General features: G+C 70.6%; 44 protein-coding genes (2 of these 44 running past the window's edge). 22 read left to right on the plus strand and 22 right to left on the minus strand.

What is annotated here, in order from left to right; translation table 11 throughout:
• Positions 1–770, minus strand: partial view of an SMI1/KNR4 family protein gene (locus tag BHS09_RS35620; protein WP_140800280.1) — the 5' portion only. Its footprint begins 988 nt before the window's first position; only the first 770 of its 1758 coding nucleotides appear in the window; the start codon lies at positions 768–770; its stop codon lies off the left edge, out of view.
• 768 nt (positions 771–1538) lie between these two features.
• Here BHS09_RS35620 and BHS09_RS39065 point away from each other — a divergent pair.
• Together BHS09_RS39065 and BHS09_RS35630 are read left to right on the plus strand one after the other, a co-directional pair.
• A complete protein-coding gene (locus BHS09_RS39065) occupies positions 1539–1709 on the plus strand; it encodes a hypothetical protein (RefSeq protein ID WP_161606814.1) in 171 nt (56 codons plus the stop codon).
• A gap of 10 nt (positions 1710–1719) precedes the next feature.
• Entirely contained in the window at positions 1720–2064 is a 345-nt protein-coding gene (locus tag BHS09_RS35630; RefSeq protein WP_140795806.1) for a thioredoxin family protein, read from the plus strand.
• A gap of 200 nt (positions 2065–2264) precedes the next feature.
• Here the strand turns inward: BHS09_RS35630 and BHS09_RS35635 are convergent, their stop codons facing one another.
• Complete coding sequence (locus tag BHS09_RS35635) at positions 2265–4274, minus strand: ankyrin repeat domain-containing protein (RefSeq protein WP_140800281.1); 2010 nt, start codon at positions 4272–4274, stop codon at positions 2265–2267.
• A 134-nt stretch (positions 4275–4408) separates the two neighbouring features.
• On the opposite strand from BHS09_RS35635, the gene BHS09_RS35640 reads away from it, so the two are divergent.
• Positions 4409–4726 carry a hypothetical protein gene (locus BHS09_RS35640; protein WP_174260616.1) on the plus strand — a complete coding sequence of 106 codons (318 nt, stop codon included), beginning with the start codon at positions 4409–4411 and terminating at the stop codon, positions 4724–4726.
• A gap of 3 nt (positions 4727–4729) precedes the next feature.
• Here BHS09_RS35640 and BHS09_RS35645 read toward each other — a convergent pair whose 3' ends face one another.
• Together BHS09_RS35645 and BHS09_RS35650 are read right to left on the minus strand one after the other, a co-directional pair.
• Positions 4730–6553 (minus strand): ABC transporter ATP-binding protein, encoded by a 1824-nt coding sequence (locus tag BHS09_RS35645; protein WP_140796727.1) that lies wholly within the window; start codon positions 6551–6553, stop codon positions 4730–4732.
• A 72-nt stretch (positions 6554–6625) separates the two neighbouring features.
• Positions 6626–7705, minus strand: coding sequence for a universal stress protein (locus BHS09_RS35650; protein WP_140795808.1), 1080 nt, complete (start codon positions 7703–7705; stop codon positions 6626–6628).
• A 352-nt stretch (positions 7706–8057) separates the two neighbouring features.
• On the opposite strand from BHS09_RS35650, the gene BHS09_RS38950 reads away from it, so the two are divergent.
• Positions 8058–8216, plus strand: coding sequence for a hypothetical protein (locus tag BHS09_RS38950; protein ID WP_167371045.1), 159 nt, complete (start codon positions 8058–8060; stop codon positions 8214–8216).
• 70 nt (positions 8217–8286) lie between these two features.
• On the opposite strand, the gene BHS09_RS35655 is transcribed toward BHS09_RS38950, so the two are convergent.
• Together BHS09_RS35655 and BHS09_RS35660 are read right to left on the minus strand one after the other, a co-directional pair.
• On the minus strand, positions 8287–12189 hold the full coding sequence (locus BHS09_RS35655; RefSeq protein ID WP_237080032.1) for a hypothetical protein: 3903 nt from the start codon (positions 12187–12189) through the stop codon (positions 8287–8289).
• A 270-nt stretch (positions 12190–12459) separates the two neighbouring features.
• Positions 12460–12651, minus strand: a complete 192-nt coding sequence (locus BHS09_RS35660; RefSeq protein WP_140795810.1) for a CsbD family protein — start codon at positions 12649–12651, stop codon at positions 12460–12462.
• A 269-nt stretch (positions 12652–12920) separates the two neighbouring features.
• Here BHS09_RS35660 and BHS09_RS35665 point away from each other — a divergent pair, with 269 nt between their 5' ends.
• Positions 12921–14696 (plus strand): methyl-accepting chemotaxis protein, encoded by a 1776-nt coding sequence (locus BHS09_RS35665; RefSeq protein ID WP_140795811.1) that lies wholly within the window; start codon positions 12921–12923, stop codon positions 14694–14696.
• A gap of 42 nt (positions 14697–14738) precedes the next feature.
• Here BHS09_RS35665 and BHS09_RS35670 read toward each other — a convergent pair whose 3' ends face one another.
• Together BHS09_RS35670 and BHS09_RS35675 are read right to left on the minus strand one after the other, a co-directional pair.
• Positions 14739–15593, minus strand: coding sequence for a hypothetical protein (locus tag BHS09_RS35670; RefSeq protein WP_237077785.1), 855 nt, complete (start codon positions 15591–15593; stop codon positions 14739–14741).
• Positions 15594–15691: 98 nt separating this feature from the next.
• Complete coding sequence (locus tag BHS09_RS35675) at positions 15692–17260, minus strand: phytoene desaturase family protein (RefSeq protein WP_140795813.1); 1569 nt, start codon at positions 17258–17260, stop codon at positions 15692–15694.
• A 178-nt stretch (positions 17261–17438) separates the two neighbouring features.
• Here BHS09_RS35675 and BHS09_RS35680 point away from each other — a divergent pair, with 178 nt between their 5' ends.
• The 5 genes from BHS09_RS35680 (at position 17439) to BHS09_RS35700 (ending at position 24160) form a co-directional block, all read left to right on the plus strand.
• Positions 17439–19214 (plus strand): CHASE domain-containing protein, encoded by a 1776-nt coding sequence (locus tag BHS09_RS35680; protein WP_140800283.1) that lies wholly within the window; start codon positions 17439–17441, stop codon positions 19212–19214.
• Between the two features lie 60 nt (positions 19215–19274).
• Positions 19275–20753, plus strand: a complete 1479-nt coding sequence (locus BHS09_RS35685) for a PDZ domain-containing protein (protein WP_140800284.1) — start codon at positions 19275–19277, stop codon at positions 20751–20753.
• A 151-nt stretch (positions 20754–20904) separates the two neighbouring features.
• Positions 20905–22113, plus strand: a complete 1209-nt coding sequence (locus BHS09_RS35690) for an MxcI protein (RefSeq protein ID WP_140800285.1) — start codon at positions 20905–20907, stop codon at positions 22111–22113.
• Positions 22114–22203: 90 nt separating this feature from the next.
• Positions 22204–22827, plus strand: a complete 624-nt coding sequence (locus BHS09_RS35695; protein WP_140795817.1) for an MXAN_6652 family MXYO-CTERM-anchored protein — start codon at positions 22204–22206, stop codon at positions 22825–22827.
• Positions 22828–22966: 139 nt separating this feature from the next.
• Entirely contained in the window at positions 22967–24160 is a 1194-nt protein-coding gene (locus BHS09_RS35700; RefSeq protein WP_140800286.1) for a serine/threonine-protein kinase, read from the plus strand.
• A 6-nt stretch (positions 24161–24166) separates the two neighbouring features.
• On the opposite strand, the gene BHS09_RS35705 is transcribed toward BHS09_RS35700, so the two are convergent.
• The gene (locus BHS09_RS35705; RefSeq protein ID WP_140795819.1) at positions 24167–24535 is read right to left on the minus strand and encodes a helix-turn-helix domain-containing protein; all 369 of its coding nucleotides are present in this window, start codon (positions 24533–24535) and stop codon (positions 24167–24169) included.
• A 227-nt stretch (positions 24536–24762) separates the two neighbouring features.
• Between BHS09_RS35705 and BHS09_RS35710 the strand changes: the two genes are divergently transcribed.
• The 3 genes from BHS09_RS35710 to BHS09_RS35720 all read left to right on the plus strand — a co-directional run bounded on the left by BHS09_RS35710 (position 24763) and on the right by BHS09_RS35720 (position 28211).
• Positions 24763–26655 (plus strand): serine/threonine-protein kinase, encoded by a 1893-nt coding sequence (locus tag BHS09_RS35710; protein ID WP_140800287.1) that lies wholly within the window; start codon positions 24763–24765, stop codon positions 26653–26655.
• A 73-nt stretch (positions 26656–26728) separates the two neighbouring features.
• Positions 26729–27607, plus strand: coding sequence for a DUF2381 family protein (locus tag BHS09_RS35715; protein ID WP_237080478.1), 879 nt, complete (start codon positions 26729–26731; stop codon positions 27605–27607).
• A gap of 220 nt (positions 27608–27827) precedes the next feature.
• Positions 27828–28211, plus strand: coding sequence for a hypothetical protein (locus BHS09_RS35720; protein ID WP_237080033.1), 384 nt, complete (start codon positions 27828–27830; stop codon positions 28209–28211).
• A 248-nt stretch (positions 28212–28459) separates the two neighbouring features.
• On the opposite strand, the gene BHS09_RS39780 is transcribed toward BHS09_RS35720, so the two are convergent.
• From BHS09_RS39780 to BHS09_RS35745, 5 genes are read right to left on the minus strand one after another with little or no spacing between them, the layout of a single operon-like run.
• Positions 28460–29185, minus strand: a complete 726-nt coding sequence (locus tag BHS09_RS39780; RefSeq protein ID WP_237080034.1) for a hypothetical protein — start codon at positions 29183–29185, stop codon at positions 28460–28462.
• 12 nt (positions 29186–29197) lie between these two features.
• Positions 29198–30451: a PAAR-like domain-containing protein gene (locus BHS09_RS35730; RefSeq protein ID WP_140800289.1), complete on the minus strand. Its 1254-nt coding sequence runs from the start codon at positions 30449–30451 to the stop codon at positions 29198–29200.
• Positions 30439–31485: a hypothetical protein gene (locus tag BHS09_RS35735; RefSeq protein WP_237080035.1), complete on the minus strand. Its 1047-nt coding sequence runs from the start codon at positions 31483–31485 to the stop codon at positions 30439–30441. The genes BHS09_RS35730 and BHS09_RS35735 overlap by 13 nt, the downstream gene beginning before the upstream one ends.
• 46 nt (positions 31486–31531) lie before the next feature.
• The gene (locus tag BHS09_RS35740) at positions 31532–32536 is read right to left on the minus strand and encodes a DUF2169 family type VI secretion system accessory protein (RefSeq protein WP_140800291.1); all 1005 of its coding nucleotides are present in this window, start codon (positions 32534–32536) and stop codon (positions 31532–31534) included.
• 50 nt (positions 32537–32586) lie between these two features.
• Positions 32587–33882 (minus strand): TIGR02270 family protein, encoded by a 1296-nt coding sequence (locus tag BHS09_RS35745; protein WP_140800292.1) that lies wholly within the window; start codon positions 33880–33882, stop codon positions 32587–32589.
• Between the two features lie 800 nt (positions 33883–34682).
• Here BHS09_RS35745 and BHS09_RS35750 point away from each other — a divergent pair.
• From BHS09_RS35750 to BHS09_RS35790, 9 genes are all read left to right on the plus strand, one after another.
• Positions 34683–35162 (plus strand): chemotaxis protein CheW, encoded by a 480-nt coding sequence (locus BHS09_RS35750; protein WP_140795826.1) that lies wholly within the window; start codon positions 34683–34685, stop codon positions 35160–35162.
• Positions 35159–36886, plus strand: coding sequence for a CheR family methyltransferase (locus tag BHS09_RS35755; protein WP_140800293.1), 1728 nt, complete (start codon positions 35159–35161; stop codon positions 36884–36886). Before BHS09_RS35750 ends, BHS09_RS35755 begins: the two co-directional genes overlap by 4 nt.
• On the plus strand, positions 36886–37497 hold the full coding sequence (locus tag BHS09_RS35760; protein WP_140800294.1) for a chemotaxis protein CheW: 612 nt from the start codon (positions 36886–36888) through the stop codon (positions 37495–37497). The genes BHS09_RS35755 and BHS09_RS35760 overlap by 1 nt, the downstream gene beginning before the upstream one ends.
• Positions 37494–39137, plus strand: a complete 1644-nt coding sequence (locus BHS09_RS35765; protein ID WP_140795829.1) for a methyl-accepting chemotaxis protein — start codon at positions 37494–37496, stop codon at positions 39135–39137. The genes BHS09_RS35760 and BHS09_RS35765 overlap by 4 nt, the downstream gene beginning before the upstream one ends.
• Entirely contained in the window at positions 39137–41317 is a 2181-nt protein-coding gene (locus BHS09_RS35770) for a hybrid sensor histidine kinase/response regulator (protein WP_140800295.1), read from the plus strand. Before BHS09_RS35765 ends, BHS09_RS35770 begins: the two co-directional genes overlap by 1 nt.
• On the plus strand, positions 41314–42375 hold the full coding sequence (gene cheB / locus BHS09_RS35775) for a chemotaxis-specific protein-glutamate methyltransferase CheB (protein ID WP_140795831.1): 1062 nt from the start codon (positions 41314–41316) through the stop codon (positions 42373–42375). The genes BHS09_RS35770 and cheB (BHS09_RS35775) overlap by 4 nt, the downstream gene beginning before the upstream one ends.
• Positions 42376–42433: 58 nt before the next feature.
• Positions 42434–44200 carry an ATP-binding protein gene (locus tag BHS09_RS35780; protein WP_140800296.1) on the plus strand — a complete coding sequence of 589 codons (1767 nt, stop codon included), beginning with the start codon at positions 42434–42436 and terminating at the stop codon, positions 44198–44200.
• 63 nt (positions 44201–44263) lie between these two features.
• Entirely contained in the window at positions 44264–46051 is a 1788-nt protein-coding gene (locus BHS09_RS35785) for a monovalent cation:proton antiporter-2 (CPA2) family protein (protein WP_140800297.1), read from the plus strand.
• 236 nt (positions 46052–46287) lie between these two features.
• Positions 46288–47793 (plus strand): PAS domain-containing sensor histidine kinase, encoded by a 1506-nt coding sequence (locus BHS09_RS35790; protein ID WP_140795834.1) that lies wholly within the window; start codon positions 46288–46290, stop codon positions 47791–47793.
• Here the strand turns inward: BHS09_RS35790 and BHS09_RS35795 are convergent.
• From BHS09_RS35795 to BHS09_RS35830, 8 genes are all read right to left on the minus strand, one after another.
• Positions 47790–48176: a response regulator gene (locus BHS09_RS35795; protein WP_140800298.1), complete on the minus strand. Its 387-nt coding sequence runs from the start codon at positions 48174–48176 to the stop codon at positions 47790–47792. The two genes, BHS09_RS35790 and BHS09_RS35795, sit on opposite strands and share 4 nt — an antisense overlap.
• A complete protein-coding gene (locus BHS09_RS35800) occupies positions 48173–49294 on the minus strand; it encodes a PilZ domain-containing protein (RefSeq protein WP_140800299.1) in 1122 nt (373 codons plus the stop codon). The genes BHS09_RS35795 and BHS09_RS35800 overlap by 4 nt, the downstream gene beginning before the upstream one ends.
• 185 nt (positions 49295–49479) lie before the next feature.
• Positions 49480–50454 (minus strand): fatty acid desaturase family protein, encoded by a 975-nt coding sequence (locus tag BHS09_RS35805; protein WP_140795837.1) that lies wholly within the window; start codon positions 50452–50454, stop codon positions 49480–49482.
• Between the two features lie 58 nt (positions 50455–50512).
• On the minus strand, positions 50513–51559 hold the full coding sequence (cheB, locus tag BHS09_RS35810) for a chemotaxis-specific protein-glutamate methyltransferase CheB (protein WP_140800300.1): 1047 nt from the start codon (positions 51557–51559) through the stop codon (positions 50513–50515).
• A complete protein-coding gene (locus tag BHS09_RS35815; RefSeq protein ID WP_140795839.1) occupies positions 51556–52377 on the minus strand; it encodes a CheR family methyltransferase in 822 nt (273 codons plus the stop codon). Before BHS09_RS35815 ends, cheB (BHS09_RS35810) begins: the two co-directional genes overlap by 4 nt.
• Before the next feature lie 9 nt (positions 52378–52386).
• The gene (locus tag BHS09_RS35820) at positions 52387–54753 is read right to left on the minus strand and encodes a HEAT repeat domain-containing protein (protein WP_140800301.1); all 2367 of its coding nucleotides are present in this window, start codon (positions 54751–54753) and stop codon (positions 52387–52389) included.
• Positions 54750–57302 carry a methyl-accepting chemotaxis protein gene (locus BHS09_RS35825; RefSeq protein WP_140800302.1) on the minus strand — a complete coding sequence of 851 codons (2553 nt, stop codon included), beginning with the start codon at positions 57300–57302 and terminating at the stop codon, positions 54750–54752. Before BHS09_RS35825 ends, BHS09_RS35820 begins: the two co-directional genes overlap by 4 nt.
• A protein-coding gene (locus BHS09_RS35830) for a chemotaxis protein CheW (RefSeq protein ID WP_011556884.1) crosses the window boundary here: on the minus strand, positions 57283–57671 show its 3' portion. 58 nt of this gene lie beyond the right edge of the window; 389 of the gene's 447 nt are visible here — the last part of the coding sequence; the start codon falls outside the window, past its right edge; it ends in the stop codon at positions 57283–57285. The genes BHS09_RS35825 and BHS09_RS35830 overlap by 20 nt, the downstream gene beginning before the upstream one ends.

The raw sequence follows: 57671 nt of genomic DNA on the forward strand, positions 1-57671 counted from the left end.
GCGCGCGCCTTTCTCGGGCCGGCCCCATCCTCGTAACGGGAAGACGGGCGGACGTCGTCGTACTCGTACGCGAGCTCGCGTACCTCCGTCTCCTCGACTTCCACTTCGGCGGCCTCCTCATCGGCCAGCTCCGCCTCCTCGAGCTGCTCGGCCTCTTCGGCTGCTTCAGCCTCGGCCGCCGCACCGAGTGGAGCCTCGCCGGACTCCGCCTCCTCCTCGTCAACCTGGACGCCGGATAGCGCCCCCTGAAGGACGGCGTTCATCGCCCGGGCAAAGGTGCGCTCACCGAAGCTCTCCACCTCCGCGGGGGGCACGAGCACGTCGAGCATGTCCTTCAACGAGCGGTACAGCCGCATCTGCCGCTTCTCGCCCTCCCAGGTGCCATAGACCCAGTCGTCGCTATCCAGCGCCTCGACCCAGGCCGGCAACGGACCGCCACCGTCGCCCTGCTCCACCATGGCCGACTTGCGCGAGGCGAAGAGGTGCCGGTGCGGCCCCTTCAAACCGATGCGCCACAGCCCCGCCGCGGGAAGCCCTTCCAGCTTGAGGCGGGTCTTCTCCAGGACGCTCGGGTCTCCCTCCGCGCCGTGCAGACGGAAGAGGAGAACCTCACCGTTGAGCTCGCCCCCGTTGAACGCCTGATACAGGTCGGTGAGCTCGTCGGGGAATGGAACGCCGCACTCCGTTTCGGCCCGGCGAATCTCCTCGGGAGAGACGCCAGCTGACGATGCCTTTACCGACTTGCGAAGTGCCTCCAACCACTCGTGCATGACCCCTCCACGACATCCAGTCGCACAACCTTACGGCGGCTGAGCGCTCCTGAGCAGTGCGGGCTTTGGCTTTTGATGACACCGCGCCAGAGCTGATCCAACTCGCTCCGGCTGACATGGCGGCCACCCCCGCGCGCAGGCATACCTTGAAAACCCGTACCCACTGTCCAACCCATCCCCTCCTCCGGAAAAACAGGACTCACGCACGAAGGTGATGCCCCTGGCGCCCGCTCCAGCCGCCCGCGTTCCGGAGCGGCTCAGGTGTTCCGCTGATCCATCCTCCGCCGGGTGAAGCGTCCCAGCGCGGCAACAGCCCACTCGCCTAGCCGCCCAGAGCCCGGCCAGAGCGCCCAATAGTGAGCCGCCCGGCCGCACGAGCGGGCCCCTTCTCCGAGGCGCAGGCCCTGGCGCACATCGAGGCGCTGTGGAAGGTCGTGGAGCCCGAGCTGCGCGAAGACCCATCCGTCTCCGAAGCACACGCGCGTCGAGCACGGGATGTCCTGCAGGCGCACGGAACAGGCCCACTGGTCATCCGCGCGGTCGCCTCGGGGAGCACGGGCTCCCTGGAGCTACACAACCGCGGCCCCGACCCACTGCGCTTGGAGGACTACGAAGTCACCTCGGACTTGCGCGCAACAGTGGGCTACCGACTCCCAGCCGGCGTCCTGGAGCCCAGCGCGGCCCTCCGGTTGGAAGCGAGCGGCGACGTGGCCCGAGGACCGTGGCACCTCCCGTTCACCCTGCCTCCGGAGGGGGGGCGAGGTGGGGGTGTTCAACGCAACGCGAGGCCCGCGTCCGCTGCTCTACGGCCCCGAGGATGCCATCTGGTACGGCCCACTGCCCGCCGGCACGGTGTACGAGCGCCGGGGCGGAGGCACCGGCGAGGGCTTCGAGCCGCGCCCCCGTGAGCAGGTTGAACACGACACCCGAGCCCGTTAGGCAGGAGGCCATGGCACATCCCGTGAGCTACGAGGGGACGGCGGAGAACTTCGACCAACTGGTCCTGGAACCCAAGGGCGAGCTGGTGGTCGTGGACTTCTGGGGTGACGGCTGCCCGAACTGCGAAATCTACGCGGCGGCCGAGCCCGCGCTGCTGGCGGAGCTGGATGACGCTCCGATGCGCGTCGTCAAGGTGAACGCGTACCAGTACGAGGACCTGGCCAAGCGCTTCGGACTCTTCGGCATCCCCACGTTCCTGCTGTTCCGCGAGGGCAAGCTCATCGGGAAGATGAGCCAGTACTATGGAAAAGAGTACTGGCTCGGCGTGGTGCGGGACCACCTGCCCCAGGCCTGACGCCGCTCAAGGATTCGAGACGGGCGACGACAGGAACCGGAACAAAGCCCGTGCCGAACCCTCACTGGGCATGTGCGCTGGCGGCTCGCCGTGACAGCGTTAAAGGGCACCTGTTCGCCCTCCCGCGCATGCTCCAGAGCTCCACCTGTTGGAGGACGTCCTCCAAACGGAAGCCCCAGGCCCGGACCCCAGGGGCGCGCCTACACCTGTACGCCCCCACCCTTACGGAGCACGTTGAACAGCTTGTCCCGGTCCAGCTCTGACCTGGCGAAGGCCTTCGCGACGAAGACCTTCTTGAGCGCCGCGTCCGAAGCGTCGAACTCGCCGTTCTCGTAGTGGTGCTTCGCCTTCACCTTGGCCTGGATGTCGTGGTCGTCCGCGATGACCACGTCCGCCTTCAGCACGCCGCCGACCCGGAGCGAAGCGTCGTTGCCGTGGCCCCACACCACCTGCGCGCCCAGGTCCTTGCCCACGACGACCTCGCCGTCCGTGTCCACACCGGTGGCGCGCAGCGTGCCGCCCACCACCAGCATCCCTTCCATCCCCGCGTTGCGCAGCACGCCTTCCACCGTGAGGTCTCCCGTCACGAGCAGCGGCCCGTCGACGTGCACGTCGCCCTTCACCACGAGGTCCCCGCGCACGAAGCGCGGCAGCTTGGACAGACGAGGCGTCTTCTCCTCGGCCGGCAGCACGTCCCGCGCGAGCTGCACCACCGCCATGGCCGTCCAGGGGAACTCGCCCTGGAGCGCGGCCGCGAGCTGGTCCCATGACGTGGCACCTTGCAGCGCGAGCCCCTTCAGGACCTGTTCGACGCCGTCCACGCTCTTGTCCTCGAAGTACCAGGCCTTGAGCAGCGTCTTGCGCTGACGCTCCAGCGCCTCCAGCAGCGGCTGCACGTCCAACGCGCCGGCCTTGCCCGAGGAAGCCTTGGCTCCCATGAGCTGGGCGAGGGACGCGTTCTTGTGCTCAATCGCCTCCTGCACGGGTGTCTGGCCGCTGCCGTTCTTCAGCGAGACATCCGCCCCCGCCTTGAGCAGTACCTCGATGACAGGGCCTCGCTCCTTGAAGCGTGCGTGCTGGTGCAGCGGCATCCAGCCCTTGCCCACATTGGGATTCGCTCCCGCGTCGATGAGCGCCTGGGCCACGTCGGCCTGACGCGCTTCGAAGAGCGCCGTCCGCCCTGACGCATCGAGCGCATCCACGGGCACACCACCTTTCGCCAGCGGGGCGATGCAGGACACGCTGCCGTGCTCGGCCGCGACATGCAGTGGTGTGGACTTCTTCGAATCAACCCCGTCGGCGGCGACGCCCAGGCGGAGCAACTCCATCACCAGCGCCGCGTCATCCACCATCGCGGCCAGGTGGAGCACGCTGTGCTTGCTGGAATCCTTCGCCTCCAGGGCCGCCCCCAGCGCGACCAAGGCCAGCACCCGGCCCGTGCGGCTGTTCCCTTTGAAGCCAGGGCCGAAGAACGGCTTCGCATCCAACCCCGCCGCGAGCAGGAGCCCGGCATCCAGGTCCTTGCCCTTCTTCCCCGCGGGACGTGCCGCGGGCTTCTGCTTCCGCAGCCAGGCCAGGAAACCCTCATCGGAGAAGGCGCCCTCCAGCCCCTGGAAGTTGAGCGAGTCGTCATCGCCCATCGCGCCCTGGGCGCACATGCCGGGGGACTCCGCCACCTTGGAGAGCAACTCGCGGTAGCCCTTCTCCGGCTTGTCTTGCGTCAATGCGCGCCAGGCCTCGAGCCCACGGCGTCCACGCTGGTGGTCGGCGAGCTCCCGCAGGCTGTTGGCCTCGTCCAGCGCGGCCTCCGCCTCGTCGAGCTGTGCCACGGTCGGCTTGCGCCGCACCAGGTCCTCCGCCCACTGGCTCAGGGCCAGCGAACGTGCACGATGGGCGAGCGTCAGCGCGCCGCCGGGCTTCGTTCCTCGCGTCAGCTCGAGGATGCGGTCGCGCAGCCGCCAGTGCTCGGCCTTCAACTCCTGCTCCCAACGGTGCGGCTCCATGCGCCGCGTCGGGTCCAAGGACCAGCTCAGGGAGTGGAGTCCCAGCAGATGCTCGGGCTCCGCCGCCACGACTTCACGCAGCAACGGAATCGCCTGGTCCAGCTGCGGCGGCATCTCGTCCAGCAGACTGTCCGCCTTCTTCATCAACGCAGCGACATCGAGCTTCTTCGGAGCTTGAGCACGCGACATGGCGAGAGAACCTGCCATGAGTCAGTGACATGCGCGCACGAAACTCGAGCGCCACGGAGACCATCACCCTCCGAGAATTCTCACGCGCCCAGCAATGGCATGACCGCTGCCTTGCCTGCCACTTGGCCCTTGTGGCGGCGCGGCCTACTCTCATGCACGACCTCATGCCCTTCGAGCCCTACCACGTCGCCCCGGATGACCCGCGCTCGCCGCCCCAGGAGATATGGGACGCACTCTCCCCTGAGGAGCGTCAGCGCATCGTCGACAGCCTTCCGTCTGAATTCCCCGTTTCAGAGGCGAACCCGCCGGAAGGCGTTTTCCATTTCGAGGCCAGCCGCGCGGAGCTCGTGCAGCAACTCGCGGAGGAGTCCCGTCTGCGAGCCGAGGAAACCCAGCGCCGTGAGGACGCCGAGCGCCAGCTCGCCGAGGCTCGGGCGGAAATCGCACGCCTGCGTGGCGAGCGCGCCTGACGCTCAGTCCCGATAGCCGCGCGCCTGCAACCGGAACAGGTGCGCGTAGCGGCCGTCCTTCGCCATCAGCTCGTCGTGGCTGCCCAGCTCGTCCACCTGCCCGTTGTGGAGCACGGCAATCTGGTCCGCCATGCGCACCGTGGAGAAGCGGTGCGAAATCACAATCGCAATCCGGTCCGCCGCCAGCGCCTGGAAGCGCTCGAACAGCGCGTGCTCCGCCTCCGCGTCGATGCTGGCCGTGGGCTCGTCCAGAATCAGCACCTCCGCGTCGTCGCGCATGAAGGCCCGCGCCACCGCCAGCTTCTGCCACTGCCCCGCCGACAGCTCCTGTCCCTTCTCGAACCAGCCGCCCAGCATCGTGTCGTACTGCTGTGGCAGCGCCGTAATCACACCGCTGGCCCCGCCCTCCTCGGCCGCCTTCTCGATGCGGTTCCGGTCCTCCAGCGCCGGCACGTGCCCCAGGCCGATGTTCTCCGCCACGTTGAACTGGTAGCGCACGAAGTCCTGGAACACCGCTCCGAAGCGGCTGCGCAGGTCCTCCACGTCCATGTCCTTCAGGTTGACGCCACCGTAGAAGATGTCGCCGTCCACCGGCTCGTACAGGCGCAGGAGCAACTTCACCAACGTGCTCTTCCCCGCCCCGTTCTCTCCCACCAGCGCCAGCTTCTGTCCCGGCTTCAGCGTCAGCGACACGTTCTTCAGCGCCCACGCATCCTTCCCCGGATAACGGAAGGACACGTCGCGCAGCTCGATGGCGCTGTCGTGCCCACGCGGCGGAGAGAGCGGTGGCAGCACCCGCGTCGCCTCGCCGCCGGTGGGGATGTCCAGGTACGCGAACAGGTTGCTCATGAAGAGCGCGTCCTCGTACATGGAGCCCACGCTGGTCAGGATGCCCTGGAACGCCGCCTGCCCCTGACGGAACACGCTCAGGTACAGCACCATGTCGCCCACGGTAATCGTCCCGCTCGCCGCGCGGCCCGCCACCAGCAGGTAGCAGCCGTAGAAGGCGCCCAATGAGAGGATGCCCAGTCCCAGCCCCCAGGCCATCCGCCGGAAGGCCAGCGCCCGGTCCTCCGCGAAGAACTTCTGGAAGAGCGTGCGGTAGCGCCCCAGCACGAGCGACCCCAACCCGAAGAGCTTCACCTCCTTCACGTGGCTGTCACGCGTGAGAATCCACTCCAGGTAGTTCAGCTTGCGTCCCTCGGGCGCGCGCCACGAGTAGAGCCGAAAGCCCGCCATGGCCAGCCGCGCCTCGGCGATGAAGGCCGGCACCGACGCGGCCACCAGCACCACCACGCTCCACGGCGACAGCGCCACCAACAACGCGGCGAAGGTGCCCAGGGTGATGGTGTTGCGGACGATGGAGAACGCCTGCGTCACCAGCGACAGCGGCCGGCTGTTCGCCTCGCGCCGCGCGTTCTGCATCTTGTCGTAGGTGGCCGAGTCCTCGAAGTGATGCAGCTCCAGCGCCAGCGCCTTCTGGAGGATGCGCTCATTGAGCAGGTTCCCCAGGTTGGCGCGAAGCAGCTCGCGCGTCAGCGTCAGCCCGCGGTCCACCACCGCCGAGCCCAGCATCAACCCGAACTCCAACCCCACCAGCCCGTACACCCGCGAGCGGGCCTCCACCGAGCCCTGCGCCGCCGCCACCACCGAGTCCACGATGAGCTTGCCCACCCAGGCGATGGCCGCCGGCAACAGCGCCGCCACCAGCGTCAGCGCGCCCAGCACCACCGCGCCGCGCGGGCTGGCCTGCCAGAAGAGCCGGAAGGTCCCCGGCAGCTGCTTGAAGAGGCTGCCCGCGTTCTGGAAGCGGGCCTTGAGCGACACCGGGGCGGCAGGGGCTGTTGTAGGACGAGGAGACACGGTCCGCGTTCATAACGCGGAGCGTGCCCTCCTGCTTCAGGATGCGGGCGAAAGGTGACGCGACACCAACACGTCGCAGCCCGCGCGCGCCAGCACCTGCTCCGTCAGCGGCGTGCGCGCCTCCACGGCGGACATGGCCAGCGCCAGCAGGTCCGAGCCCCGCTCCAACGCCTCCGCCAGGATGCCCTCTTCGGCCGGCTCGCCGCAGCGCACCCTCACCTCCAGCTCGCGGCCCGCCTCCCGGTAGGGCGCGAGGAAGCGGCCAAGCGCCACCCGCGCCTGATACTCCCGCTCCTGCCGCAGCAGCAGCCACCGCTCGGCCGGCGCCTGGTCGCGGCGCAGCTCCGCCTCCTGCGCCGCCGTGTCCACCACGTGCAGCACATCCACCCGCGCGGGCGCCGGGCACAAGCGCAAGGTCAGCTCCAGCGCCCTGCGCGACTCGCGTGAGAAGTCCACCGCCACCAGGGGCCTGCCGTAGGGCCGGACCGGGTGCGGCACCACCACCAGCACGGAGACGCCCAGCTGGCGCACCATGCGCCGCACCGTCGAATCCTCGGCCAGCGCACGCACCGGGTACGTCACATGGGGACGCCCCAGCACCACCAGCTCCGCGCCCGACATCCGCGCCACGGCCGACGCCACCTCCACCGGGTCCCCTCGCCCGAGCTCCTCGCGCACGTCGATGTCCACGCGGTTGCGCAGCCGCCTGCACACGGAGCTCACCGCCTTTCGCAGGCAGCGTGCACCCGACAGCGTCCCACCCGGCCCCTCCTGCCCGTCCAGGACGGAGGCCACGTGCAGCACGCAGAAGACACTCCCGTGCGCCAGCGGAAGGCGCAGCGCGCGCGCCAGCGCGAACTCGGAGCGCAGCGAGAAATCCGTTCCCACCACCAGGCGCGACACGCCCCGCTGCCCCCGGGCGAGCCCTGGAGGGAGCAGCGGCAATGCCGGCCTCGAAAGCTGTGACGACCTCATCTCCATCCCTCCTTCCCTTCCACCCGACTCACCTTGTGAGTGTGCGTGTAGCGGTGAAGGTGACGCCTTGCAGCATCCCGGAGGCATCCGGTTGCTCCACCGCTCCGTGGACGGCCACGCGGAGCCTCGCGTCATCCACACCTCGAAGATTCAGGCGCCGCGCGCCAGGCGCCACCGGGCTCGGCGTGTCGCAAAGTCCGCGACCGGGCAGGCCTCCGGAACAGGCCCACCTCCGCCCAGGGAACACCCCGCGGTGTGCAGAGGTGCCGAGGAGCGGCTCCCTGAAAAATCTCCAGCAACCCGGCGGCCGTACCCACCGAGAAGAAGGGAGAGCAGGCGTCCTTCACGAGGCTTGGCCTGCTTGGCATGTTCGAAGTCCGACAGAAGGTCCGAGCGTGGCACGGCCGATGCTTTGCAGAGGGGTCCGGGCGGGCAGCGACAGGCGGGGTGGGTGGCGGGGTCGGGCGGAACGCTGAAGAAGGGGGAAGTGCCAATGCGCGGGGTCATCACCGGACGAGAGGTGGTCGCCAACCTGGGGCTCATCTACCGGGAGTTCGGGACGGGCTGCGTGCTGCGCTGCCTGTGGGTCATGCTGAGCGGGAAGACGACGACGTTCCTCGAGGTCGCGTGCCCGCCGGTGGCGAAGCGGTAGCAACGGCACGGGCCGCGGAGGAAGGTCCCCCGCGGCCCGCGCCACCTCAGGTCATGTCACCGCGTGAGCGTCACTGCGGGACGCTGAGCCGCAGCCGCAGCAGCGTCGGCTCCACCCAGGCGCTCGCCTCGGGGCCTCCGGCCTCGGCCTGGGCATCCAGGGACGCGTCGATGGCGGCCTTCAGCCGGTCGGCACGCGTCGTCACCGCCGGGTGCAGGTCCGCCAGGATGTTGTGGGCCGGCTGCGCGTTCGGGGCGCTGAACAACATGTACATGTCCATCACGTCGTTCATCACCGGGGTGACTTCCACGTCCTGCGGCGTGTCGTAGCCCGACAGCACCGCGTCCTCGCCGTACAGCAGACCGCGCAGGTACTCGTCGTGGTCCAGCGACAGTGGCAGCGCCAGCGCCGCGTAGGACTGCCACAAGAGCCGCGTGCCCGTCATCCGCTTCGCCTGGACCTGCAGCGCGTCTCCCGCCTGGCCCATGCGCGTGGCGACGTGGCCGTAGAACTGGCGCTGCTGGTTCTTCAGCACGTCCACCATCCGGGTGCGGACGGCGGCGCGGAAGTCATTGGCCCAGGCGTAGTCGAACGACGCGATGTTCTGCGAGACGTAGCCCCACCGCTTCGCCATCCACTCCTGGGGATTCTGCTCGGTGTTCGGGTTGTAGGTGGGCCGGTCCACCCCGCGCACCAGGGTGACGAAATCATGGCCGCCGGTGAAGCGGTGCGTGAACACGCGCTCGGACTTCGACGTGTTCGTCGCGGTGTCCCAGTAGGTGTAGCGGACATACACCGTGGACTCCAGCCGGTACTTGCGCTCGTACAGGCCCCCGAAGCCCGTGAAGACCTCCGAGTAGAGCTGCCAGCTTCCTTCGCCGCACAGGTCGATGGTGGCCTGGTCCACGTTCAGGTTGTCCGCGATGAGCAGCGGGCGCAGCACGTCGTGGTTCCAGCGGGCCGGGTTCACGCCGAGGTAGTCCGGCGCGCCGTCCTCGTTGTAGTCCCCCCAGTCGCCGCCGCCGCAGGGGACGATGGGCTTCTCACCTGGCTTCAGGTAGTGCGCCGCCGGCTCCTGGTCCGGACCACCCCACAGGTCGATGCCGTGCAGGCCGCGGGCGGGGCTGTGCCGCCAGTCGGACTCCGCCTGCTCGAGGAGGGCCTTCATCCACGCCCAGTCCCCCAGGTAGCGCGCGTGGATGCCGGCGAACAACGGCTTGCCGAGGTTGCGCAGCGCGGTGTCCAGCTGCGTGCCCGCGGTGATGAGGCTGCTGTGGCGCGAGGAGACCATCTGCCCGCCGAGCACCGGCTGCTCCTCGAAGAGCTGCGCGTAGGCCTCCGCGCCGGACATCCAGTCCTTCGGGCTGGAGATGCGCTCGCCGTGCAGCATGGGCAGCCCCAGTTGGACAGGGAACTCACGCAGGTAGTTGATGTTGTAGGAGAGCTTGTGACTGGACAGCTCGTCCGCGGGGCTGACGTCCGGGTTGGAGCCGCGCCCGTCGATGCCCGCGAGGATGGTGGAGTTATGCGCGTCCACCGCGCCCCACTTGGAGAACTGGTTCTCCGCCAGCGTGAAGTCAGCGTAGAGCATGGGCGTGGAGTGACGCTCGTTCCAGTCCAGGTAGGACCAGGCCGCCAGCTCGAAGGCGTCGTTCTTCGTGTCGGTGAAGTACTCGTACATGTTCTGGTCCACGCGGTTCAGCCCGACATGCAGCGAGTGCAAGGACGCCTGCACCTCCTCCACGTTCTGGTTCACCCGGCCCAGCTCCCAGTCCACCAGGTCGAAGCGGGCCTGCATGTCGCGGTGGATGTCATTGAGCTTGCGGTCCACCCGATCGAACCGGGTGAACATCCGCGACTGCATCTGCTCCACGAACTGATGGAGCTTGCGGAGCTCCTCGAGGATGGTCTGCTCGATGGGCGGCTGGGCCGCCCCGCGCAGCAGGGAGAAGAGCTGGAAGGCGGCGCCAATGAGCTGCCCGGTGAAGATGGCGCCGCTGACAATCTCGAAGCCCTTCATGCCCAGGTCGAGGAAGCTGGAGACCTTCTCCGCGATCTTGACGGAGCTCTCCGCGTACTTCGCCACCGCCTCCAGCGTCGTGTTCAGCGCGCTGGCGAACCTCACGATGTCCGCGGCGAACTGCGTCTCGCCGTCCTTCTTGAACAGCTCGGCCACCAGCCCCAGGCCGCCCGTCACACCTTCGCGCACGCCGTTGAGCTGGTCCTTGAGCTGGGTGCCCCGCGCCCTCGCCGCGTCGATGGCCGCCTGGAGCGCCGCCTCCTCGGCCGTCGGCGTGCCGGACAGGGACGCCTCGGCCGCGCCGCCCTCCGCCAGCGCCAGCGTCTGCCCGGGCTTCTTCAGCGCGATGGAGGCGCGGTACGCCTGCTCGGCGACGTTCAGGTTGTTGAGCATGTCGGAGTACTGCTGCGCCGCGGACAGGCCCGCGGTGGACGCCGTCAGGATGAAGCCTCGCGCGTCCGCCTTCGTGGCCGACAGGCTCCCGTCGTTCGCCAGCCGGGGCAGCACGAAGCCCGCCAGGGGGCCCATGGGCTGGATGGCCAGCATCTGCGCCGCGGTCTGCGTGGTGTGGACGCCCACGCCCGCGCCAATGCCACTGCCATTCACCACCGCCGCCAGCGCGACGTTGCCCTGGGCCAGGTCATGCAGCCGCCCCCAGGTCTCCTCGGAGAAGACCTCCACGTCCCCGTAGCGCTCCACCAGCGAGTGGGCGGTGACGAGGTCACGCTCCAGGCTCGGGCCATTGTGCATGCTGCCCAGCAGCGCCTGCGAATAGGCCCGCAGCGCCCTGCCCGCCACCGTCGTCGTGGCCACGTACGGCTGGGCCCGCGCGAGGATGCGAATCATCGTCCGCACCCGCGGGCCGGAGCCGTCCTTCGCCGGGTTGAAGGGATAGACGTTCAACGCGGTGGAGACGGCGTTGAGCGCCGCCGTCAGCTCGGCCTGCGAGAGCGCCGGGTTGTCACGGGCCAGGAAGTACGCCACGCCCGCCTGCAGGTGCAGCCGGGGGTCCGGCCGGGACATGGCCACCGTCGCGTACACGCGCCGGTTCACCTCCTGCGCGGTCAGCGAGAAGGTGCTGCGGCACTCCGAGCACAGGATGGGCGCGTCATAGACGGGCGCGCCGCGGCTCCCAGAGGCCTCCCATTGCGCCTGCGCCTGCGCCTGCGCCTGGGTAGCGGTAGCGGGCGCCTGGCCCTCCACGAAGCCCGCGCCGCACTCCGCGTCCGGCGCCACGCCGTGGCTGACATCGCGGCAGGTGCCGTTGAGCGGCGCGCCACTGCCAGGGCCGCAGGGGCCCGTCATCGTTCCGCATTGCGCCGCGTCGGTGACCCAGGCGCCATTCACCCGGCACGTCTGGGGGTTGAGGCAGGCCACCGTGCAGGACGACTCCACCGTGCCGCACTGCGGTCCCGTGCCCATGTGCTGCACCGGGTAGTTGGCGTAGGTGATGTAGCAGTACTCCTCGCCCACGCCCGGCGCCGCGCGCTCGAGGGCTCCGCCTCCCGTGAGCATGGATTCCGAGGTACCGCCCCCCGGGGGCCTGCCACCGATGTACCAGGTCCAGGTGATGCCCCCCCACGTGGACGCGGGCGCATTCGCGGTCATGTAGCCCTGGGCGGCGGCTTCGCACGAGGCGCCGGGCCGTGTGCCCAACCCCAGCACGGCCTGGTGCACGCCCAACGTGAAGCCGAAGTCCGCGTGCCGGCACGTGTCGTAGGACGTACACGTCTTCTGGCTCGTGTCCACGCCACAGGCCGCGCTCGTCTGCCGCCCGTAACACTCCAGGCTGTAGGTGAAGCCGCCGGTACACGTCCAGTCACCGGTCGCGATGTCGTCCGGTGTGCAGGCAAGGCCGTCCTCGGCGGTCCGGGTGACGACGGGTTCAGCGAGCGGCGGAGTACCCTCGGGCGCGGGCTCACCGCAGCCCCAGAGCGCCAACACGGCCACCACGCCCTGGAGCCAGCGCGGACGCCGACTTCTGGCGGGCGCGTGTGCCCCGGGCGGACACACGTCTCCTCTCAACGACGAATCTCGCGACACATACATGGAGCAGTTCCCCCTCGTTCGGGTCTGCGACGGCATGGAATGCCGTCCAGCACCCAATACGGAAGGAACGTGGAATCCTGGTCCTCACCTCGAAATGAAACGAGCCGCGAGGAAGGCTTCCTCGCGGCCCGAATCATTCACATGCATGCACCCGGCAGGAGCCGGGAAGGACGGCTAGGGCTCTCCCCGGCGCGGCTTGTCGGAGTCGACCGCGTCCTTGATGGCGCGCTTGGCGTCCTCAATCTTGCCCTTGATGGCGCCCTTGGCGGAGTCACGCTTGCCCTCGGCCTCCAGCTCACGGTCGCCGCTCGCGACGCCGACCACTTCCTTGACCTTGCCCTTGGCCTTGTCGGTCCACTCGCCCATGACGGGTCTCCTTTCACAACAGACAGCGCGTTCGAGTCAGAGTGTGGGCATTCCAGAAAGGCCGCGCAGGCGCCCCAGGGCCGCTCGCCTGAGCGGCAACCAGGCGCGAAGAGCAGAGACGAGCAATTCTTGAATTCAATGCCAGCCACTCTCTGACAAGCGCCGCATTTCCATACACGCTGGATGAGGCGGAACGGGACTGGACATTGACGGCGAGCAATTCGGGACGCACGCTGGGGTCACTGCTACCCAGGAGCACCGCTTCCCCGATGGCCACCTCCTCGCTACCGACCCCTGGCGCCCTGCTACGCCGGCTCTACCTGCTGCGGTCTGTCGTCACCACGGTGGCCTTCACGCCCGCAGTCTACGTCGACATGCAGTTGCTCGACCTGTCGGGTGCGCGGGAGTTCAAGATTTTCCTGGGCATCATCACCCCGGTGGTGCTCGGCCTGTGCGCGGTGGTGCAGCCGCTGGTGGTGATGCCGTGGCTGATGAAGCGCGCCCTGAGCGCCCAGGGGACGACGCGGGTGGAGCGGCTCATTCGCATCCCCTCCAGCATCGCCTTCGTGGAGATGATGGTGTCGTGGACGCTGGGCGGCATCCTCTTCAACGGCGGCGCGGTGCTGCTCCTGGACCGGCCGGCGTCGGTGGTGATGGTGGGCGTGGCGGTGGCGGTGAGCGCGGGCCTCTTCAGCAGCCCGCTGGCGTACATGCTGTTCGAACGGGTGATGATGCCCACGGTGCTGGACGCCTATCAGCGCGCGCCCAGCACGAAGCCCGCGGGTGAGGGCTTCGCCACGCGCCAGCTCTGGCTGCTGCCCGCGATGGTGGTCTCCGCGCTGCTCATCACCTGTCTGGCCAGCATCGTCACGCTGCACCTGCGCCTGGAGCGCGGCATGGGCGCGCTGGCGGCGGACCTGGCGGCGCAGGGCGACACCGCGGCGGCCGAGCGCGTGCAGGCCACGGTGCGGCCGCTGGAGGCGGAGCTGGTGCAACCGGTGGTGGTGCTCGGCGGGTATGCCGCGCTGGGCTCCATCCTCACCGCGGCCTGGGCGGCCCGCCGGCTGGCCCGGGGGGCTCGCGCGGTGGGTGCGTCCCTGGAGGCCCTGGTGGAGGGCCGCGCCACGCCGCCACAGTGGGTCTCCTCGGATGAAGTGGGCGACCTGGCGGCGTCTACGTGGCAGCTGTACCAGCGGCTCCAGGAGATGCCGCGCTCGCTGCGCGCCTCCGCGGGAGACCTGGCCGACGCGGGCCAGCGGCTGTCACAGGCCAGCTCCCAGCAGAACCAGACGCTGTCGCGGCAGGCCGTGGCGCTGCACCAGGCGCGCGCCACGGCGCAGGAAATCCAGCAGGCGTCCCACGTCACGCACTCGCGTGCCACCAGCATCCTCCAGGTGGCCGAGCGCGCCGCCGCCGTGGGCAAGCTGGGTGAGGAGTCCCTGGCCGGCACGGAGAAGGGGCTCACCGTCATCCGCGACATCGCGGCCGGGCTGCACGAGCAGATGCTCGACCTGGAGCAACGCGCCCGCGAGGTGGGCCGCGTGTCGGAGGTGGTGAAGTCGCTGGCGGACCAGTCCCACATGCTGGCCATCAACGCGGCGATTGAAGCCACGCGCGCGGGCGAGCACGGCAAGGGCTTTGGCGTGGTGGCGCGGCAGATGCGCGACCTGGCGGACCAGTCCGTCCGGGCCACCAACCAGGTGCGCGGGCTGCTGGAGAGCATGGCCACGGCCACCCAGCAGGCCACGGCGATGTCGGACCAGGGCGCGGAGGGCGTGGCCGAGGCGCTGGAGCCGCTGCGGCACAGCGGCGAACGGCTGCGCGAGCTGGCGGGCCTGTCCAAGGAATCCGCGGCGGCGGTGCGGCAGATTACGGAGGCCGTGTCGCAGCAGCACGCGGGCGTGGACCAGCTCTTCGCGGCGGTGCGCGAGTTGGATGAGCTGACGACGGACACGCTGCGGCACCTGGACACCACGCAGCAGGCGGCCTCGGCCGTGAGCCACGCGACGGGACAGGTGTCGCAGTTGGCTGAACGCTACGTCTGATGTGGCGGCTCGCCCGTGCTCAAGCGCGGGCGAGCCATCGCATCAGCCGTTGGAAGGTACGTCGTCCTCCGCACGCGCGGCGAGCATGGGCGTGAGACGCCCCTCCGAGCTCAGCACTGGCGTGCGCAGCAGCACGGCGAGCTGGCCCACGAGCACCGCCAGCCGCGTCAGCCGCTCCCGGGGCTCCTCGCCGCCCGCCTCGAAGCTGGCCGCGTCCAGGTAGGCGAGCTGCGCCGAGGCCCGCCCATGCAGTCCCGCCACCCGCTGCTCCAGCGCCGTCAGCCGCGTGCGCAGCGCCCCCAGGAACGCCGTCGTCCGGGCCAGCAGCGCGGAGGCCTCATCGAGCGCCCGCGCACCCTCCTCTGGAGCGCTCCCTGACAGGATGGCGCGGGCCGAGATGGCCGCGTACAGCGGCGTCCCATCCAGCACCACCGGCGGCGAATCCTCGTCCAGCCAGCCCCGGTCCAGCCACGCCAGCACGGACTCCAGCTCGGCGGGCACCTCGACACCCGCGCCCAACAGGGGCCCGTTTCGCCGCGCCGCGCGGGACGGGGATTCGCGCAGGAGCGCGCGCAGTGCTTCCAGCGCCTCGGGTTCGAGCAGCTCGGCTTCCTGGACGTGCCCCCAGCGCTCCAGCCGCGCCAACAGCGCGCCGAAGGGCACCAGCACCTCCGCGTGCACCCGCGCCTGGAGCGCGCCGTGGGAGGCCACGCCATCGCGGACCTGGAGGCGGTCCGCCCGGAGCGCGGCCACCGCCCCGCGGTGCCGCTCACGCGCCTGGGCCAGCCGGGCATCTTCTGGCGTGGTGACGCCAGTCTCCGTCAGCACCTTCCGCACACCCAGGCCCAGTGCCGTCAGCACCAGGCCACCCACCGCGAATGGGATGAAGAAGGGCATGCCTCGCAACTATGCCAGCTTCGTCCCCGTCCCGCCCGGCGGATGCGGGCGGCCCTTCCCCGCCTGCCGGGTGGGCGCGCCACCCGCTGGCGCGGCGCTCACCCCGCGCGAGCTTGAACGGGCGCCTCCGGCTCCAGCGGCGGCACATACGGCCAGCCCGGCAGCGGGCCCCTGCCCGCCTCGCGCGTCAGGTAGTCCGCCGCGATGTTCGCGCTCTCCATGATGGTCAGCAGGCCGCTCCCCGGATGCGTGCCGCCGCCCACGAAGTACAGCCCTTCGATGTCTCGGTTCTTCACCTTGGGCCGCAGCGGCCCCAGCTGCAGCCACGTATGCGACAGGTTGAACACCGCGCCCCGGAACACATTGAAGTCGTCCCGCCACGTCTCCGCCGTGAAGTAGCGCTCTTCGCGGATGTGCTCGCGCACGCCCTTCAGCCCCACCTTCTCCAGCATGGCGGGAACGCGCTCGCGCAGCGCCTGCTCCGTCTTCGCCCAGTCCACCGGACGTCCCGTGTTCGGCGTGGGCACCAGCACGTACAACGTCGAATGGCCCGCCGGCGCGCCGGACGGGTCCGTCACGCCCGGATTGCACACGTAGAAGGGCGGGTCCTCCAGGTCGACGTGCCGGTCCTCCAGCGCGTCACGGTCCGTGCGCCGCGCGGACTCCGACAGGTAGATGAGATGGTGCGGAAGGTCGGCGTACACCGTGTCCAGGCCGTAGTACGCCATGAACGTGCTGCACGAATACTTCGCCCGCTCCAGCGCCGCGTCCGTCAGCCGCGAGCCTTCCCGCGCCTCCGCCGGAATCAACGACCGCGCCGCATAGGCCAGGTCCGCGTTCACCACCACCGCGTCCGCCTCCAGCACCTCGCCGCCCACGAGCTTCACGCCCACCGCGCGGCCCGCGTCCACGCGCACCTTCTCCACCGGCGTGCCCATGCGGAAGGTGGCGCCCAAATCCTCCGCGCAGCGCATCATGCCGCGCGACAGCTCGCGGAAGCCGCCCTCCACGTGCCAGACGCCGAAGGCCAGCTCCAGGAAGGGAATCACGCTGAACACCGACGAGCACGTCGTGGGGTGCAGGCCCAGGTACTTGGACGGGTACGCCAGGGCGTACGTCACCCGGTCATCGTGGAAGAAGCCGTCCAGCTGCCGGTACAGCGTCTGCCAGGGCTTGAAGCGCAGCGTGGGCGCCAACCGCCACGGCGCGTAGTAGCCCAGGTTGTCCGCGGAGGTGCAGATGAACTTCTCGTAGGCGATGCCGTACTTCTCCCGCCCGTCCTCCATCCATTGGCGCAGCGCGGACGCCTGCCGCGGGCCGAACTTCGCCAGCTCCGCCTCCATGCGGTCCAGGTGCCGGGTGGTGTCCAGGTGCGTGCCGTCCCAGAAGTGCACCCGCGTGTTGACGTCCAGCGGGAGCAGCTTGACGTAGTCCTCCAGCCGCCGGCCCGCGCGCCGGAATATCTGCTCCAGCACGCCCGGCAGTTGGAGGATGGAGGGCCCGGTGTCCACCGCGTACTCGCCCGACGCGCCCAGCGTCAGCCCCTTCATCCGCCCCCCGGGCACCGCGTCCTTCTCCACCACGGTGACCCGGAAGCCCTGCCCCGCCAGGTTGATGGCGGCCGACAAGCCCCCCGGTCCCGCACCCACGACGATGACGTGCCGCACGCTGCCTCCCTCGCTCGCTTGCCATGCCCTACCGGATGCCAAGGCCCTCCGGTACCCGGGTGAACGGAATCCCACCCACTCATTCACCTGGCGAACGCGCGAACCGGCCAGGACGTTACAAGAGCACCGTCCGGCACTGGCCCCCGGGTGGACACCATTCCAGCCTTCTTCCGCCACCGTGCCACCGCATTCCTCCTCCCACCTGCGCCGCAACGCCGCCGCCTACTGCGTGGTCCTGGTGGGGCTGCTCCTCACCGCCGCGTCGGCGGCCTATGTGCAGCAGAGCATCCACGAGCGCCGCCTGCGCCGCTTCGACGGCGCGGTCCATGACGGGGTGCTGGGCCTCCAGCAGCGCCTGGAGCTGAACCAGACCCTGCTCCAGGGCGTGCATGGACTGTTCACCGGCAGCCGCTTCGTGAGCCGGGAGGAGTTCGACGCCTACCTGGAGAGCCTGGAGCTGAACCGCGGCTTCCCAGGGCTGGAGGGCATCGGCTTCGCGCGGTGGCTTCGGCCAGAGGACGTGGCCCGGTACGACGCGAAGGTCCGCGGCAGGCAGGAGCCAAGCCATCCCGTGTGGCCCCCGGGCCCACGCGAGGCCTACACCGCCATCGTCATGATGAACCCCCTGGACGCGCGCACGCAGCAGGGCCTGGGATTCGACATGCTCACCGAGCCCAGCCGCCGGGCAGCGATGCTGCGCGCGCTGGGCACGAGGCGCCAGGCCGCCACCCACAAGGTGCGGCTCATCCAAGGCTGGGAGGACGCCGCGGGCCGCGTGGGCATCGTCATCTTCATCCCCGTGTACATCCGCCCGAAGGACGCCCAGCCCCCCGGCCCCCCCACCAAAAATCTGCGCGGCTTCGTCTACCTCCCCCTCGCCATGGAGGACCTGATGAGCGAGCTGCACTTCATCGGCTTCCAGGAGACCATCGACCTGGAGGTGTACGACGGGACGGAGGTCCGCGACGACGCGCTCCTCTATGCGTCCAGCTCCCCGGCATCGCGGGGTGCCCCCGCCCTCCAGCAGGACGTGAGGATACCCGTGGCCGGCCAGACCTGGACGCTGCGGTTCAACGCGCGCCAGGCCTTCACCGATGCCAGCACCACCGGGCAGCCCGGCACCGTCGTGGGCGCCGGGCTGCTGGTGACGCTGCTGCTGTTCTTCATCACCCGCTCGCAGGTCCGCGCCCGGACCGTGGCCGAGGCCGCCAACACGGAGCAACAGCGGCTGACCGGCGAGGCCCGCGACGCCGTCCAGGTGCGCGACGACTTCCTCAGCATCGCCGCGCACGAGCTGCGCACGCCCCTCACCAACCTCAAGCTCCAGCTCCAGTTGCTGTACCGCCAGCTTCGCGGCGAGGGGCCCCTGGACGTGGAGAAGCTCGCGCAGCGGGTGCAGTCCAGCGAGCGCCAGACGTCGCGCCTGGCGACCCTGGTAGACAGCCTGCTCGACGTGTCCCGGCTGGCGCGCGGCCGGATGGAGCTGAACCTGGAGCCCGTGGACCTGGACGAAATGGTGCACGAGGCCGTCCGCCGCTTCGAGACGGAAGCCAGGACAGCGGGGGTCCAGGTGACGGTGGATTCGCCCGTCCCCGTGACGGGCCAGTGGGACCGGATGCGGCTGGAGCAGGTGCTCACCAACCTGCTGTCCAACGCGCTCAAGTACGGCCACGGCGCCCCCGTGGACGTGCGCGTGCGCTCGGACGAAACACAGGCGACGCTGGAGGTGGAGGACCACGGCATCGGCCTTCCGCCGGAAGACGCGCAGCGCATCTTCGGCCGCTTCGAACGCGCCGTATCCAGCCGCCACTATGGCGGGCTGGGCCTGGGCCTCTTCATCACCCGCCAGCTCGTGGAGGCCCTGGGAGGCCGCATCAGCGTGACCAGCACCCCGGGCCAGGGCGCCACGTTCACCGTCGTGCTGCCCTTGAGCGGCCCACGAGCCGTGGCTTGACGCTCCCTGCCTTGCGGGGAAGCCCGGCAAGGCCCTTCAATGACAGGCAGGAGGATTCACGTGTTCCTGTCTGCAATGACATCCGCGCTCGCGAGCGCCCTGCTGCTCACCGCCGCGCCCCTCTCCGTCACCATCGAGCCCCTGGGCTTCTCCGTCCAGAACGTCAACAAGGAGGTCCGGGTGACGAAGGTCCTGCCGGGCAGCATCGCCGCCCAGGAGGGGCTCGAGCCCGGCATGCGGATTCTGAGCATCGAACGGCCGATGCGGTCCTTCGCGCGCGACCCCATCCACCTCCTCAGCCAGGAGGACCTGCGCGACGCCCTGATACCGACGTGGGACGAGCCGCTCTCGATTCGCATCAAGACCGCCAGCGAGGAGCGATATTTGCGCCTCCGCCGGACCGACCCACGCCCGGCGCAGGAGTTCCCCGACACGCCCCTCACCCGCGAGCAGGTCAACCGTCTGACGCGGTTGGAGCGCAGCCGCTACTCCTTGTGGCAGGCCCAGCATGCCGGCATGCACGCGCCCCCCATGCCCATGCCCGAGTTCGAGCTCGGGCAGAAGCAGGCCACGGCCTACGTCAAAGCGGATGTCCTGCTGACCGTCATGGGCGGAGGAAGCACCCCCACCCACGTCTATGCCAGCGCCACCGTGCTGACGCCCTGCGAGGGCGCGCTGGAGAAGCTCGTGCTGCGCGGCGCGCCCGCGGGCGGGGCCCCGCTCCAGCTCCGGCCCGATGTCCGGGGCATGAATGCCAGCGTCCATGTGGACCTTCCACTCTGGAAGCCCGCGGCGGCCATCCAGGCCTGCCGCGCCGCCGCGCCGTCCTCCGTGCCGTCCTTGGAGTCCCGCGTGAAGGCGGAGCTGCATTGCCAGGGCGCCCCCGTCCAGAAGCGGGAGTTCACCGCGACGCTGAGGGTCTTCTGTGACGAACCGCTGCCGGCGGGAATCCGGGACGCGCGCAACGTGCTGTCACTGGCGGGGACGCGCAGGGCGGATGACGCCCCCGCCCTCGTCCATCAGTTGGAGGTGGGCGCCAATGGGACGCTCGGACTGGACGCGCGGCTGGATGGCATCGTCCCCCCGCCAGTCGAGGTCAGCCTGGTGGAGCTGGATGGCAAGGGGAACACGGCCCGGCGCCATGCCACGAAGAAGGTCGAGCCCGAGATGGCCGAGCTGCCGTTCCAAGTCACGCTCGACACGCGCACGGCGCGAACCGCGCGGCTGGCCGCGGCGCTGCGCTTCGCCGACGGCAGCACGCGGCTGAGCTTCCCGGCGGACGTGGCCATCGTCACGCGGGAGGAGGTGGCCGCGCAGCAGCAGCAGGCCGAGGAGGCATTCCAGCGATTGATTGACTTCAATCGCAAGCTCTCCCAGCAGTGGCCCTCCGCCTGTGATTCGCTGGCCGAAGTGACGGCCTGGACCCAGGCCCAGCCGGAAATCGAATGGGCCGCATCCAGCCCAAGCTCCAGCATGACCTATCAGATGAAAGGTTCCAGCGGGCTCAACGTGCTCAACTGCCACAGACACCACCGCTGAGCCTCGCGGGCCTCCCGCCCGCTTCTTGACTTTTCATGAATTCCGCCTAAACAGCCACTGAAATTGAGAATGCGTATCGTTTTCACCTGAAACCCACAGCTCCGTTCCGGGTGAAACGGCGCCCCACTCCACTTACAGGAAGGCCGTATTCATGAAGCATCTGTTTGCCCGCTCGGGTTTCCGACTCTCCGCCGCTGCGCTCGCGCTGTCCCTGATGGGCGGCTGTGACGACTCCGGCGACGACTACACCGGCCCGCTGTACGCCATCACCACGCAGGACCTCAACGCCGACCCGGCGGCGAGCTACGTGGTGGTGACGCGTGAGGCGGAGCAGACCGCGCGGCTGTCGCTGGACGGCGCCATCAAGGTGTCCGGCCGTGCGCTGGGCGTGGGCATCCGCAAGTCAGGCCAGGTCTACGTGGTGTCGGACGACAGCCCCGTCGTGACGCGCTACTCGCTCACCGAGGACGGCGGCCTGGAGCAGTCGGGCACGGTGAGCTTCGCCAGCCTGGGCGTGATGTCGCTGGGCGAGTACCAGGCGAACTTCCAGTTCGTGTCGGCGACGAAGGCGTACTTCTTCGACGGCATCACCGCGCAGGCGGTCATCTGGAACCCCACGGAGATGACCGTCACCGGCAACATCGCGCTGGGCGACCTGGAACTCGAAGGCACGGAGATGGCCTTCTCGGGCTCGGTCGTCTCGGACAACGGGCAGCTCATCATTCCCGTGGGCTGGCGTCCCGTGGCCGGCGTGGGCATCACCCCGAGGACGGGCGTGGTGGCCGTCGACACGGCGACGGACACGGCGACCCTCGTCACGGATGAGCGGTGCGGCTACGCGCACGACGCCGTGCTCGGCCCCGACCGCAAGGTCTACGTCGCGACGGAGGCCTACGCCGCGGCGGTGCACCGGGTGTCGGCCGACGCGGCGCCGGAGCCGTGCCTGCTGCGGTTCGACCTGCAGACGCGCACCTTCGAGGCCGGCTTCCACCGCTCGCTGTCGGAGCTCGTGGGCGGCGGCACCGCGGGCTCGCTCGTCCCCGGCCCGTCGGGCACGGCGTACCTGCGCGTGCTCGATGAGAGCGTCGCCCCGGTGCAGGAGGGCGCGCACCCCCGCGGCATCGCGAGCGGCGCCGGCTGGCAGTGGTGGGCGCTGAATCTCAGCACGCTGACGGCGACGCGGAACACCCAGTTCCCGGCCACCTCGGGCAGCAGCTTCCTCTTCCACACCGAGAACCAGACGCTCTACACCGAGTTCGGAGAGGGCTCCGCGTCCACGACGCTGCACGTGCTGGGCGACAACGGGCGGCCCACGCTGACGACGCAGGGCCTGTCCTTCTCCCTGCTCCAGCTGCGCTAGGCACCGACGCCAGCGGAAGTCCCCGGGGCTCCGCTCACGCGGGGCCCCGGCTGTAGCACCACCTGCTTTCACCCATCTCCTGGAGTGTCCATGCGTCTTCCGTTCCGCATCGCGGGCGTCGTCGTCGTGTCATCGCTGTGGTCCATCCCCGCCTTCGCCACCAGCACGGGCGTCACCGGCCAGACGGGCAAGACAGGCCCCACGTGCAGCACCTGCCACCAGGGCGGGGAGCTCCCCACCGTCGCGTTCGAAGGGCCCGCCACGCTCGCGCCGGGCGCCACCGGCCAGTACACCTTCATCATCCGAGGCGGTCCCGCCAGGACGGGCGGCGTGGGCATCGCCGTGGACAGCACGGCGGCCACGCTCCAACCCGGCGAGGGCATGAAGAAGCTCGGCGCCGAGCTGACCCATTCGCAGCCCCAGCCCTTCGCGAACAACGAGCTGCGCTTCAACTTCAGCCTCGTCGCCCCCGCGACGGACGTCACCCTCACCCTCTTCGGCGCTGGCAACTCCTCCAACGCGGACTTCCATACCGACGGAGACCGGGCCGCCGCCACGAAGCTGAGCGTGAAGGTGGGCCAGGGCACGCCAGGCATGGAGCCGGATGACAAGGACGAGGAGAGCGGAGGCTGCGCCGCCGCGGGCAGCGCGCCGCTGTGGGCCCTGCTGATGGCCGCCTCGCCCCTGGCCCTGCCGCGCCGCCGCCGGAGCTGAGACACCGTCCGCGCTCGGGATGAGGTCCACGCCTCATCCTCCGTGGAGGTGAAGATGCGCCATGCCCCATGCGCCTCTTCACCCAGCCTCAATCACCATATAAACTGGAGAGGTTTATAACCCGCATCCGGGAGTCTCCGTGCCCACCCACCCCACACAGCCCAGCCTCCGCCCGATTACCGAGGAGGAGCGGGCCCGGGCGCATCCAGCGCGACGGCCAACCCTCTTCCAGCTCGCGGGAACGCGGTACATCTATGTCAGCACCCTGGACGCACGTCCCAACGGCGAGGTCCTCATGCTGGCCGAGCGACAGGAGCGCCACGGCCTGAGCGGCCCGGTCCTCATTCGGCGCGTGCGCTCACCCGCCACGTTCGCGCGCAGGCAACGGATGGTGGAAGAGGTCCAGTTGGCCTACCGGCTGAACCACCCGGCCATCGCCAAGGTCCACCTGTTCACCGTCCAGTCAGGCAAACCCTACGTCATCATGGAGTACGTGGACGGCCCCACCCTGGACGGCGTGTTGAGCCTGATGGCCCTGCGGCGCCAGCCGGTCTCCACCGCCTTCGCACTGTACGTGGGCGCGGAGGTCGCCGACGCGCTGGCCTACGCGCACCGGCTGGCGGATGACCACGGGGCGCGGCTCGGGCTGATTCACCGGGACGTGAGCCCGCGCAACGTGAGCGTGGGAATGGGCGGGGAGGTGAAGCTGACGCACTTCGGCGCGGCCTACACGCATCTTGGCGGGCGCGAGGAGACCCAGGGCGGCCTGCGCAAGGGAGATGCCGCCTATACCTCGCCGGAGTACCTGAAGTGCCTGCCATCGACCCCTGCGGCGGACCTCTTCTCTCTGGGACTCGTCCTGCTGGAGCTGGCCACAGGACGCCACCTCTTCCATGCCGCCCTGGAAAGGCTGGCGGAGCCTCCTCCATGGCGGAAGCGGGCTCCCGTGGAGGAGGAACCCTCGCTGCCGCTCACGCACCTGATGATGTTGATGGACGCCTACACGCCAGACGACGTGGAGAAAGCAACCGCCGGTTTGCCCGAGGGGTTCCGGGCCGCGCTGAGGAAGGCCCTCCGCAAACCTGCCGCTGAGCGCTACACCACGGCGGAGGACATGCGAGACACGCTACGGGAGTGCCTCGTCCAGGTTCGGGAGGCCAGCGACGGCCGCCCCTATGGCCGCAAGGAAGCCGCCGAGGAGCTCGCCCGCCTCATCACCGAGGCCAGCCAGAACCGCGACGAGGCGGAGCCTGGAGACGAGCGTCTCTTCTCCTCGGGACTGGAGGCACATGAGCTCGGAGCGGCCACTTCCGCCGTGACGACCGAGCCCTGACGCCTCCTACCGGGTTAGCGCGCGGGCCATCGTGACAAGCGCCTCCAGCTTCGCCTCGTCCAGCTCACGCGCCAGCGTCACCAGCCGACGCAGCAGCGGCGGCTCCTTCTCCAGTTCACGCCGCTCGTCCTTGCCGGGCCGGGACAGTCCCAGCAGTTCGTCCGTGGAAATGCGAAGGACCATGCTCAGACGGCGCAGCATGCCCGCGCTGGGAACCATCTTTCCCCGCTCCACCCGGCTGTAGACCATGGGGTGCATATCCACCAAGGCCGCCACCTCCACCTGGGTCAGCCCCAGGCGCGCACGCGCCTCACGCGCCGCCTTTCCCACCATCATGCCCAGTTGTTCGTCCATACGCGGGAGAACGTAGCGCATCCCGAGGGGATGGCTGGGGTGGAAGCCACGGCCCTGCGCCTGGAGAAGCGAAGAGCGAGACTCTACTTTCGGAGTTCTAGAGAAGATAAACTCCCATATCTGGCCCGCGTCCCGCCTTCGTCCATTTCGCCACGCCCAGTCCATCCAGAGACAAGCCCCATGAGACAGGGAAGCGATGACCTTGACAGGAGGGGCTCGCGGCAGAGCGAGCCCCCTGGGGTGGGCGGATGAAGGCCCAGCGCCTTCGAGGGGACGTGGCCGTCGGCACCCAGGTGGGGGGCTTCGTCGTGGAGGGCTTGCTCGGGATGGGTGGCTGCGGCGCCGTCTTCCGCGCCCGGCGGGGCACCGCTCGCTTCGCGCTGAAGCTCCAGTCGCTCGCCGCGTTGGGCGGTTGGGCCCAGCGGGAGGTGGACATCCTCCGGAGGCTGGACCACCCCAATGTCGTGCGCTTCCACGCGTGCGGCCTGTGGCGGGACACCGCCCCCGAGTGGTTCTACCTGGCCATGGAGCTGGTGGAAGGCCGGCCGCTGAACCAGTGGGTGAACGAGGAGAACCCCAGCCCGCGGCAGGCGGCGGCGCTGGCGCTGGGACTGGCCCGAGGGCTCGCGGCGGCACACGCGGAAGGCGTCCTCCACCGGGACCTCAAGGAGTCCAACATCATGGTGCGGGATGCCACAGGGACGCCCGTGCTGGTGGACTTCGGCGTGGGCTCCTATCCCGGCGCGCCCCGCCTCACCCGGGAGGTGCTTCCCCCGGGCACACCGCAGTACCGCAGCCCGGAGGCGCTGGCCTTCCGCAAGTCGCACGCGGGCGTGGAGGGGGCGCACTACGCGCCCACCGCCGCGGACGACCTGTATGCGCTGGGCGTCGTCCTCTACTGGGTGCTGACGGGCCGCTCTCCCTTCCCCGCCCCGGGAACGCCGTCGGAGGTAGAGCACGTCATCTCCCAGCCACCCGAGCCGCCTCGCGCCGTGAACCCAAGGGTGCCCGGTCTGCTGGACGCGGTGTGCTCGCGGCTGTTGGAGAAGCAGCCCACGGCGCGCTTTCCCAGCGCCGCCGCCACGGCCGAAGCCCTCGAGGCAGCGCTGTCCGCCGCGGACGGCGAGTGGGACCGGCCAATGTGCGCGTCGTGGGAGGAGTCACCCGAACTCCCGGCGCCACCTCCACCACAGGATGGGCTGGAGGCATGGCTGCACCAGGGTGAGCCCGCCTTGTCGCCGCCCAGGCGAGGCAGACGACCGGGGCGCGCCCGGCCTTCCGCCAACGGTGGCCGCGCGAGTCCAGGGGACGCACGGGAGGAGGCGTTGCCACGGTCAGGGTTCGCCGTGCCTTCCAAGCGGATTTCGCCGGGGGCCCCACGCTCCAGGAGGCCCGCCACACTTGCGCTCATGGCGAGCCTCCTGGCCGCGCTGACGCTCGCATGGGCACTCACGCGGCACGAAGGCTCGCCGCCAGCGAGCAGGGAGCGTCCAGAAATGGCGTCACCGCACGCCTCGCCGGAAGCTGTCCGGGCCGCGGCCCCGCCCCTACCGGCGGCCCTCCTCCCCGCGACCGCTGCCCCTCCCATGGCGCGCGACCCGAAAGAAGCATCACCCGTGAAGAAGCCAGACATCGCTCCCTCATCTCCCCCGTCACGGACATCACGCTCGGTGGGCACGCTGGCCCGGCGCGCCGCCGCCACGGCCGCCGCATGCACCGCGCTGGCCTGCCCGAGCGGGCCCGAGGTGCGTCCCGCGCCACCCTCCGAGCCGTGCCCAGAGGGCGCGCTGCAAGCCATGGAGGCGCGAGGTCTCCGCGTGGGTGAGCTGGGCTCCATCCTCTTCATCCGCGGGGAGCCGAGGAATATCACCGTGAGCGAGGGCTGGGTGCGCGTCCGCGTCGGGGCCACGCCCTATGACCTGGCGAATGCGACCCTGAGCGGACGGCTCAGCGTGAGCGAGCGGGTCTACGGCCGCTTCACGGAAGCAGAGAAGGACGGCGAGCGCTTCCCCGTGTGCATTGAGCTCCTCTACCCGGGCGACGATCAGCGCGGCTCGCCTCGCGTGGCAGGAAACCATCCGCCCGCCGAGCCCATCATCTACTCCGTCTCGGGCCTGAAGGTGGTGAGGCGCTTCGAGTGACACTGCGTTCCCGCACCTGGGGTCTCCCGTGATGAATGCCTCTGCGGCGGCCCTCCTCATTCACTCGCTCTTCATGGCACAGGCGGCCTCTCCCGCACCGTCCCCTACCGCCCCCTGGACACCGATGGCACGGCGCCTCACGGTGGGCCTCCAGTCCCCCCGGTCCGCCACACCGCCCCCGGAAGTGCGCATCAGCCCCGGGATGGGCACGCTGCTGCTCTTCGACACGGCAGTGGTCCGCGCGGAGTTGGAAGGCGAGAAGCGCTTCACCCGCGTTCGGCTGGCGGGTGACACCCTGACGCTGATGCCCTCCACGAGCGTGGAGGACGGCGAGGAGTTGCGGCTGACCGTCCACTTCGCGGATGGCGCCGCGCCCGCGAGCGCGACCTTCCGGCTGGTGCCCCACCCCACCCTGGCCGACCGTCAGGTGGAGGTCCACCGACAGGCCCGAAGCGCGGACTCGCTCCATGCCGAGTTGATGGAGAAGGAGGAAGAGGTGCGGCGCCTTCGAGAAGAACTGGCGCGGATGGAGGCTGCCCGGAGCCTCCCAGATGGCCTCACCGGCATGCTGGCCACCAAGTACCTGGACAAGAATGGCGTGCGGGCGCTCTGGCTTGCTGGGCAACTCGTGCGCCACCCACGCAACGCGCTCCACGTAGCGAACGCGACGACCTATCGCGCCGCCGCCCAGGTGGCGGTAGCCGTCGAATCCGCGGAACTGCGCGGGGGCGCGCCATGGGAGGCCCGAAGCGCGACGCTGGTTCCCCGCGAGGGGCCCGCCCTCCGCGTGCTACGCGTCTGGCAGGCCGCGCCCACCACCGCGGGCATGGTCGGCCAGTTCATCGTAGAGGCGGAGGCCACAGACACCATGAGCCCGGGGCCCTACACGCTGACGGTCTGGGCGGAGGGCGACAAGCGCTCCGTCATCTTGGGCAACCTGATGTTCCCGTGAGTACTTCCGCCGGGCGCAAGTCATCCCATGCAACGCCCGTGTCCTCGCCAGAGGCGGGGCGCGTCCCTCGCACACGGGACTTTGAGCCCTGGAGCGCGAATCCACCACGCTTCGCCAAGCAGTTGATTGAGAAGGCCTGCTGGTGCCGGTAGCGCACGGACTGTTTGCCTACCCCAATCGAAGCAAGTTTGGGTTGGTGCCACCAGGGGACGATGCGCTCATGCGCGCGTTCCTGGGAGAGGGGCCCTTCGTCTTTACCAGCCCCGAACGCAGGAACGCGCTGGGACGCGGCACGACAGCCGTGTTCGCGGCGACTCTCATCTACAACTCGAAGCGTTCCGGGCACGTTGAACTGGGTGACCGCCGCTTCGAACTACGCCGCGTGGCATTCCCGCTGGCGCCATCGCAGGAATGGTTCGTGGTTGAGCTCTTCGAGAACGCGGAGCGCGCTGGCACGTCGCGCACGGAACTGGCCAAAGCGCTGACGCGCGCACTCCCGCGCAATGCCTTTGACCGCGAACGCCTGACGGAAATGGCGCAGCGGTATGGGACCAAAGCGACGCGGGTGCCGATCTCTTCGGCGCTCCCGGCCACCTCCACTTGAGCTTCATCCACGAAGACCCGGCGTTCGACGACCTGATGCGAATCGTCGCCAAAATCGAGCCCGGAAGCGTCCCCGCAACCACTCACCCCCGCGCTATCGACACCCGCTTCAGGGGCCCCCTGCGCGGTGACTCGCCTCGCACCTCGCAATGCGGGCGAGGGCCTCCACGCGCAGCCCAACCTTGCGCGCTCCGCCGCATCCCCGCCAGACGGAGCTCGTGCAGCGGATACAAGACTTCCTGACTGTGCCTACCGCGTGACGACGCTCTTCAGCCCTGTTCGTGTCTCGAACTCCTGGGCCAGTCGCTCCAGCTCCGCCGAGTCCTCGCAGCCCAGGATGAATGAGAAGGTGGGCTGCGTCGGGTGTCGGTAGAGCAGCAGCGCGGCGTCTCCTCGCTCGTACAGCGCGCAGTGCTCGGCAGGCGGGATGCGCTTGAATCCCTTCTCCTCGGCCAGCGCAGTCACCACGTCCAAATGGTAGCGAGTTGCGGCACTAGCTACCTTGGGTGTCGAGAATGTGCGCCGGAAGGGCAGTTGCGGGAGGCGCAGCTCCTTGAAAGCCTCATAATAGAGGAACTCCTCCAGTCCTACGAATTGGGGGGAGCTTCCCTCTGGTGGGTAGTTTTCCTCAAGCAGTCTGTTGACGACCATGCAATCGTCGACTCCATGAGGACTCAATCGATCAAGGAACCAATCCCAGCTAGAGGGTCCCTTGTCTCCAGCGAAATAGATGTAGCGGCCTCTTTGAAGCCAAGACCAGCTGTAGGCTCCGAGCGCGCCATCAATGGAGAGGGATGCCTCGGCAAGCTCAAGGCCCCCCATGCTCTTTCCCATCGATTCCAAGAAACGGCGGTAGGCGCCTGGGAGGGGGCCCGCGTTTTTTTCCAGTACCGAGATATCGTGCCTGTCAGCTGGTGAAATCTTCTGGGAAAAGCCAGGGAGGTACTTTTCGACAAATTCAATGAACGCTTTCATGTGATTTCTAGCTCAAGGACACTTTGTTTCGCAGTACATGGCAGGGAGATTTTCCTGGCAGTCCGAGCAGGATGGGACATTCTCGCCATTGCTAAATGTCTGTTCGCGCTCCTCTAGTTCAGAGAGCATTGTCATACCCAGGTCTTCTACCCGAGCCTTGAATTTGATTCTGGGCCCCCGGTCGGGCTTGATTCCATCCACGAGAGGGTAGAAAAGCCGCTCGACGAGCTGCTTGGGCTTGTGTCCTCCATGTTTTTCCATGATTTGCTTGGCAGCGCAGTCCCAATCTTCTCGCTTGGCTCCGGAGTTGACAATCGGGCTCGCGCATTCGAAACCGGCTGATTCTACGGCATTCAAAAAGCCGGGAGGCGCATGTCCTGAGCATGCTGCCAGTTTTCTGTTGGCGCACATGCAGATCATGACGCCAATCATATAGCCCTTGGAGTATGTGAGTGTTTCACCATTCCTGCGAAGCACGGCATTTTGACTGAAGAAGCTATCGAGATTGCTTATCTGTTTGCCCAGGACGGCGATTTCGACCGGCAGTCTTGCCATTTCTTCTTTCTGTTTTGAGTCTAGGCCTTTCCCTCTCCTTCTGTTCTCCTCGGAGCCCTTCCCCTCAAGCTGGTCGAGGAGCTTTTCCTTTTGATTCTTCTCCTTAGCGAGCTTGCTGCGTTGGAGTATCTGTTCGTTCTGTGCATTGAGCGCTTCCTGGAGCCGTTCAAACAGCGTCGCAATCGCCGTCTGCGTCTCTTCTCCCGCCTCCAGTGGATGCGTATTCCCGCAGAGCGCGCACGGGATGTCGTCTCCGTAGATGACGGTCATGACGCCGGAGGCCTGGATGATGCCCGTCATGGTGGCGGCATTCGCGGGGCTGCCGGACGGGCCGCAGTTGTTGAGCATGGGGTCGCCCAGCAACTGCACATTCCTCCCCTCGATTTTGACGTTCATCGAGCCGGGGCCGATGAACTTCGTCGCGCCGTGGGTGTTGCTGGAGGTGAGCCCGCCTCCCGTCCCCTTGCTGGCCATGTCCCCCTTGCTGCCGAAGCTGGCGCCGGCAATGGCGACGGGGTGCCCGTTGATGGTGACTGTCTTCGAGTACCCCTCGGGGGCGTCGCCGCTGTTGCCGATGTTGGGCAATGGCGTGGGCACGAAGGGCGCCGGCGGGCCGGGCATCTTGCAGACGTTGGGCAGCGTGGCTGAGGCGACGCCCGAACTGCCCTGGGTGACGGGCGTCCTCGGGGCGTTGACGGTTACCTTGGCCATGGCTTCGCTCCTTCCTCACTTCCGGACAGTGGCTCTTCCAGTAGTGCGGCGGCGCGCAACCCGGCTTCCGAACTGCCCCAGAGTAGCGCACGGGGGCCGCTCGCGTACCGGCGCCGCCAGGCCTGCGCGCAGAGGACGAGGTTCAGCGCGCCCGTGGCGGCACCCACCTCGCCACAACTGCTCACAGGCGTGTGAATGACGGAAGCATCGCGGAACGCAGCCCCCAGCCGCAGGGCGACGAAGCCCCACTCCTCTGAGCGGTAGCGCTCGCCATTGAGGTCGCTGTGGACGGACGCCGCCACCTCGCGCGTGCCTTCCAGCGGCGCGAGTGCCTCACTCATGGCGGCCGTCAGCCCCTCGCCCAGGTTGAGGTCATCGGTGTGGATGAGCTTCGTCTCATGGGCTGTGGCGGCGGCGCGCACCGTGGCGTGGGGCACCAGTCCCCACCGGCGCGCGTCCGGCGCGGCCATCACCGCGACGAAGGCAGAGCCCTCGCTTGGTGCGAAACCCGTGCGCGTCCCTTCTTCCAGCCACTGGTTCCGCTCGCGAAGCCAAGCCAACGTTTGGACGTCATGGTAGCTGTCGACGCCCCCCACAATCACCAGCGGGGAGCGGGCGGCGCGGCCGACACGCGTCACGGCCTCTCGTAACCCCTCCAGCGCCGAGGCGTGGCCCGTCAGCCGAGGCTCCACCCGCAGGCGCAAGCGCTCACTCCCGAGGGCCGAGAGGGCGGCGACGACTCGCGAGGCATCCGCGGCCTTCCAACCCGGGCGCTCCTCGGGGAGGCCCACCAGCACCGGCACTTCGACATTCTCCAAGGGGAGGGCGGGTGCCAGCCTGGCGAGGACTTCCTCCAGCGCCGCGGCCCCCAGGGCGGCCATGCGCGCCGCACCGCTCCACTCCTGCGCGTCCAGCAGCCCGTCCCTGGCGATGAAGGACTCGGCCTGGCGCCCCAGCTCCGGCACCTGGAGGAGCCGCACGCGGCTGATGCCCGCGCGCACCGCCGCCGCGACGCTCTCCGCTGTCGTCCCCACGGGGGCACGTGCTCCTGATGCCACGAGTACTGCCTCGACACTCATGTCAGTCCGTCCTCTCGGTAATGGCCGTGAAGTCGAGGCAGTCGATGTCCTGCGGGCCGACCCTCAAGCCCGTCTGGAAAACCATGCGCACCTTCTTCACCTCGGGCTCGATGACGACGGTGCCCAGGGTGGCCTCGTGGAAGCGCCGGACGGCGCCGAACCAGGTGGTGAAGCCGAAGCGCAAGCGCGGCAGCGTGAAGTGGAGCGCGCCCTTCGGCGTGAGGTGCACCAGGGCTACCTTCTCTCCCCCCACGAGACAGCGTGAGGGCCGCTGGTCAGCGGGGGCGCAGAGAGCGAAGCGCTCGTCGAAGTCTCGCGGCAGCAGCGGGTGTCGCGTCTTCCGCCAGATCTCATCGAAGGTGCCCGCCAACTCCAGACGCGGCGACCAGTAGCTGGCGATGGGGCCAAAGCCGGCTGGCCCCGACTTCGCTGGGGTGCCCCGCAGGTACTCGACGCGGTGGGCGGGCTGGTCCATCAGGTGCGCCTCACGGCTGGCCACTCCGCGCCCCACGGGGTTGCGCGAGTCACTGACGTGCTTGCGCGTGTCCGTGTCGCGAGTGTCCGTACCTCCCCACGCCCACTCGTAGAGAATCGGCTGGGTGACGAAGGGCTTGGGGGACGAGGGCTTCACGCCCGTCAGGCCGCGCGTGTAGAAGCGCTCCCCGTGCACCACGAGCATCTTGTCCACGTCGTGGATGCGGACAGCCACCTCGACGCTGGGCGCGGGCCGCCCACCGGGCGCATGGGCACATGCGTTGATGAGGACGTCGGTGTGGGGCTTGGGAACGACGAGCTCGGCCTCGTAGCGCAAGCTGGAGTGGCCCGGTTCTCCCCAGTAGACGGGCTCGGGCAGCGGAGGCTCCTGCGCGTCCGCGAGGCGGAGATGGCCCGCGTCGTCGACATCGAAGGTCGCCTTGAGCGCGATGACCCAGAGGTGGTGGCCGTCCTTGTCGCGGACCCACGTCCGCTCGGCCGCGTAAGGTGTCTTGTTCTGAAGTGCCCACATGGTTGATGGCGAGGCGTGCCCAGGGACGGAGCGCGGCGTGGGGCCAGCCCTCAGCGCAGGCCACTGTCGAAGGACTGCGTGCGGATTCGGGCGGTGGCTGCCCGGGCCGTGGCCAGCTCCGCGCGCTGGACGTGCGTGAAGGCCCGAGTGCGCACCATCAACGCGCCCTGGCTCCGCAGGGCCAGCTCGCGGGCCAGCACATGGCGGCGCCGCATGGGACTGGTTTCCAGCGCCTCCACCAGCACGCTGCCATTGAAGGGGCGGCCGAGGAGGTACCGCGTGCCCTTCACGAAGCGCTTCTTCTCCTTGTCCCACCAGCTCCGAACGGTGGCCACATTCGGCCAGGGCAAGTCGTCCTCGGGCTTGAGCACCAGGGCCGCGTCCAAGTCTTCGTGCAGTTCTGGCGGCGGGGAATCGCTCTCGGGCCTCTCGCCTGGAGGCAGGGTATAGGGCTCCTCCAGCCGAAGGCCCGTCATGGCCGAGAAGGACTCCCCGGCCAGTTGGGCTACGCCGGGCACCTCCAGGTACCCGAGGCACGCCTCCATGGCCGACACCCGGCCGCTGAAGCCCAAGGCCCAAAGGGCATGGGGCCGCAGCGCCTCGACGTCCAGGAGCGCCAGCAGCAAGGAAATGTCCGCCTCGCTGCTTCCCATGGCGAGTAGCACCATGGCTTCGGGGCTGTCTGTGTCCCGTGCGCGCACGGCGGTGCGGCACGTCTCCCAGGCTTGCCTCACACCGGAAGCCACTCCTGTCTCCATCGCCACCGCCCGAATACCGGGGTGCGGGGAGTCCAGCAGCATGGGAAGCAGCCCTCGCGCAGCGTCTTCCGGCAAGGGCAGGGCGGCACGCAGGGTCGCAATCCGCGCCCGCTGCTCGTCATGGGTGAAGAAGCGCGCCAGCACCTCCGGAGGTGCCTCCTGGCGAAATGCCAGCGCCTCCAGCACCTCGGCCTGCAGCGCGGTGTCCTCCCGCTTCAACAAGTCGAGCAGGCATGTGCCCAGCCCTGGGGCCTCGCTGAGTTCCAGGGCCCGTCGAATGGCGGCGCGCGCTCCGGGCTCGGCCTCACGCAGTCGCAGCAGGACTTCGTCCACCTCTCCGAGGGCCAGCAGCGAGAAGGCCGCCGCGGAAATGCGGAATGCGTCCTCTGACTCGAAGGCGGGGCGCAGCACGGATTCAGCCGCGGTGGATGCGCCCACCACCAGCCCGTCCAGGTGCGCGAGGAGAAGCTCCTCCAACCTCGCAGTCTCAATCAGTGAAAAGTCTGGCGCCCCCAGCGCCTTCTCCCATTGCAGCCACCGGAACTCGGCCTCGTCGAGGTGCTCCTCCAGCACGTCTACCAACAACATGGTGCCCTCTCCCCTCGACTCCGCGAAGCGTGGCTGCAAGGGCTGACATGAACGCGCGAAGGATTTCCTGCTTCGCTTGCGACCGACGCGTGAGAGCCATTGCTTTGAACGCGGTGGCGATGGCGAGCATTAAGTGGAGAACGCGCGGCCGAGACAACGCGTGCCAAACCCTGTACGGCAAGTCGCCGTCATCCTGTGAACGGAGCAGACGGTGGCGTGGCTTGATTGGAGCAGAGCCCTTCAATGACATCGCACTTCGGGGCAGCGCAATTCACTGGCCAATACCGCCAAGGCACCAGCCCGTGGCCGGCGTCTTCCGGCCCGGACTGAGGAGCGCAAGTCGACGGACGCGGGCGCGCGACACCGTGCGGTCCTTCCTGCCGCGGCCGGACGCGCTGACGCCGGAGGGCGCCAAGGCCCGACAGCTCGTGGACTTCCTGCAGGCGCGCCGCGACGACGATGCCGAGCTCGGCGCGGCGACGAGCGCATCGCCCAGGACATCGCGGAGTCCTGTGGCCAGCGCCTCGCACCCAGGCGGCGCGGCGGACCTGAGCGCGACATGGCTCCCTCCAGGCCCCGAGGGCATCCGACGCTCGTCTCCTGGGCGGGTGATCGATCGTTCCCCCGGCCTCCCTGCGCGCGGGAGACTCCGTCCAGGCCCGGGGCACCCGTGGCACGTGTCGTGTTCCACTCGAAGCATGGGCCCGTCCCCCTGTCCCCACTGAAGACTGGTGGACACCGCGACCGAGGGCCGACATCAGTGTTCGACAGTGGCCACGTCCACGTCTATGTCCCAAGACATGACCCCCGCACCCACGGAGGTGCTGCTGTTCACCCTGAACGGCCAGCGCTACGGACTGCCCGCACCCGACGTGCGCGAGCTGGTACGCGCGGCGCGCCTGACGCCGCTCCCTCGCGCGCCTGCCGTGGTGGAGGGCCTGCTGGACCTTCGGGGAGAGCTGTTGCCGGTGCTGGACCTGCGCCTACGCTTCCGCCACCCGCCCCGCGCGCTGTCTCCCATGGACCACTTCATCGTGGCCTCCGCGGGCTCGCGCAGCGTCGTGCTACGCGTGGATCGCGCCGAGGGCCTGCGCGTCCTCACGCCGGATGAGTGGGACGCTACGCCGCGCCAGCTGCCGGGCGTGGGCTATGTGGCGGGCGCCGTGAAGCTGAAGGATGGGCTCGTCCTGGTCCATGACCTGCGCACCTTCCTGTCCGAGGCCGAGGCCCTGGAGCTGGATGCTGCCCTGGCCGCGCCGCAGGAGCCGGAGCCCGCGTGAATTGGGGTCCCTGGAGCCACCCGGGTCATGCGGCGGTGCTCGCGCTCGTGGAAGAGCGCGCCGGGCTGGTGCCGCCCAGCTGCCCCGCATCCGCCGAAGAAGGCATCGCCCGCGCCATGGAGCGGGCCGGGCTGAAGGACTTCGACGCCTACCGCGTGCGGCTCACGGAAGACCCCTCCGCGCTGGATGACCTGCTCATCGAGCTCACCGTCGGGGAGACGTATTTCTTCCGCACGCCCGAGCACTTCGAGCACCTGCGGAGCGTCGTGCTCCCGGAGCTGCGCGAGCGCCATGGCCCGGACCACACCGCGCGGATGTGGAGCTCCGCGTGTTCGTCCGGAGAGGAGCCCTACTCCATCGCCGCGCTGCTGATGGGCGAAGGCTGGGACGAGCACGTGGCCGTGTACGCCACGGACGTGTCGCGCGGCGCGCTCGCCCGGGCCCGGAAGGCCCACTACGGCGACTGGTCCCTGCGCGGCGGCTGGGCGGACCGGATGCGCCCCCACCTGCGCGCCGAGGGACGCCGGTACGTGCTGTCACCAGAGGTGCGGAAGCGCGTGCGCTTCAGCTACCTCAACCTCGCGCTCGACACCTGGCCGTCGGCGGACAGCGGCCTCTGGAAGCTGGACGTCATCTTCTGCCGTAACGTCCTCATCTACTTCAACCGGCCCACCATCGAGGCCGTCGCGCGCCGGCTCCACGACGCGCTGGATGAGGGCGGCTACCTCTTCACCGGCCCGTCGGACCCGCCGCTCGGTGGGCTGGCGCCGCTGGAGTCCATCCTCACCGAATGGGGCGTGCTGTACCGCCGGCCCCTGCCCGGAGCCACCCTCTCTCTGCCCGTCCCAGCCGCGTGGACCGAGCCCCCGGCGGTCACCGCCCCCACCTCGACGACCGCGCCCGCCTGGAGCCCGTCTTCCACCGGCGTGCCCGGTACCGCGATGGGCACCACGTCCCTGGGCACCACCGCGCCGGGCCGCGCCGGAACCGGGACGGCGACGGGCATCACTTCACCGGGCCTTCCTGGCGGCTCCGGAACATCGGCCATGCCCTCCGGCGCCATCACCGGGAGGCCGTCGCCCGCGTGGAACGCCCCCGGAGCGGATGGCGGCCGTGCGGGCGGGACACCAACACACGCGGCTGGCCCGCCCCGGTCCGCTCAAGGGACCATGGCGGGCACCAGTGCCCCCGAGAAACCGACGCACGCCCCCAGCGCGGCGGCCATGCACGCTGCCCGGCAGGCCCTGGCGCGGGGCCACTGGCGCGAGGCGGCCCAGCACTTAGGGGCATTGGACTCAGACGCGGACACCGCCGCCCTGGCGGTGCGCGCGCTGGCGAACCTGGACGCCGCCGCCGCCGTCTACGCCTGCACCGAAGCGGCCGCCCGGCACCCCTTGGTGGCGGGGCTGCGCTACCTGGAATCCCTGCTGCTGCTGGGACAGGGACGCGCGGCGGACGCGGAGCGCGCCGTGCGGCAGGCGCTGTACCTGGAGCCCACGCTCATCGTGGCGTGGCTCATCCTCGGGCGCGTGCTACGCAGGCACGGCGACACGTCCGGCGCCATGAAGGCCTGGCGCGAGGCGGAGCAACTGTGCAACGCCCTGCCTCCGGACGCGCCCGTGCCCCACGCGGACGGCGAGAGCGCCAGCAGGCTGGCGGAGGTGGCGTGTGGAGAGCGGTCACGCATGGAGGCAGCCCTGGCTGCCGGTGAGGAGCTGAGCTGATGCCGGGTTCCGGCAAAATCGACTGGGAAGCCACGCGCGCGCGGCTGGAGCGGCTGGCCACCCTGGAGAAGGAACAGGGCACCTTGTCGCCCGAGGAGGCCACGGCGCTGCTGGAGACCCGCGCCCGGGCACTCTCGCGCGAGCCCCGTCCCCAGGTCGACCCCGGCACCCTGCGCGAGGTGGTCCGCTTCAAGGCCGCCGGCCAGCGCTACGCCCTGGAGTCCCGCTTCGTGCTGGAGGTGGTGCGCGCGCCGGAGCTGGTGACGCTGCCCGGCGCGCCCCCCGCGCTGCGCGGCCTCACCCTGATGCATGGCGAGGTGCTCCCCGTGGTGGAGCTGGCGCCGCTCTTCGGACGCGCGCCTTCGGACGCCGCGGGCCCGCTGCTCGTGGTGGGCGTGGGGCGGGCGGAGCTGGGCGTGCGCACCGAGGAAGTGGAGGAAGTCACCGTGATGGCGAGCAGTGAGCTGCTGGCGCCGCCCACCTCCCTGAACGACGCCGCCGGACACCTCGTGTCCGCGGCCGACAGGGAGGGCACCCTGGTACTGGAGGGAGAGGCACTCCTGGGTGACAGTCGCCTCATGTTCGATTTGTCCGGCGAAGGAGCAGTATGAGCATCGGGAACCGCATCGCACTCGGATTCGGACTGTCGCTACTGATGTTGCTCATCGTGGCGGGTGTATCCTTCCAGGGCGCCAATCAGCTCACGACGAGCACGGCGGGCCTGCTGACGGCCCATGAGAACTTCCGCATCATCCGCGAGGTCCGCGCGCTGCTGATGGACGCCGAGTCCGGCCAGCGCGGCTTCATCCTCACGGGGGATGAGTCCTACCTGGTGCCCTACCGGGAAGCGGCGGTGGCGCTCCAGAATGACCTGTCCCGCCTGCGCGACGCCATGGCGGACCACCCCAACCAGCGGGCGCGCCTGAACCGGCTGGAGCCCATCGTCACCCAGCGGGTGAACCGGCTGGAGGAAGGCATCCGCCTGCGCCGCCAGGAGGGCCTGGAAGCCGGAGCGAAGTTCATCCAGACCGGCCAGGGCCGGGAGGCCATGCACCAGGTCAAGCAGGTCATCGACGAGATGCTGGTGGCGGAGCAGGAGCGCTGGGACGAGCACGCCACCGCCGCCCGGGACATGGCCCAGCGCATCCTCTGGGTGCTGGGCATCGGCACGCTGCTGGGCGTGCTCATCGTCGGCGGAGGCAGCTACATCATCACCCGCGGCATCACCACGCCGCTGCGCGCGCTCATGGTCGGCGCCGAGCAACTGGGGCGCGGGAAGCTGGAGCACCGCATCGACGTGAAGGGCCAGGACGAGACGGCCCAGCTGGCGCGCGCGTTCAACGACATGGCGGAGAAGCGCCAGCAGAACGAGGTCCAGTTGGAGAAGGAATCCGAGCAGCGCGAGCACACGCTCCGCACCGTGGCGGAGTTCGTCAATCAGCTCGCCGGCGCCAGCGCGGAAATCCTCTCCAGCACCACCGAGCAGGTGGCCGGCGCCCAGGAGCAGGGCAGCGCGGTGACGGAGACGGTGAGCACCATCGAGGAAATCACCAAGACGTCCGAGGAGGCCGCGGGCCGCGCCCGCGCGGTGAGCGACTCCGCCCGCCACGCCGAGGACGTGGGCCGCAGCGGCCGCCGCGCCGTGGAGGAGGCCGTGGGCGCCATGGGCGCGGTGCGTGAGCAGGTGGAGTCCATCGCCTCGCGCATCCTCGCCCTGGCCGAGCAGGCCCAGGCCATTGGCGACATCATCACCACCGTCAACGACATCTCCGAGCAGACGCACATGCTGGCCCTCAACGCGTCCATCGAAGCCAGCCGCGCCGGCGAGCACGGCCGCGGCTTCGCGGTGGTGGCCTCCGAGGTGAAGGCCCTGGCGGACCAGTCCAAGAAGGCCACCGGCCAGGTGCGCCAGATTCTGGGGCAAATCCAGAAGGCCACCCACGGCGCGGTGATGACCACCGAGGAAGGCACCAAGAGCGTGGCCACCGCCACCCGCGTGGTGTCCGAGGCGGGCTCCAACATCCAGACGCTGTCGGACCTGCTGGCCCAGGCCTCGCTGACGGCGGCGCAGATTGCCGCCTCCGCCAACCAGCAGGCCACCGGCATCGGCCAGATTCGTCAGGCCATGCATGACGTGAATCAGGCCACGCAGCAGGCCCTCATCTCGTCGCGGCAGACCGAGCGCGCCATGCAGGACCTCAACGGCATGGGCCAGAAGCTCAAGGGGCTGTTGGGAGAGTACGGGCGCTGATGGACCGCGACCGGTTGGCCCAAGCGCTGCTGGCCACGTTCCTCGAGGAGCTCGAGGGCCACGTCGTCTCGCTCAACCGCGAGCTGCTGGCCCTGGAGCGCGAGAGCGTGCCCGCGCGCATGGCGGAGCGCGTGGCGTCCCTGCTGCGCACGCTGCACAGCGTGAAGGGCGCGGCGCGCGCGGCCAGCGCCACGCTGGTGGAGACGGCCTGCCACCGCATGGAGGAGCTGCTGGAGCAGGTGCGTGACGCGGGCGCCGGCACGCCCGACGTGTACGAGCTGTGCTTCACCACCGTGGACGCGCTCGACGACGCGGGCCGGCGTCTGGCCGCGCGGGAGGACCTTGCGGGCTCGCCCCTGGAGACGCTGCTGCCCCAGTTGGAGCGCGCCGCCGGACACCGGGCTCACGCGCCCGCCCCCGCGCGCGTCGCGCCGCCACCGTCGCCTCCGCCCATGCTGACGGACGCGGTGCCGTCACCACCCGCCGCCCCGGCCAGCGTGGAGCCGCATCCAGGCGGCGGCGCGTCCCCCGGAGCCGAAGCGCTGCCCGTGCGCGTCTCCGCGCAGAAGCTGGACGCGCTGCTGGCACGCAGCGGAGAGCTGCGCGTGGCGACGCTCCGGCTGGAGGGCCGCGCGGACGCGCTGGAGTCGGTGCGCGAGGCGCTGGCGCTGGCCCGCGAGGCGGTGCTCGGCACGCCCGGCGAACAGGCGCTGCTGCGCGCGGAGACGGAGCTGGCGCGGGTGACGCTGGAGCTGGCCGCGGACCGCCGGACGCTGGGCGGCGTGGCCACGGGCCTGGACGACGAGGTCCGCCGCGCGCGCACCCTGTCCTTCGAGGAAGGCTGCGAGGGCCTGGAGCGCGCCGCGCGCGACGTGGCGCGCAGCCTGAGCCGGCAGGTGCGGCTGGAGATTCATGGCGGCGCGTTGGAGCTGGACCGCTCGCTGCTGCAGGGCCTGCGCGAGCCGCTGCTGCACCTGGTGCGCAACGCGGTGGCCCACGGGTTGGAGAGCGCCGAGGAACGCCAGCGACTGGGCAAGCCCGACGAGGGACGCCTCACTCTCTCCGCGCGACTCAAGGGCAGCCGCGTCGAGGTGACGGTGGATGACGACGGGCGCGGCCTGGACCTGGGCGCGCTGCGAGAGCAGGCGCGCGCCCGGGGCCTGCGAGTGCCTGAAAGCGACGAGGAGACCGCGCGGCTGGTGTTCCTGGCCGGCCTGTCCACCGCGACGCAGGTGACCCAGGTGGCTGGCCGTGGCGTGGGCCTGGACGTGGTGCGCATGCACGTGGAGGGGCTGCGCGGCAGCGTGGAGGTGGCGACCCGGCCAGGCCAGGGCACCTGCTTCGTCCTGGACGTCCCCCTCACGCTGAGCACGCTGCGGGTGCTGCTGGTGTCGGCGGGCGGGCAGACGCTGGCGCTGGCCAGCGAGAGCGTGGCGCGACTGGTGCGCCTGACGCCCGGCGAGGTGCGCGACGTGGAGGGCCGCCCCGCGTGGGCCTCCGGTGACGCGCTGGTGCCGTTGGCCTCGCTGGCGGAGGTGCTGGGGCTGCCGCCCGGCCCGCCTCGCGCGCGCCGGGGCGCGGTGGTGCTGGCCGCGGGCAGCGCGCGCGCCGTGGTGGTGGTGGATGAAGTGCTCGCTGAACAGGAGGCGCTGGTGCGCTCCCTAGGCCACCGCGTGCGCCGTGCCCGGCACGTGTCCGCGGCGGCGGTGCTGCCAGACGGACGGCTGTCGCTTTTGCTCAACCCCGTGTCCCTGGTCCGCGCGGCGGGTGGCCGCCCGGCGGCATCGCTCTTCCCCGCCCCCGCCACCCAGCGGACGCGGCGGCGGGTGGTGCTGGCGGACGACTCGCCCACCACCCGCGCGCTGGAGCAGAGCATCCTGGAGAGCGCGGGCTATGAAGTGGTGGCCTGCGTGGACGGTGCGGACGCCTGGGAGCGGCTCCAGTCGGGCGGCGCGGACGCGCTGGTGCTGGACGTGGAGATGCCGCGCATGGACGGCTTCGCCCTCACCGAGGCGGTGCGGGCCTCGCCGCGCTTCTCCCGGTTGCCGGTGGTGCTCGTCACCGCCCGTGGCAAGCCAGAGGACAAGGCGCGCGGCCTGCAAGCCGGCGCCAGTGCCTATCTGGTGAAGAGCGCGTTCGACCCGACGAGCCTGTTGGAGACGCTGAGACGACTGCTATGAAGAACGACCCGTTGCGCATCCTGGTGGCCGAGGACTCGCCCACCGCCCGACGCCTGCTGGTGGAAATCCTCCGCGCCGACCCCGCCCTGACGGTGGTGGGCGAGGCCAAGGACGGCATGGAGGCGGTGGAGCTGGCCCAGCGCCTGCGGCCCAGCCTGGTGACCATGGACATCCAGATGCCGCGGATGGACGGCCTGGAGGCCACCCGCCGCATCATGACGGAGGTGCCCACGCCGGTGGTGGTGGTGTCCACCCTGGTGGAGCGCGACATCCAGACGTCCATGGCCGCGCTGCGCGCCGGCGCGCTCGCGGTGCTCCAGAAGCCCCTGGGGCCGGAGTCCCCGGACTTCGACGCGGACAGCCGCCGCCTGCGCGACACCCTCAAGGCCATGGCAGAGGTGAAGGTGGTGCGCCGCTGGCCGGACCGCGCCGCGCCCCCCACGCCCGTGCCCACCCCGCCCGCGCCGCCCGTGTCGCCCACGCACCCCGGCGTGGTGGCCCTGGCCGCCTCCACGGGCGGCCCGGCGGCGCTCTTCCGCATGCTGTCCGAGCTGCCCGCCAGCTTCCCCGTCCCCCTGCTGGTGGTGCAGCACATCGCCATTGGCTTCAGCGAGGGCCTGGCGCAGTGGCTGCGCACCGCGGGCCCCTTGTCCGTGAAGGTGGCGGAGGATGGCGAGCCCCTGCTCCCCGGGCATGTGTATCTGGCGCCGGATGATCGCCACCTGGGCGTGCGAGGCGAGGGCCGGGCGGAGGTCTCCCGGGCCGCGCCGGTGAATGGCTTCCGGCCGTCCGCGACGTGGATGTTCCGCTCGGTGGCCCGCGCCTACGGGCCCGCGTCGCTCGCCGTCATCCTCACCGGCATGGGCCAGGACGGACTGGAAGGCGTGCGCGAACTCCACGGCGCCGGAGGCCGCATCCTGGCCCAGGACGAGCAGTCCTCCGTCGTCTACGGCATGCCCGGCGTGGTGGTGGGCGCCAACCTGGCCCACGAAGTCGTCGCCCTGCCCGACCTGGCGAGCCGGCTCACCTCGGCTTTCCGGGGTAACGGGGGAGTCTGAGTTACACGCTCTAGAATATTGGATTTTAAAACATCCACGGGATTCGCCCGGTGCCGGGATGGTCCAGTGCCCGGGCGGTGTCATGATGGGGACCTCTTCCAGCCAGTCCCCTTTCATGGCAGCTCGACTCCCCGCATCCCTCGCCACTGTCTTCGCCGCGCTCCCCGAACCGTCCTACGTCCTGGACGATACGGGGCGGGTCCTGGTGTGTAGCCAGGCGGGCGCGAGGACGGTGGGCCGGCTCTCCGAGGAGCTGGTGGACAGGCACTGGGGGGAGCTGGGCTTCCCGCCCGAGGAGCTGGCGCGGCTGGAGACGGCGCGCGCGCGGGTGATGCGCATCCAAGACACCTGCGAACTGGAAGCGCCCTGGGCCACGCAGACGGGCCCCCGGCGTCACGCGCTGATGCTCAGTCCGCTGCCCTCGGAGGATGGGGGGCCTGGCTGCGTGCTGGTGACGGCGCGCCCCCTCACCGACGCGGAGGCCGTGTTCTCCCGCGCCATGGAGCTGGAGCTGGCCGCGCGAGCGGAGGTGGAGCAGGCCGAGCGCCGCCGCTCCTTCCTCTACCAGGCGATGACGACGCTCTTCACCCACCCGCCGGACCCGCAGGGCATGTACACGCTGCTGGCGCACCTGGCGGTGCCCGACGTGGCGGACTGGTGCCTGGTGGACGCGCTGGAGCAGGGCCCCTGGGTGACGCGCGTGGCGGCGGCCTGCCTGGACCCGACGCAGCAGGAGCGCGCGGGCGCGCTACCCACCCGCACCGAGCTGCGGGACGACGCCGCCGTGGGCCTCTTGCGCGTGCTGCGCACCGGAGAGCCGGAGCTGGTGCCGGCGGTGACGGATTCCCTGCTGCGCGCCGCCGCGGCGGAGCCCGCGCACCCCGCGCTGCTGCGGCTGCTCCAGGCGCGCTCGTACATGATTGTGCCCCTGCGCGCGCGCGGCCACACGCTGGGCGCCGTCACCTTCGTGTCCTCGGGCTCCGGGCGGCGCTACGGCCCGGACGACCTGGCGCTGGCGGAGGACTTGTGCCTGCGCGCCAGCCTCGCCATCGACAATGCGCGGCTGGTGGGTGAGTCCCGGCGCGCGGCGCGGGCCCGTGAGGATTTGCTGGCCGTGGTGTCGCACGACTTGAAGAACCCGCTGGGCGTGGTGCAGCTGGGCGCGGCGCTGCTGCTGCGCGGCGCGGGGGCGAAGCCGGGCGGCGAAAGCGTGGCCAAGCAGGCCACCCGCATCCAGGACGCCACCGAGCGCATGTCGCGCCTCATCTCCGACCTGCTCGACTGGGGCCGGCTGGAGGCGGGCGGGCTGCCGCTGGAGTGGGGCGAGCACGGCGTGGCGGGGCTGCTCACCGAGGCGATGGACTCCATCCGTCCGCTGGCGGAGGCCAAGGGCCTGCACGTGTCCGTGGAGTTCCCCGCCGCGGACGTGCGCGTGCGCTGCGACAAGGTGCGGGTGCTCCAGGTGCTGGGCAACCTGCTGGGCAACGCGGTGAAGTTCACCACCGCGGGGGGCGACCTGATGCTCGGCGCCCGGGCGCGCGGCGGCGAGGTGTCCGTCCACGTGCGCGACACCGGCTCCGGCATCGCTCCGGACGCGCTGCCCCACATCTTCGACCGCTACTGGCAGGCCCGCGACGCGGCCAGCCGCGGCACCGGGCTGGGCCTGGCCATCGCCAAGGGGCTCGTCGAGGCCCACGGCGGTGGCATCCAGGCGGAGAGCACCCTGGGCGAAGGCAGTGTGTTCACCTTCACCCTGCCCTCCGCGGGTGCCTCGGCGTCCCACGCCGCACACCCGCCGCTCGCACGCAGGGCCACGGACGCCTGAGCCCGCGGGACCCCGTGCCCGCGCCGAATTGCCGCCGCCCGGACGTCCGTGCAAGGAAGCCGCATGTCCTTCCTGCAGCAGGCGCTCGTGTTCCTCGCGGCGGCGGTGCTGGCGGTTCCTCTCTCGCGGCGGCTCGGACTGGGCTCCGTGCTGGGCTACCTGGCGGCGGGCGCGGTCATTGGCCCCTGGGGACTGAAGCTCATCAGCGACGTGGAGCACATCTTCCACGTGGCGGAGCTGGGCGTGGTGCTGTTGCTGTTCGTCATCGGCCTGGAGCTGCAGCCCAGCCGGCTGTGGGCGCTGCGCCGCTCCGTCTTCGGCCTGGGCGGCGCGCAGGTGCTGCTCACCGGCGCGCTGCTGGCCGGCGTGGGCCTGCTGTGTGGCCTGACACGGGGCGCGGCCATCGTCACGGGCTTCGGCCTGTCGCTGTCCTCCACCGCCTTCGCGCTGCAACTGCTGGCCGAGCGCAACCGGCTCACCACGCCGTATGGCCAACTGGCCTTCGGCATCCTCCTCTTCCAGGACCTGGCCGTGGTGCCGCTGCTGGCCCTGCTGCCGCTGCTGGGTGACGGCGGCGCTCCCTCCCCGGGGCCGGTGTGGCTCCTGCTCTTGAAAGACGTGGGCGTGCTGCTGGCGGTGGTGCTGGGCGGCCGCTACCTGGTGCGCCCGGTGTTCCGCGCCGTGGCCGCCACCCACAGCCAGGAGCTGTTCACCGCCACCGCGCTGCTGCTGGTGGTGGGCACCGCGTCGCTGGTCAACGCGGTGGGCCTGTCCATGGCGCTGGGGGCCTTCCTCGCGGGCGTGCTGCTGGCGGACTCCGAGTACCGCCACGAGCTGGAAGCGGACCTGGCGCCCTTCAAGGGCCTGCTGATGGGCCTGTTCTTCATCAGCGTGGGCATGTCTGTGAACCTGAGCCTCATCCTCCAGAAGCCGCTGCTCGTCTTCGGACTGGTGCTGGGGCTGGTGACCCTCAAGGGCGCGGTGCTCTACGGGCTGGGGCGGATGGCCCTGAAGCAGCGGGAGCCGGCGCTCGACCTGGCCGTCGTCATCTCCCAGGGCGGTGAGTTCGCCTTCGTGCTCTTCTCGCTCGCCACCGCCCAGCACGTCATGGAGCGCTCGCTGTCGGAGCTGCTCGTGGTGGTGGTGGGCCTCTCCATGGCCACCACGCCGGTGCTGTATGCCGCGCACGAGCGCTGGGTGCGCCCGCGCCTCAAGCCGAAGGCCTCGGGGCGCGAGTTTGACGTGGCGCCCACGGAGGACAACCCCGTCATCATCGCCGGCTTCGGCCGCGTGGGGCAGGTGGTGGGCCGCCTGCTGCGCGCCAAGCGCATCGGCTTCACCGCGATTGACGCCAGCCCGGAGCAGATTGACTTCATGAAGCGCTTTGGTAGCCAGGTCTTCTACGGAGACGCCTCACGCCTGGACCTGCTGCGCGCGGCCCGCGCGGACAAGGCGAAGGTGTTCGTGCTCGCCATCGACGACATCCAGGCGTCGCTGCGCACCGCGCGGGCCGTGCAGCAACACTTCCCCCACCTCACACTGTTCGCCCGCGCGCGCAACCGCGTGCATGCCTACGAACTGCTGGACATGGGAATCGAACGGGTGATGCGTGAGACGTTCCTCGACAGCCTGGAGATGGGCACCGAGGTGCTCCAGGAGCTGGGCCTCACGTATTCGGAGAGCCGGCGCGCCCAGGAACGGATGATGGAACACGACGAGCGCCTCCTGCGCGAAACGGCCCGGTTCCACCGCGACGAGCAAAAGCTCGTGGAGTTGGCCGACAAAGCCCGCAAGGAGCTGGAGAGCCTCTTCGAGAAGGACGAAGCGGAACACCCCGACAGGACCGCGTGAGCCACCACGCGCCTGACTTTCTCCACCCTCCCTCGAAAGTGACTTCCTGAAATTCTTGTTTCACCCAGGCTGCATCCACCCGGGTCGCATTCCTCTGTCACGGATGCACCCTGGAGGCGGTGGTCGCCTCCCTTCCAGGCAACAGGCGCGACACACCGTGCGCTGATGCCTGCCTGGCATCGCGCGGGGCGGAGAGCGGGGTATGGTTCCATCCCCACCGCCGAAACCGAAGAGGCATGCCCCCCACCCCCGCCAAGAAGCGCCAGCGTCCCCTGGCCGAGCCTTCCGCCGAGGCCCCCTCCCCCGAGCTGCTGCAAACGCTCCTGGAGGCGCTCCCGGACGCCTTCTTCCTGCTCGATGCGCGGTGGTGTCTGGCGTACGTGAATCCAGACATGGCCCGGCTGCTTGGCGGCGCGGCGCGGTTGCAGGACGACGTGCGCCGGGTGTGCCCGGAGCTGCTGGAGCTGAGCCGTCACCTGCACTTCGAACAGCCCGTCTCCGAGCAGCCCTCCGTCCGCTACGAGCACGCCTGGCCGGAAGCGGAGACCTGCCTCGACGTGCGCGTGCGCCCGGTGGAGGGCGGCCTGCTGGTGCACTGCCGTGACATCACCGAGGAGCGCAAGGCGCGCGAGGCGCTGCGCCGCAACGGCGAGGTGTTCCGCGCCATCCTCGAGGGCACCACGGACGCCGTCTACACAAAGGACGTGGACGGCCGCTTCACGATGATGAACGCGGCGGGCGCGAAGGCCGTGGGCTACCGCTCCGAGGACGTGGTGGGCCGCACGGACCACGAGCTGTTCGACCCGGCGGTGGCGCGCACCAACGCCGCGAACGACCGCGAGGTGTTCGCCTTCGGCCGCACTGTCACCTACGAAGACGCGCAGCCGGGCGTGGACGGGCCGCGCGTGTGGCTGTCCACCAAGGGCGTGCTGCGTGACGCCGAGGGCAAGGTGTTCGGCCTGTTCGGCATCAGCCGCGACATCACCCAGCGCAAGTGGGCGGAAGAGGAGGCCCGGCGGCACTCCGAGTTCCAGGAGCAGCTCATGGGCATCGTCACCCATGACATCCGCAGCCCGCTGGGCGCCATCATGAACTGGTCGCGCGTGCTCGCCGCGGGCGGCACCGATGAGGATGCGCAGCGCACCAGCCAGCGCATCGCCACCGCGGCGGTCCGCATCGAACGGCTCACCCGGCTGCTGCTGGACTTCACGCGCACGCGGCTGATGGGCGGCGTGGCCATTGAGCCCCGGCCGGTGGACCTGAAGGATTTGGTGGCCAAGGTGGCCCACGAGTTCGGCGTGGCCTTCCCCCAGCGCACCGTCGAGGTGGACCCCAAGGGCAACACCCAGGGCGTGTGGGACCCGGACCGGCTGGCGCAGGTGACGTCCAACCTGGTGGAGAACGCGCTCAAGTACAGCCCGCCGGAGACGCCGGTGCGGCTGACGGCGCGCGGGCTGCGCACCCGGGTGGTGCTGGAGGTCCACAACGCCGGCCGCCCCATTCCGGACAACCTGCTGCCCCACCTCTTCGAGCCCTTCCGCGGCGGGCCCCAGAGCTCGCGCACGCTGAAGATGAGCTACGGGCTGGGGCTCTTCATCGTCCGGGAAATCGTCCAGGCGCACGGCGGCACCATCGAGGTCCGCTCCGATGAGGCGGAAGGCACCACCTTCACCGTGACGCTGCCGCGCCGCTCCATGCCGGCCCGGCCGCCCCTGCCTCCCACCGGAAGCCCGCGCGACTAATCCAGGTAGCGCCGCAGCAGGGCCACCAGCGCGGCGCCATCGAAGGGCTTGGCCACGAAGTCGTTGCAGCCGCTGTTGAAGCACGCGCGCACGCTGCGCGCCTCGGCGCGGGCACTGCAGAGGATGATGGGCGTGCGCCGCGTCGGCTCCCGGCCGCGCAGCATCCGGCACGTCTCCAGTCCGTCCAGGTGCGGCATCAGCACGTCGAGGAAGACGAGGTCCGGCCGCTCCTGCTCCGCGCGCGCCAGCGCCTCCAGCCCGTCCCGCGCGACGATGGCGTCGTGGCCCAGCTCCGCCAGCAGCATCCGCTGGAGCAGCAGGACGGTGTCCGAGTCATCCACCAGCAGGACCTTCTTGCGCCTCGGTGCGCCTTGCGCTGTCACGGGCGCACCTCCGCCTGGCACAGCTGGCGCAGTTGCATGAGGCGCGGTGGGCCCATGCCCAGGAAGCGCACGCCCATGCCGTAGGGGTGGGACACGCCGTTGCGAGGCGCGTAGGCGTGGGCCCAGGCCACCACGCCGTGTGTCTCCAGGCGCTCGCCCAGGGTGGGCAGCAGGATGTGCAGCTCCACCGCCGTCCCCGCCTTCGCCGGCACCAGCGTGCGCACCAGGAGGCCGCCAGGGCTCAGCGCGCTGGACACACCGGAGCGCCACTCCGCGCCGCGCGGCCCCGCCTCGCCGAAGGACACCGGACAGCAGAAACGCACCCGCGCCTCGATACGCAGCGAGCCGTCCTCCCGTCCCAGCAGCGCGTGGATGCGGGGCAGCAACGAGGCCGGACGCACCGGCGCGTCCGCGTCCAGCGTGAGCGACGGCACCCCCGCCAGCAGCGGCTGCAACCGTGGAGAGGGCAGGCCCCTGGGCACACCTGGCGCGCCTTCCCGCGACAACACCAGGTCGGGCCGCTCACCATGTTCGGCCACGCGCGCGGCGCCACCGCCCACGGTGGCGCTGTAGAGGATGCGATGACCACACGCCTCCAGCAGGGCGCCCAGCCCGCTCCACGCCAGGGGGCCACTGGCGCCGGCCAGCAGCAGCAGGCGCGAACGCACACGGGAGGCACGCACCGGCGCGGCCGGGGCGCCGTCACCCGCCAGCATCGCCAACCGCGCGCGCAGCTCGTGCGTGCGCAGGGGCGACAGCAGGCAGTCCTCGACACCCTCCGCGTCGCCCACCTCGAGCACCTCGGCGGGCGTCTCCGGCTCCGCCACCAGCACCACCGGTGGACCATCCCCTCCCAGGCGCAGCCTCAGCGCGCGCAGGCCCATGCCCGCGCCGGCCACCAACTGCCGCCAGTGCACCAGCACCAGGGAAGGCCGCGTGTGCTGCACCTCCAGGAAGGCGGACTCCAGGGAAGGCACCTGCAAGGCCACGCAGCGCAATGGGCGCAGGGCTCGTGACAGCGCCAACCAGGATTCGCTCGTGGCCCCCACACACAGCACCCGCGGCGCTGCTTCCACCGGCCCTGGTGAAGGACGCACGCGTCCTGGAGCCGTCATCATGCGGAGCCTCCCTTGTCTTCGTCCCCCCCGGCCCGCCCACCGCGCTCATCCTGCGACTTCGAAGTATGAGAAACGGCCACTCAGAGAAAATCCCCCTGGGTCAGATTCCAATGACAGATGGGAAATAAAGGACACCAGCCTCCGACCGGGGCCGCAGCCGGTGTCCACGGCGCCACGAAGGAGCGTCAGACGCGGGCGACGTTGACGCCCGAGTCGACGGCCTGCAGGTCGTCCCCGAAGCGCACGTCCAGCGCGACACCCGCGGGCGGCTCATAGGGCGCGCGTCCCACCTGCGCGGTGCCGAAGCGGGGCAGGAAGGGCGCCACCACGTACGAGCGGAAGCACCAGGCGAAGAAGCTCACCGGCTTGAGGGCCGGGTCCATGGCGGCCTCGATTTTCGCGTGCTCCTGGGGCAGCAGACTCCAGTGCAGGCCCGGCGTCTCATGGTGCACGGCGTGGAGGCCGTTGTTGAAGAGGAAGAAGTTGATGAGGCGGCCGGTGAAGCTGCGGCTGTGGTCGTGCTCGCTCCAGGGGTCCGTGTGGACGTGCTGGATGTAGTTGAAGAACATGATGGTCCACAGCGAGAAGAGCGCGGGCACCAGGAAGGCGAACGCCCAGATGCGCGCGCCGCCGGCCACGCCGTGCATCGCCATGGCCAGCCCCAGCAGCGCCGCGTGCGTGCCGCCCCAGACGGCGTACTGGGTGAGAATCTGGCGGTACAGCGGGCGGTTGCGCTCGCGCGCCTTGTCGATGAACGCCTTCGTCGGCTCCTGCTGCCAGTACGTGGAGACGAAGGGGAAGAGGAAGGCCACCAGGAAGTTGTGCTTCTTCGAGTAGCGCCAGGTGATGGTGGCGTCGCCCGCCTTGTTCACGAACTTGTGGTGGTTGAGGTTGTGCGTCGGAATCCAGACGAAGGTGGGGTACCCGTAGAAGAGCGACAGCCACATGCCCATGGCCTCGTTCAGCTTCCGGTTGCGGAAGGTGGGGCAGTGGTTGTGGTTGTGCGCGATGACGCCTGCCGACAGCGCCAGGTAGCACGCCAGGGGGCAGAGATAGGGAATCCACCCGGGGGCCACGTACATCGACAGGGCCACCACGGGCATGGCCAGACACCACAGCATCGTCCGGCGGTCAGCGGCGTATCGGAGCATGCCGGCCATCCTGACCCAGCCGGCGCTCCGGGACCATCACCCACCCGTCTTTAGGAAAGGTCGGCCTTCAGCGTACATGACGCCGCAGCAGCGCCAGCATGCCCTCCAGCGGAGCGCTGGCGGTGGCCAGCCCGGCTTCCTTCACGGCGCGCGGCATGCCGTACACCACGCAGGAGGACTCGCTCTCCGTGAGGACGGTGCCTCCGGCCTCGCGGATGGCCCGGGCGCCCTCGACGCCGTCGTCACCCATGCCCGTGAGCACCAGGCCCACCACGTCCGAGCCCCAGCTTCGCGCGGCGCTTTCGAAGAGGACGTCCACGCTGGGGTGGTGCGCCGTGCGCAGCGGCTGCCGGTCCAGCCGCGCGAGCGTCACCGGCCCATGGCGCTCCAGCTTGAGGTGCTGCCCGGAGCGCGCCAACACCACGCGGCCAGGCCGCAGCTCCAGCCCGTCCACCGCTTCGAACACCTCCAGCGCGCAGTGCGCGTTCAGGCGCCGGGCCACCGCCTCCGTGTAGCCCGTGGGGATGTGGAGCGCGAGCGCCAGCGGCGCGGGGAAGTCCACGGGCAGCTCGGACAGCAGCCGGGTGAGCGCCTGCGGCCCGCCGGTGGAGGTGCCCACCACCACCAGGCTCTTCGCGGCCGCGCGCGCCACCGGCGCGGAGACATCCTTCGGCGATGGTGCCGGCTCCGGCGGCGCGCGAGCCACCGCGCCCGCGGCCGTGCGGACCTTCGCCACCAGCTCGCCGCCCAGCTCATACAGCCGCTCGGTGGCGAGCGCGGTGGGCTTGTTCACCAGCTCCACCGCGCCGGCCTGGAGCGCGGCCACCGCCAGCTCGCTCTCCTCGCCCGCGCTGCTCACCACCACCACGCGGGGCGCGGCGGCGCTGGGGGCGAGCGCGCGCAGCACGCCCAGCCCGTCCAGGCCCGGCATCACCAGGTCCAGCGTGAGCACGTCCGGAGACAGCTCGGCCACCTTCTCCAGCGCGTCCAGGCCGTCGCGCGCGACGCCCACCACTTCCAAACCCTCCGCGCTGGAGAGCACCTGCCGCAGCACCTTGCGGGCGAAGGCGGAGTCATCCACCACCAGCACGCGAATGGGAGACACCGCCGTCATGGCCTCGCCTTGGTATAGAAGAAGGCGCCGCGCCGCTCCTCGCAGGCGAGCGCGGTGCCGAAGCGCATCAGGGACTCAGAGGTCCCCACCAGCAGGTGTCCCTCCGGAGCGAGCGCGCGCGTCAGGGACGACACCACGCTGCGCGCGGTGTCGTCCTGGAAGTAGATGAGGACGTTGCGGCAGAGGATGGCGTCGAAGGTGCCCAGCTGCGCCACCGCGCTGGCATCCACCAGGTTGACGCGCCGCCAGTCCACCGCGTCCACCAATTCCGGCCGGACGCGTGGGCGCCCCTCGCGCGTCTCCAGCCACCGGCCCTCCACACCCGGAGGCAGCGCGCGCAGGGAGCGCAGGTTGTGCTCCCCGGCGCGGGCCCGCTCCAGCGCGCGGGCGCTCAGGTCGCTGGCCAGCAGCGCCACCTCGTCGAGCACGCCCAGCTCCGCGAGAATCATCGCCAGCGTGAGGGGCTCCTCTCCGGTGGAGCAGGCCGCGCTCCACACCCGGGGCCGCCGTCCGGCGCGCACGGCGGGCACCAGCAGGTCCTCGGCCAGCACCCGCAGCGGCAGGGCCTCCCGGAAGAAGTACGTCTCGTGGACCAGCAGCGAGTCCACCAGCGCGTCCAGTGCCTCGGAGCCCGCCGGGTCGTAGCGGAGGAAGTAGTAGTAGTCGAGCAGCGAGTCGAAGCCCGCGTCCAGCGCGCGGGGCACCACCTTGTCGGCGAGCAACTCCCGGTCCTCGGGGGCGTAGTGCACCCCGGAGCGCTGCTCGATGAGCGCGGCCAGGATGGCGAACACCTGGGGAGACATGGGCAGTGAGAACATGGCGGGGCGTCAGCGGCTCAGCACCAGCCGGCAGGCCCGCCGGACCTCGGGGTCCTCGTCCTGATTGGAGGCGCGCTCCAGCGCCTCGCGTGCCTCCAACGTCCCCAATGCCGCCACCGCGGGCACCGCGGCGCGGCGGCCCGCCGGACTGGCGGACACCAGGAGCTGCATCAGCGCGGCGCGCGCGTCCGCCCGCCGCATCCGGGCCAGTGCCGCCACCAGCAGCGGCGCGGTGACTTCGTCCGCCGCCTCCAGCGCGGCCAGCAGTCCCGGCAGCCGTCCCTCCAGGGGCAGCGCCAAGGCGCTCACCACCCGTTCGCGCAGCGTCATGTCCCCCAGCAGGGACACCAGGGCCTGCGTGGCCGGGACACCGGGGCGCGTGGCGATGAAGCCCACCGCGGCGCTGCGCACGCTGTCGTCGCCGTCACCCGCGGCATGCAGCAGCGCGGGCAGCGTCTCCGGCGCCTCGTATTCGGCCACCGCGGACAGCGCGACGAGCCGCGTGGCCGCGTCCTCCGACTTCGCCGCCTCCAGCAGCACGGGTAGCGCGTCCGGCCGCCGGCCCACGCCCAGCCCCAGCAGGGCGGCGCGCCGCACATCCGCGTCCGCGCTGGCCGCCGCGCGCTGGAGCGCCGACATCGCGCTCTCCGTGTGCATGTGCGCCAGCGCGTCCACCACCGCCACGCGCACCTGGCCCGCGGCGTCGTCCGCCAGCGCGACGATGGCGTCCGCGGCGGCCTCCTCGTTCAGCTTCCCCAGCGCCTGGCACGCGTAGTAGCGCACCCAGGGGTCGCGGTCGTTGAGGCCCCGCAGCAGCGTGGAGGTGATGCGCGCCTCCTTCTCCGTCTGCCCCAGCGCGCGCATGGCCGCCGCGCGCGTGCGCTCCGACTCGTGATTGGCGGCCGTCAGCAGCGCGTCCACCGCGCGCGGGTCCTCGATGAAGGGCAGGCCGTAGATGGCCGCGTCGCGCAGGCGCTCATCCGGGTCCCGCATGGCCTGGAGCAGCACTTCCAGTCCCTTGGAATAGCCGAAGTAGGAGATGATGCGCAGCGCCGCGCGGCGCAGGCGCACGTCGGAGGAGCGGGCCGCATGCAACGCCAGCTTCTCCGTGGTGTCGCTGCCCAGGGACTGGATGGCCCCCACCGCGGCCTGCACCACGCGCAGGTCCTCGTCCACCAACCGCTCGAACAGGGCCGGCACCGCGGCCGGGCTGCCAATGCGGGACAACGTGTCCGCCGCCAGGGCGCGCACCGACGCGTCCCGGTCCTCCAGGCACGACATGACGTCCGGCACCGCCGCGGCCCTGCGGCCCACCAGCGGTAACAGCACGCGGCGCCGGGCGCTGTCGCCCTCGCGCAGCGCCTGGAGAATCTGGGTGTCCGCGTCCGCGCCCAGCTCCGACAGCGCGCCGGCCGCCGCGCGCGCCACCGACGGGTCCGGCCCGTCCAGGAGCTTCAGCAGCCCGAATGCGGCGTCCTGCCCCCCCACCCAGCCCAGCAGGCGTGAGAGGGCCGTCTTCTCCGTCGTGTCCGCGCTCGAGACACACTGCGACAGCCGCCGTCCCAGCACCGCCGACTCCGGCCCCCGCATCGCGGTGTACACGGTGCGCGAGCCGCCGAAGCGCTGCACCTGGGCCTCGTGGATGTCCACCAGCGCCACCGCCGCCGCGCGCACCGACGCGTCATTGCCCTTGCGCAGCAGCCCCACCAGCGAGGGCACCGCGGCCTCCTGACCGGTGCGCCCCAGCGCGCGCGCCGCCTCCAGGGTGTAGAAGGGGTCGGGCAGCAGGCCCAGCAGCGCGGGCACCACGACGGGGTCTCCACACCGGCCCAGCACGTCGATGGCGGGGAAGATGCGAAAGAAGTTCCCGCTGCCCAGCGCCGCCAGCAGCGCGTCCACCGCCGCGCCGCCGCCCACGCGGCCCAGCGCCTCGATGGCCGCCACCGCCACGTTGTCGTCCGGGTGAACGGTGAGCCGGGACAAGAGCGGCACCGAGCGCCGGCTGCGGCGCCGGCCCAGCACCTGGGCGATGTCACAGACGATGGCGGGGTTGGCGTCTTCCCCCAGCGCCTCCAGCGCGCCCTCGACATCACCGGTGGAGGCCACCAACGCCTCCACGGCGGCCGCCAGTCGCGCCTCACTGTCGCGGCGGTGGACCAGCACGTCGCGCAGCGGCGCCACCGCGGGCGTCCCCAGCTTCGCCAGCGCGCCCACCACGGCGCGCCGCACCGCCCAGCTCTGGGCATCCAGCCCGCCCACCAGCAGCGCCAGGCTGGCGGTGCCGCGCCGGGAGAGCTGCTCCACCTCGTCCACCTGGGAGCGGTCCTCCGCCGACAGCGTCAGCGGGTGCACCGACGTCGAGGATGCGGCCGTCATGCCCGCTGCTCCCGCGGCGAGGCCGCCGCGGCCTCCGGGCTTTCCTTCACGCCCCCCAGCGCGCCTCGCAGCCGCGAAAGGCTCTCCGACTGCGCGCCTTGCAGCCGCGTGAGGTGGGCCAGCCGGCCCGCCACCTCCTGCACCTCCTTGGCGGTGGTGGCCGTCGCGCGCGCCTGCTGCGCGGTGGCGGTGGTGATGTCCCGCGCCCGGAGGCGAATCTCCTCCACGCTCTTGGCCAGGCCCTCCATCACCGCCGTCGCCTCCGCGCTGGCGCGTGCCACCACGGCCACGCCCGTGGCCTGGCGGCTGGCGGAGGCCGTGAGCGCACCGAGCGCCTCGGTCTGCTCGTCCAGCGCGCGCGACGTCTGCCGCGCCACGCGCCGCACCTCGTCCGCCTCCCGCACCAGCCCGCTGAGCGCCTTCGACTGCTCCTCGGCGGCCCGCGTCACCGACGCGGCCAGCTTCGCCACCTGGCGGCTGGCCGTCTCACTCTGCTTGAGGGCGCGGGCCTGCTCCGTCATGCCGCGCGCGGACTGGGCCACCTGCTTGCGCGTCTCCTCCATGGCCCGCGTCACCTCCTGGGCGGCCGTGGCCTGCTCGGCCAGCCCCACCAGGGTGCGCTGGGTGGCCGCCGCCGCCTCCTGCGCCAACGTGCCCACGCCCGCCACGTCCCGGCTCTGGGTAGTCACCGCCACGCTCACGCCCTGGACGAGTTGGCGCATCTGGGATGTGCCCTTGGCCAGGTCGGCCGCCGCCAGCGCCTGCTCCTGCACGGCGCGCGACACCTTCTGTGCCGCCTCCGCGAGCTGACCGTTGGAGCGCACCACGTCGCGCAGCGCGCGCGCCTGCTCGGAGGTGGCCTGCATCGTCTGCCGCGCCATGCGCCGCATCTCCGCGCCGCCCTGCGCCAGCGACTGGGACGCCTGCGCCTGCTCCGCCGCGGACGTGGCGATGGCCCGCCCCTGCTCGCTCACCTTCGCGGTGCCCTGGACCAGCGCCTGCGTGGCCTGCACCTGCTCGCTGGAGGCGCGCGACACCTCGCGCACGTTGTTCCCCAGGTCCTCCACCCCCTTGAGGATGGTGGACAGCGCGCGCTCTGCGTCCCCAGCCAGCGCCGCGCCCTCGTCCGCCGCCCGCACGCCTTCGCCCGAAGCGGTGGCCGCCTCGCGCGCCGTCGTCTGCAGGCCCCGGACGATTTTCGCCACGTCCGCGCTGGCCGCCGCCGCGCGGTCCGCCAGCGCGCGAATCTCCTCCGCCACCACCGCGAAGCCCCGGCCGTGCTCACCGGCGCGCGCCGCCTCGATGCTGGCGTTGAGGGACAAGAGATTCGTGCGGTCCGCGATGAGGTTGATGGTCTGCACGATGTCGCCAATCTCCTCGGCGCGCCGCCCCATCTCCTTCATCACCCCGGCTGACCCGACAATGGAGTCGCGGATGCGGCCGAAGCCGGCGATGGAGCGCGTCACCGTGGCGCCACCCTCCCGCGCGGTGGTCCCCACGCGCTCGGCGGTGGTGCGCGCCTCCTCCATCATCTGCGCCACCCGCCGCGTGGACGACTCCAGCTGCGCGGAGGCGGTGGCGCTGCCAGCCGCCAGGGTGTTGATTTGCTCGGAGGCCCTCGCCACCGTCTGCGCGGAGCGGGCGAGCTGCTCGATGGTGGCCGCGTTGGCCTCCACCGTCGCCGCGTTCTTCTCCGCCGTGGCGGCCACCTCCTCCACGCTGGCGGCCACCTCCTCCACGGTGGACGCGGTGGTGGCGGAGTGGGCCTCCAGCGCCCGGGCGTTCTCCGCCACGCCCTTCACGCTGCGCGCCAGCTCCTCCACCGTGGCCGCCGTATCCTCCACGCTGGAGGCCATGGACGTGGCGTCCCGGGACGACTCGCCCAGGGAGCGGACCATTCCCGTCACCGCCTGCGTCACCTGCGCCACGCGCTCGCCCACGCCCTGCGAATCCGTGGACAGCCGGGCAATGCCCTTGGCCATCTCCTCGGCGGTGGCGGCCACCTGTTCGGTCGCGGCGGCGCTGGACTGGTTGCGCGCCACCAGGTCCGCCACGGTGGCGTTCATCTCCGTCATGGAGGCCAGCAGCTCCTCGCTGGAGGCGGCCAGCTCCTCCGCGTTGGCGCTCACGCCCTTCACCGAGCGCGACACCTCCTCCAGCGCCCCCGCCGTGGTGTCCGCCGAGGCCGCCAGGTGCGCGGCGTCCTTGCGCACGCCCGCCACGGAGGCGTTCACCTCCTGGAGGGTGCCCGCGGTGGCCTCGGCCTCCTGCACCTGGGCCCGCGCGGATTCGCTCACCGTGCGCTGCGAGCGCACCAGCTCATGAACGGACTGCCCCGTCTCCTCCACATGCGCGGCCACCGATTCGATGGCGGCGCGCACCTGCTCGGAGGCCGCGGCCTGCTCGTTGCCGCCGGCCGCCAGCCTCGTCGCCAGTCCCTCCACCGCCTGCACCAGCCCCGCGCTCTCCTGGACACTGCGCACCGCGTCCTCGGCCAGGGCACGGGCCTCATCCAGCGCCACCCCTGCGTTACCGCTGTCCGTCGCCATCCAACGTCTCCTCCCCGATGACCCGAGGGAAATCGATGAGCATCACCAGGCGCGGGCCCACCTGGGCCACGGCCTTCACGAAACCGCGCGCTCCCTCCACGACCAGCGGAGGGGGCGGCTTGAGCTGCTGGGGGTCCAGCTTCAGCACCTCGCGGGCGCTGTCCACCACGAGCCCCACGACCCGGCTGCCGAGCTGCGCCACCACCACCCGGGAGTCGAGCGTGCGCTCCACGGGCGGCAGGCCGAAGCGCAGGCGGGCGTCCACCACCGGGATGACGCGCCCGCGCACCTGCACCAACCCGGCGACGTGCGGCGCGGCGCCCGGTACGGGCGTGGCCCCCGTGAAGGACTCCATCTGGAGCACGTCCG

It is taken from the genome of Myxococcus xanthus, assembly GCF_006402735.1.
GTDB classification, from domain to species: Bacteria; Myxococcota; Myxococcia; order Myxococcales; family Myxococcaceae; genus Myxococcus; species Myxococcus xanthus_A.

What these genes read in the sequence shown, in the direction of transcription:
- BHS09_RS35630 (WP_140795806.1), top strand. Translation starts at nt 1,720, where the DNA reads ATGGCACATCCCGTGAGCTACGAGGGGACGGCGGAGAACTTCGACCAA.
- BHS09_RS35635 (WP_140800281.1), bottom strand. Translation starts at nt 4,274, where the DNA reads ATGGCAGGTTCTCTCGCCATGTCGCGTGCTCAAGCTCCGAAGAAGCTC.
- BHS09_RS35640 (WP_174260616.1), top strand. Translation starts at nt 4,409, where the DNA reads ATGCACGACCTCATGCCCTTCGAGCCCTACCACGTCGCCCCGGATGAC.
- BHS09_RS38950 (WP_167371045.1), top strand. Translation starts at nt 8,058, where the DNA reads ATGCGCGGGGTCATCACCGGACGAGAGGTGGTCGCCAACCTGGGGCTC.
- BHS09_RS35660 (WP_140795810.1), bottom strand. Translation starts at nt 12,651, where the DNA reads ATGGGCGAGTGGACCGACAAGGCCAAGGGCAAGGTCAAGGAAGTGGTC.
- BHS09_RS35665 (WP_140795811.1), top strand. Translation starts at nt 12,921, where the DNA reads ATGGCCACCTCCTCGCTACCGACCCCTGGCGCCCTGCTACGCCGGCTC.
- BHS09_RS35670 (WP_237077785.1), bottom strand. Translation starts at nt 15,593, where the DNA reads ATGCCCTTCTTCATCCCATTCGCGGTGGGTGGCCTGGTGCTGACGGCA.
- BHS09_RS35690 (WP_140800285.1), top strand. Translation starts at nt 20,905, where the DNA reads ATGAAGCATCTGTTTGCCCGCTCGGGTTTCCGACTCTCCGCCGCTGCG.
- BHS09_RS35695 (WP_140795817.1), top strand. Translation starts at nt 22,204, where the DNA reads ATGCGTCTTCCGTTCCGCATCGCGGGCGTCGTCGTCGTGTCATCGCTG.
- BHS09_RS35705 (WP_140795819.1), bottom strand. Translation starts at nt 24,535, where the DNA reads ATGCGCTACGTTCTCCCGCGTATGGACGAACAACTGGGCATGATGGTG.
- BHS09_RS35710 (WP_140800287.1), top strand. Translation starts at nt 24,763, where the DNA reads ATGAAGGCCCAGCGCCTTCGAGGGGACGTGGCCGTCGGCACCCAGGTG.
- BHS09_RS35715 (WP_237080478.1), top strand. Translation starts at nt 26,729, where the DNA reads ATGGCACAGGCGGCCTCTCCCGCACCGTCCCCTACCGCCCCCTGGACA.
- BHS09_RS35720 (WP_237080033.1), top strand. Translation starts at nt 27,828, where the DNA reads ATGCGCGCGTTCCTGGGAGAGGGGCCCTTCGTCTTTACCAGCCCCGAA.
- BHS09_RS39780 (WP_237080034.1), bottom strand. Translation starts at nt 29,185, where the DNA reads ATGAAAGCGTTCATTGAATTTGTCGAAAAGTACCTCCCTGGCTTTTCC.
- BHS09_RS35730 (WP_140800289.1), bottom strand. Translation starts at nt 30,451, where the DNA reads ATGGCCAAGGTAACCGTCAACGCCCCGAGGACGCCCGTCACCCAGGGC.
- BHS09_RS35740 (WP_140800291.1), bottom strand. Translation starts at nt 32,536, where the DNA reads ATGTGGGCACTTCAGAACAAGACACCTTACGCGGCCGAGCGGACGTGG.
- BHS09_RS35745 (WP_140800292.1), bottom strand. Translation starts at nt 33,882, where the DNA reads ATGTTGTTGGTAGACGTGCTGGAGGAGCACCTCGACGAGGCCGAGTTC.
- BHS09_RS35750 (WP_140795826.1), top strand. Translation starts at nt 34,683, where the DNA reads ATGACCCCCGCACCCACGGAGGTGCTGCTGTTCACCCTGAACGGCCAG.
- BHS09_RS35760 (WP_140800294.1), top strand. Translation starts at nt 36,886, where the DNA reads ATGCCGGGTTCCGGCAAAATCGACTGGGAAGCCACGCGCGCGCGGCTG.
- BHS09_RS35765 (WP_140795829.1), top strand. Translation starts at nt 37,494, where the DNA reads ATGAGCATCGGGAACCGCATCGCACTCGGATTCGGACTGTCGCTACTG.
- BHS09_RS35770 (WP_140800295.1), top strand. Translation starts at nt 39,137, where the DNA reads ATGGACCGCGACCGGTTGGCCCAAGCGCTGCTGGCCACGTTCCTCGAG.
- cheB (WP_140795831.1), top strand. Translation starts at nt 41,314, where the DNA reads ATGAAGAACGACCCGTTGCGCATCCTGGTGGCCGAGGACTCGCCCACC.
- BHS09_RS35780 (WP_140800296.1), top strand. Translation starts at nt 42,434, where the DNA reads ATGGTCCAGTGCCCGGGCGGTGTCATGATGGGGACCTCTTCCAGCCAG.
- BHS09_RS35785 (WP_140800297.1), top strand. Translation starts at nt 44,264, where the DNA reads ATGTCCTTCCTGCAGCAGGCGCTCGTGTTCCTCGCGGCGGCGGTGCTG.
- BHS09_RS35790 (WP_140795834.1), top strand. Translation starts at nt 46,288, where the DNA reads ATGCCCCCCACCCCCGCCAAGAAGCGCCAGCGTCCCCTGGCCGAGCCT.
- BHS09_RS35800 (WP_140800299.1), bottom strand. Translation starts at nt 49,294, where the DNA reads ATGATGACGGCTCCAGGACGCGTGCGTCCTTCACCAGGGCCGGTGGAA.
- BHS09_RS35805 (WP_140795837.1), bottom strand. Translation starts at nt 50,454, where the DNA reads ATGGCCGGCATGCTCCGATACGCCGCTGACCGCCGGACGATGCTGTGG.
- cheB (WP_140800300.1), bottom strand. Translation starts at nt 51,559, where the DNA reads ATGACGGCGGTGTCTCCCATTCGCGTGCTGGTGGTGGATGACTCCGCC.
- BHS09_RS35815 (WP_140795839.1), bottom strand. Translation starts at nt 52,377, where the DNA reads ATGTTCTCACTGCCCATGTCTCCCCAGGTGTTCGCCATCCTGGCCGCG.
- BHS09_RS35820 (WP_140800301.1), bottom strand. Translation starts at nt 54,753, where the DNA reads ATGACGGCCGCATCCTCGACGTCGGTGCACCCGCTGACGCTGTCGGCG.
- BHS09_RS35825 (WP_140800302.1), bottom strand. Translation starts at nt 57,302, where the DNA reads ATGGCGACGGACAGCGGTAACGCAGGGGTGGCGCTGGATGAGGCCCGT.